The following is a 50,644-nucleotide window of genomic DNA, read 5'->3' on the forward strand; positions in this document are numbered from 1 at the left end:
AATCTCGAGGTTGCGCGCGAGAAAGTCTCCGAGCGGGCGCTTGAGCGTGCCCGTGAGGCTGCGCGCCTACGTCGACGGGGCGAAGTTGCCTCGGCGATCGCGAGAGCCCTGGAATGCGATGTGAGGACGGTACGGCGCTACTTCCGACGGGCCGCAGAGTGGGCCCAGGCACTCCTGCGTGAGCGCTCCCTCCAGGGGGGTGACACCGCCCAAGCAACAGGTAGTCATAGGACTCCCCCGAGCCTCCAGTTCACTACCGCTTGGAACCTCTCCCCCGGCGTATCCGTCGCCCCACTCGGTCCCGACTGGGTGCTCCCTAAATCTAGACCGCAAGGACGACTGGCATGAACCCCTCGCCCTATGCCCCGTTCCTCCTTCACCGGCCTCAACGTACCGTCCGGCGCTGGCTCCTCCCCCTTCTTGCCGGCGTGGGGGACTTCTTCTCGGCATCCTCGTGATGGTCCCGGCCGCGGTTGGTAACTCTGAGCCCACCGAACCGCTCGATGCAGTGAAGATCTGCGGTCTTGAGAATCGCCAGTCGGCCAACCTCGGCGCCGGCAACTCGAGTCGGGATCTGTTCCTCTCCTGGGACACCCCCGACTCGGTGAAGTACTACGAAAACCGTGGCCACGAGCTGTCCGACATCGACCAGGCCGATGCGACCTGTGTGCTCGAAAAGATTGGAGCCACGGCGCAAGATCTGACCGCCCTGAGCCAGGCTGGTGAGCAGCCCACGGTGATCATCAACGGCCGACAGGTCCTCCGGACCGACAGCGATCTCGGGGTCATGGTCCGAATCAAGCTGGCCGTGTAGACAGAAACCAGAAAACCCCTTACCAGGAACACGCATTCTGGCAAGGGGTCTTCTGGTTTCTGGGAAACAGCTAACTGGTTTCTGGTGGGAACTTGACGTCGATCGCCTGGCTGACCAGGTCGGAGAGCGTCACCTTGACCCCGGCCTTGCGCAGCCTCCGCTTCTCCTGCCGGAGTCGCTCGTGCTGCTCTACAGGCAGGATGTAAGTGACCTTCTCCGTCTCGACGCCATCGTCGATGGGGCGATATGCCTGCTCCATGTCGGCCTCGGCGGTGACACCGTGTGACTTCATGCGATCAAGCTTGCTGGGGCGGTTTAGATTCGGGCTCATCGCTTCATCTCCATCAGGTCGAGCATTTCGGTGGTGATGCTGCTGAATCCGCCGATCTTCTTGGGGTTGGTGCCCGGCAGGTCGCGGTACGATTCCAGCTCCTTCACCGTCGTGTCGAACACCGCGACCTCAGCCCCCTCGAGTGCTTCGACCAGATCCCGATATTTCCGGGTGCGCGTGTTCACCCGAGACGGCAAAACGATGGCGGGCACGTTGCCCATGCTGGCCAGAGTGCTCCACATGCGATCGACGTCCAGCCAGCTCGAACCGGTGGGGATGATGACCATGTCTGACCGCCGGACGGCCGGCGTCTGAATCCCAGCCTCACCCGGGGGCGTGTCGATGATAAGGACCTCCGCCTCGGGCTTGCGGGACTTGAGCGTGGCGATGTTGGCCGGCGTGACCTTGAACGGCAACGGGTCTCCCTCCTCCGAAGCCATTTCCGCCCAGGTTGTTGCGGACGCCTGCGGGTCTGCGTCCCAGACCTCCACGACGTAGCCCCGTCGCGAGAGCGATGTGGCGATGAGCATCGAGGCGGTGGTCTTGCCGACCCCGCCCTTCGAGGATAGAAGCGTTACTGTGAGAGCCATGAGGCCAGCTTACCAGAAACCATATTACATTTTCTAGAAACCAGAAACCAGAAAACATAAAATGTTTTCCAGGATACAGAAAAAGCCCCCTCCCCGCCGGACATCACGTCCAGTAGGGAGGGGGCTTGTCGTTAGGCCGTGTGGCGGCCATCGTAGGGGGCGGCCACGGTCAGGTTCTCCAGCTCGTCGGAGCCGACGGGCTCATCGGTCAGCGGGGCGTCGGGCACGGTGGCTCCGGTCTCGGCGACCTCGGGCTCACGGTTGTCGGCCTCGTAGTCCGACTCGATCATCGGCAGGTCCTCGTCGACCTGAGTGACCGGGGGAGTGGGCTTGCCGTTGAGCACGTTCGCGGCCGCAGTGAAGCCCAGGGCGGTACCGACGTAGGCGTAGGCGTTCAGGGCCGCGTCCACCCACTCGGGGCCGGCGCCGCCGTAGATGACCTGGATGGTACCGAGCACGGCGCCGATGACGGCGAAGGCTGCGTAGACGGGCTTGCGGTACTGGTCGGGGATGATCTCGTTGAGAAGGTTCAAGGGGTCTCCTTAGTTGAAGTCGTAGTTGCGCTTGGCGTCGGCTTCCCACTCAGTACGCCGAGCCTGGCCGTCCTCGGCCTTCTTGTAGCTCAGGAGCTTGCGCATCTTCCCGCCGAGGCGGCCGTCGGAGATGACGCCGGGGGTGCCGATCCGCAGCATGTTGAACAGGTAGCGGACCATCTTCTTGGTGTTCCAGGTGTTCCGGTTGATGTCCTTGAGCAGGTGGATCACGCCGCGCTCGAGGGTGCCCGGCTTGCCGCTGTAGGAGAAGCGGTCGAAGATGCCGCCGCGGACGATGCCGAGGGTGCGCTCCATCCGGTCCATCTGGGCCTTGAGCTGGTCGTATTCGTGGGACATGAGTTCAAGCTCCTTCTGCCCGGCCACGACGGCGGGCTTGTATGCGCGCATGAAGGCGAGGGTGTCGACGCGCCCGTAGTAGCCGCCTTCACCGGGGTAGGTGTTGTTCCAGTTGGTCGGAACGGGGATGACCTCCCCGCAGAGGTGGGGACCAGCCAAGCTGAACCTGACGATGCTCTGGCCGCTGCTGAGTAGATCGTCGATGATCAGGCGGGTAGATGAATAGGAAGGTTTAGTCGCCGATGACCGGGAGAATCTCGGTGTCGGCGATTTCTCCGCCAGATTGAAGGGCTCGTAGGACCCGGCATGGATCTCCAGATTCTTTGCGTCCGCTTTGTTGAGAGGGGGGGGGCAAGTCGTTTCGGGCATTGTGCTCCCACAAATCGATGCAGGGATCGTTCAGTAGTGCCCACTCGGTGAGAGGGGTGATCGCCAGTGTGTGGTTGTGCACGCTGAGAGCATCTAGCGGTGCATCGGCCTGGCGGGGGAGCGGTCCATCCCATCCACACGACGCCGCAGCCGACCTTGCGGCTCACGGTCTTGATCCGCCTGGCCAGCCCCTCGGCGACCGGTTTGTTGCTCAAGATGTCCAGGGCGGGTTGCTCGCCGGCGCGGTGGAAGCCGGTCAGCATCATTCCGAACCGGGCGCCGGCCGTGAAATCCACACTGTCTAACAGCTGCCCCGGTGCGTATGTGGGCGCGATAGGGTCCGCGGCGAGCTGGTGAGCTGTGCCCGTGATGCGTGGGTAGAAGTCGTGGCCGTCTGTGTAGTGACTGGTGCCTGCGAAGGAAAAACGACTTGCGCCATCTTGCCGTGACGTTCAAGTCGCGCCGCGGTGCGCTGGGTGTAGGTGTTCAGCGCCTGGTGCAGGTCGGCGGTGGTCGTGATCGGGCGGAGAATGAGCGGGGGACGATGACCTGGTCCCAGAATTTCCGTTCTGGAAGGATTAGATCGGACTGTTGAACACCGTCGGCCCGGAACTAGGTAGCCAGTACGGCCATAATGCCCAACAGAACGGCACTGCAGATCTAGATCTTCCGGGGGAGTGGCTGACGAAACCGGCCACACGGCCCCAGAGTCGATAATCCGAGGCGGTATCCGCGCCGGTGAACTGAGGTCGGAAAGGCCAGAATGCGCCCCGGCCGCAGAGGTAGAGCAACGCGTGCACGAAGCTTAGCGCTGCCGACATCAAACACATGATCCCGGTGCCGGCGACAGGTCCCAAGGCTGCGTTGGTCTTCAATTCCGAGACCAGCAGACACAGCAGACTCGCGATCACCGTTCCCCCGGAGGCAGCGACCGGTTCGGGGGTTCCCTCCAAAGCGACTCGGGTCGCTGGCAACCGATCCTGATGAGTTCTCAATGCCTCGCGGTATCAGGCGACGTCGAGCAACGAGTAGTCCGTGGCGGCGCCGATGACCAGGATGAACAAAATGCCCTGGGTCTGGCCGTTGATCGTAAGGACACCGGCGTTGGCAAGATTCCAGATCACCAGGATAGAAGCCGAGAGCGCGGCCAAAGAGGTCAGAAGGACCAGGATCGGGAGGATCGGGGACCGGTAGACCACCAGCAAGATAACGAATAAAAAAGCCAAGGCCAGCACCAGCGGTAGCCATCAATGCGAGATAACGCTTCAGAGAGGTCGATGCTGAAGCCGACGGGCCCGGTGACGTAGGCCTGAAGGTGGGCCGTCCTCCAAATCAGCACGGATGGTATCGACAGCTTCGCTCGTCTCAACATCGGGGGAGATCGGGGCCACCAGTTGGATGACCTGACCATCTTCGGAAGGAATAGGCGGAGAGGCCTGGTTTCCTACCAAGCCCTGATCAACCAAACGCTATCCCGCTGTTGAGGCAAACTCCTGATCGCTGGCTTCGAGGCTGTCTTCTCGTTCGAAGACCAAGATAGCGGGAACGGCGTCAGAATCGGAGAAAGCGGAGGCTGCTTCAGCGACCTGTGTGGATTCCGCAGATTCGGGAAGCCTGTCGGTGGCCGACTCTGAGGAGACCTCAAAAATCTTGCCCAAATAATGCCCTCCGATACCGGTGGCGTCGAACCACACCAGAATCAGTAGGGCGGGAAGCAAGATTTTTAGTCATAATGAGTGGCTATGATTGTTTCGACCTTGAGGTGAAGGTGGATTAGTCGGGTCGATATTGCTGAGATAATCAATTTTTGTGGTTATGGAGATGCTAAAGTCAACGAGGGGGGTGGTGGCTAAAGGTCGCTGATGGTGAAGCTAGTGGGATACTTCGGACTGACCGTTTTCCGAGAGGAATATTTTTATAATTTGTGTCAGTCAGTACTTTGAAAGAATCCAGGGGTGGATCACATGATGGTCGTGCGACAGCTTCCGAAGCTGCTAAAAGTATTGCTGGTGCTGGAGCCAGGTGATCGGTAATATCTAAGATATGACTCTACTGACCCAGGCGTACATCCATCGGATGGTGCCGTTGACTCGGACGCTAGGAATCGCCTTCCCGCTAATCGCTGACGATCGTGTGCATGCAAAACTGGATTCGAGACGAGATCTCCGCACTGCTGGAGGTAGCCTCCACAACGGTGCTGTCATGGCACTGGCCGATGCAGCGGCCCAGGCGATGGCTACCGTGGTGAGAGAAGACGGTTCGATTCCGGTGACGACCGAAGTGACCGCCAGGTTCTTCCGGCCTCTCTTTGGGGTGGCGAAAGCAGTGGCGCGCCCCTTGCACTTTGACGGTAGCTGCGTCACTGTTGATGTGGAAATTCGAGACTTAGAGTTGCATCTGTGTGCCCGTATAACCCAAACCGTAACTCGCCGTTACGTTCCGGTTCTATGATCATGCTCTGAAAAATCCTGGAAGACGCAAAACTGTGGCTGCGTCGTGTGTGTCAAAAAGTCGGCCCAAATTTTATTAACGCTAGATTCGTTTGATGTAGAATTTTATGTGCCTATGTCTAATTTAACGACACTGTTACACATGTGATTGTCAAGGTCGATGGTGAAGTTCCCGATTGATGGCTGAAAGCCCCACTTCAAGGGCGTTTAGTTCGGTCAAAGAGAGTCGGGAAAGAATTTCTTCGCCCAATTCGGGTCGGGCTGCTAGTAGCTTGCCAACTACATCCCGCCCCAGGTTCGTAAGGCAAATCTGGCGGACTCGGTGATCTTTCTCCGATTCGACTTTTCTAATCAGATCCCTGTTTTCTAATTTGTCCACGATTCGTGAAATGGTGGCCGGGCTGACGCTAAACGCGCGGGCTAGGTCACTGGAGCTCATGGTCTCGACCGTTGCCAGGGTCGTCAGCACCTGCAGCTGCTTGATGGTGAGGTTTGTTTCCAGTAGCGGCCCGATGATCAGAGGGACTGATCGCACCGAAATAGCGATCGTCAAAGCCTCGATCCGGCCTCGGGCTTGCTGCATCATCTCGGTATCCATCAGTCCATCATAGGATTCCCAGGCTTCTCCCACGCCCAACTGCTTAGCCTGATGCTAACCTTTGGGGACGATCACGCCATCCGGGCCCGTCTCCGATGGCCCGACCCCCGACCATCTCGAAGCCCGCAAGTGGCCCCCGCTTGTTGGTTCCCTTTCGAGCAGAAAGGCTCTCGTGACACGATCAGCACCCACTACCATCAACCTCGAAGCGCTGCGTGCGAAGTATGCCGCTGAACGAGACCGGCGGATCCGTCCTGACGGCGTGAACCAGTACCGTCCCGCCTCGGGCGAATTCGGGTACTACGCCAAGGATCCCTATACGCCTTGGATCGATCGGGACCCAGTGAACTCCGCCGTTGAGGTGCTTGTAATTGGGGCCGGCTTCGGCGGTCTGCTGACCTCGGCCTTCCTGCGCGACCGGGGGATCGAATCGGTTCGGTTGATGGATGAGGCCGGGGACGTGGGTGGTACCTGGTATTGGAATCGGTACCCGGGAATCCACTGCGATATCGAGTCCTACGTCTACATGCCGCTACTGGAAGAGACCGGATATATTCCCAAGTGGCGCTACGCCCCCGGCGAAGAGATCCGAGAACATGCCGTGCGCATCGCCACCCAGTATGACCTCTACCGCGACGCATTGTTTCAGACCCGCGCGACCGCGTTGCACTGGAACGAAGAACAGAGGCAGTGGATGGTGGAGACGGATCGCGGCGACCGGTTCTCCGCCCGATACGTTGTCGTCTCTTCGGGGACCTTGACCCAGCCGAAACTGCCCGGGATTCCCGGAATTGAGAGTTTTCAAGGGCACACCTTCCACACCAGTCGTTGGGACTATGGCTATACCGGTGGATCTCCCGAGGGGGGTATGTACGGTTTGCGAGACAAACGGGTTGCCGTACTTGGAACCGGTGCAACGGGTCTTCAGGTGGTCCCACACCTCGCCGAGGATGCCCATCAGCTACTGGTCTTCCAGCGCACACCCTCAACCGTTGATATCAGGGATAACCACCCCACCGATCCGCACTGGGCAGCTAACCTTGGGCCGGGGTGGCAACAAGAGCGGATGGAAAACTTCTTGAATGTTTTGGCCGGGGAACCGGTGGATCGGTCCTTGGTCGAAGACGGATGGACCGCAACGCCGCATCTACAGCGCATGATCTTGACTGGCGCGGTTGATGAATCCCTCTCAGCATCCGAACGAGATCATCGTGATGAGTTCGAAGACGCGGAGACCATGGAACGGATCCGCTCACGGGTGGAAGAGATCGTTGATGATCCCCACACCGCCCAGATCCTCAAACCGTGGTACCGCTATATGTGCAAGCGACCCGGATTCAGTGATACTTACCTGCAGTCATTTAACCGCAGTAACGTAGAACTCGTCGACGCCGCCGATAACGGTGGCATCACACAGGTGACCGACACATCGATCGTGGTGGGGGAGCGAGAGTACCCTGTTGACTGCATTGTTTTTGCAACCGGGTTTGACGTCGGGGTCTCCGGGGTCGTCTCGGGAAGTCTTCCGGTCCATGGTCGGGGTGGGAGACAGTTGCTCGAGACATGGGGCCGTGGGCCTCGTACCCTGCATGGGTTCTACACCCATGGGTTTCCTAACCTCTTCCATCTAGGGGGGATGCAAAACGCCAACTCGGTGAACTTTGTGCATATTCTCCAAGAGCAGGCTCATCACGTCGCAGAGGTGATCTCACGAGCCGACTGTGAAGGCGCCCGATGGGTCGAACCCACGGTTGAAGACCAAGAAGCCTGGTATCAAACCGTTCAGGCCACTGCACGCGATACCTCGACTTTCCAGGCCGAATGCACCCCGGGGTACTACAACGGGGAAGGAACGCGCTCGATTACCGGCATGACGTTCTCGCCAGGACCGGTAGTCTTTCACCGACTGCTACGGCATTGGCGCCAACACAACATAAACGACGTCCTGGTCTGCAGCGATCGTGATGAAAAGCGTCGCCTCACCACCACGCAGGTGTAGACATGAAACGAAACCTAATGGCATTGGGTCTGGCCTCGACAAGCATCTTGCTGGCCTCATGCGCAAGCTCAGGACCATCCGGCGCCCCTACCGATGCTGCCGATGGTAACCAACAAGCCAATGAGGTAATGCAGGTTACGCGACCCCATGAGCTCACCGGGGGAACTCTGCTGGAAGGGCCCACTTTCGGTCCCGACGGTCGGCTCTACCTTGTCGATGTTATGGCACCAGCCGGTGAACCCAAGGTCATGGCCGTGGACCTCGAATCAACTGAATCGGAAACCGTCTTCACCGACGATCGAGGAGCCTACACCTCCGCACAATTCAGCCCCCGGGATGGTCGGATCTACCTTACCGACATCGCCAGTGGATCGATCATCAGTATCACCGAACAGGGGCAGGACCCTCAGGTACTTTTTGCCGGGGAGGTCGAAGGAGACACGATGCGTCCCGATGATATCGCCTTTGATCCCGACGGTCATCTTTATGTATCCGATACCACCGGAATGGATGGTCCAGGCTGGCAAAGCCTCGGACGAGTGGTGCGTATTTCCTCCGGCGGTGAGGCGTCAATCCTGGCTGAAAACCTCCCGTCTCCCAACGGGATCACCTTCGACGAAACCGATGAAGGTCTTTACATCAGCCAGTACAACGCCAATCGGATCGATTACCTCGGGCTGGACGAGAACCGGAGTCGAGCCGTCTCGGCCTACCCTGCCATAAACCTCAATGCTGGTAAGACACGAGTGGATTCCACCGCTGTTGATGCTCAGGGGAACATCTATCAGGCCTTCCACGGCAAACCCGAGATCGAGGTGTACAGCTCCACGGGGACACACCTGAGTACCATCTCGATCCCCCCTGAAGATCAAGGTCGGGAATCGGCGACCAACGTGGCTATCAAACCTGGAAGTACGGAGGGGTTCATCACTATCAGCGGTCCCGATGGAGGCTGGGTCTATGCCTTCGAGGCTCTAGCTGAGGGAATTCGCCAGTCCAATGGAGGGTAGAGACTCTCCCGGATTCAGACCCTGCACCCCGATGAAAGGAAAAATCATGAGCAGACTTACTGCCCACTCCACGATTCAACAGTGGATCGACAGCCCCATTGGGGGTCCACTAATCGATGAGTTGCTTACTCGCTCGGGTGTCTCAGCTGAGTCGCTGAGCGCAGTGGCTCAGTTACCTCTGCAACAGCTAGTGCCTCTGAGCCAGGGCAAGCTCCCGCAGTCAGTGGTCGATCACCTTGTGAGTCAAGTGCACGAATCCGCCGAGGATGATGTGGAAGAATCCAGCGGCTGGCAGGAGCAGATCACCCGCGGCCGTTTTGCCGGCCAGACCGTGGTCGTCACTGGCGCAGCATCGGGTATTGGACAGGCCACGGCCTCCCGGGTGGCCCGTGAAGGTGGGCGCGTCATCGCGGCGGATATCTCTGCCCAACGTCTCAACGAACTTGCCATGGAGCTAGCCGGACTCGATCTTGTGACAGTCGAGGCTGATATCACCCGTCAGGAATCGGTGGATGCGATCGTATCCAGCGCGGACGGTCGAATCGATGCTCTAGCTAACGTGGCAGGGATCAACGATGACTTCTCTCCGCTGCACGAGACCAGCGATGCGATGTGGGAGAAGGTGATGGCAATCAACCTGACGGGGATATTCAAGCTCACACGGGCGGTCATTCCGCTTATGCTCAGCGCGGGCAGAGGTTCTGTCGTCAATGTTGCCAGTGAAGCTTCGTTGCGAGGCAACGCCTCAGGAAGCTCATACACCGCTTCCAAACACGGTGTCGTGGGTCTGACCAAGTCGGCGGCGTTCATGTACGGGCCTCAGGGAATCCGAGTCAACGCAGTTGCACCCGGTGGGGTCGCTACCGGAATCCCCTTCCCAGCGAACATCTCGGCCACCGGCTCAGCGCGACTGAAACCGTATCAGGCCCAGATCCCTACTCTGGCTACGGCCCAGCAGCTCGCGTCTTCGATCACCTTCCTCCTCTCCCATGAGGGAGTGAACCTCAACGGAGTTATTCTGCCCTCCGATGGTGGCTGGTCCATTCAGTAGACGACTGAATTAGGGTGATGCATAAATCCACCGCAGGATCACCCGAAGTACCAGTAGGGCCCCGGTCCACGACCGGGGCCCTATCTCTATCTAAGTAGCAGCGTGATCATCTAAGGTCGTTTGATTGAACCGGGTGAAGCTCCGGTACGAAGCTGCTGTCTGAGCCTCCGAGATCCTCTCCTGCTGTTTTAGGCATGGACGCTTTCTCGCGTCGGTAGAGTGTTCTGAACGGAGCTTTCGAGGGCTCGCCCCTCAACATCGACATCAGGCAGAATCCGATCCAACCAACGAGGTAACCACCAAGCGGAGTGTCCCAATAGTGTCAGTAGTGCGGGGGTCAACACCAGGCGCACAATGAAGGCATCGGCTGCCACTCCCACCAGTAGGCCCAGTGCGATGGACGCACCGATCGCGAAAGAGCTAGAGGCGAAGCCGGCGAAGACCACGACCATGATGCTGGCAGCAGCTACCAGCACTGGGCCGGACCGGGCGAAACCTTCACGAACGGCATCCCGCGGGGACAAGCCCCGGTGATACATTTCCTGGATCCGGGAAACCAGGAAGACCTGGTAATCCATGGCCAGCCCAAAGAGCACGCCCACCAGAATCAGAGGCAGCAGCGACATCATCGGATCGCCCTGGGGCGCTGCGATGATCGGATCGAACCATCCCCATTGGAAGACCGCGACACTTGCACCGAAGGATGCACCTACCGAGAGTAGATACCCGACTGTGGCGATCAGCGGTACCAACAAGGAACGGAACAAGACGATCAGCAACATCATGGACAGCACAACGATCACACACACGTAGGTGATCAGCGCTGACATCAGTTGCTCGTCCTGATCGATACCGATCGCCGTCTCCCCGGTGACCTCCAAGTGCACCCCTGAAACCGCGTCAGCCTCATCGCGCAGCATATGGACTAGGTCCTTGGTGCGCTCATCAATGGGGCCCCCCTCGGGGGTGACGATGATTCGAGCATAATCACCGGTGTCGTTGACCTGCGCCGGGGTAACCGAACGAACGCCTGGGTACTCGGTGAGGCCCTGTTCGACTTCAGCGACATGATCGGTAACCTCGGAACCCTCGACGAGAACCATCAGGGGGCTCTGGGTCCCACCAAATTCATCGACGATGAGGTTGTAGGCGCTGCGCTCGGTGCCCTGAGGATCAGCTCCTCCAGGGATGCTGAAGGCGGTTTTCATGCTGAGCATCGGCAGAGCTACAACGACTAGGGTAAGCACTCCGGCAAGTAACGAAAAAACGGGTCGTTTGACGACGAAATCACCCCACTTAAACATCACTCCGTGCTTGGTTGACCCGGCAACGGCGGTGGAATCATCCCCTCGAAGATAGGCGGCTCTTTGTGCCCGTGTCAGGATGCGCAGCCCAAGAATTCTCATGACCGCCGGAAGCATCGTCAAGGCTAGCAGCACGGCCGTCAATACCGCGAAGGCCGCCCCGAGGCCCATTTGAGTGACGTAGTCGATGTCAGCCACCATCAAAGCGCACAGCGCGACGATGACCGTCATCCCCGCAAAGACTACCGCGGTGCCCGCGGTGCCGACGGCTTGGCCAATAGCCTCCGAGACCGTCTTGCCCGCACGTAGTTCTGTCTTGTACCGAGACAGGATGAACAGGCTGTAATCGATGCCAACTGCCAGGCCGAGCATCGCGGCCAAGATCAAGGCATTGTCATCCATGGGGGCATACGTCCCATAAGCCAGGATACCTACAACGCCGATCCCGACTCCCACGACTGCAATCAGCAAGTTCGCACCCGCTGCCAGTAGGGAACCGAAAGTCAGAGCCAGGACGATGAAGGCGGCCACGACGCCGATTGCCTCACCAACCCCTGCCGGCGGGGCGCTTAGCGCGACCAGATTATTCCCGAGCTCTGCTCCAAGATCCGCCGGAGCGGAGGCCTGAAAATTCTGGGCTGCCTTCTGAAACGATTCGGCGTCATCGGGACTTACGTTCCCGTAGTCCAAGGTGGCTACGGCCAGTTCTTGATCCTCAGACACATACGGGCGCGTGGGGTCGAAGGGGTCGCTGACCGATTGAACGCCGGGCAACTGGGCCGCCTCATCCAAAACCTGCTGGATCCGAGGGGCAAGATCGGCGTCAGTGACCGGAGAGCCGTCTGGGTGAAAGACCAGTTGCAGCGTCTCACCAGATTGATCGGTGCTGGGGAACTCGGCATTCATTCGTTCCAGCGCCGCAGAAGCCGCGGTGTCAGGAAGAGCAGTCTCCTCGGCATCGGGCTGATCGTTCATGCCCCCGAGAACTAAGACAGCGGTGAGGAGGGCGAAGATCAACGCCCAAGAACTGAGCACGACCCATCGAAAGCGTGCGCTGAGTTGACCTAGCGCGGAAAGGAACTTGGACATAGATATCTCTCAAAGATGGTGGGTTAAGGACTACCCCATCCTGCGCGTGGCTTGGCCTCGACACATCGTCTCAATGAACAATCCTAACTACTGCAACTGCAGTAACATCCGCGTCTACTGGTCATAGGGCCAGGTTCTATGGTGTCAAACCGGCCCGGTAGGCAAAGGCGATAAGTTGCGCACGGTCATGAGCACCTACTTTTGTCATGGCCCGGTTCAGGTGTGTCTTAACCGTGAAAGGAGATAAATGGAGCTCGATCGCGATTTGGTCATTGCGGTCCCCACGGGCCGCTGAAAGAACTATTTGTCTTTCGCGGGCCGTGAGGCCGGTGAAAAGTCGATGCAAATCGGTATCAATTCGTGGGGGTGGAGTCTCTGCGGCATGAGCAATTAGGGTTGAGGCTGCATTGGCTGAAAGCGCCCCACCACCGTCAACCACCTCGCGAATCCCACGAACGAGCTCGACCGGGCCTAGACCTTTATTGAGGAAACCAACGGCTCCGGCACGTAAGGCAGCAAAAACGTTCTGGTCATCATCAAAGGTCGTTAGCATGATGATGTAAGGAGTCTCCGTCGAGGTATGAGATTCACGGATCCTCTGTGTCGCTTCAACGCCATCGATTCCTGGCATTCGAATGTCCATGAGAATCACATCGGGGTGGTATTCAAGACTCTTCTTGACGGCTTCTATTCCGTCGCTTGCGGTGTCTAGAATATCGAGATCATCGGATGCTTCCAAGACGGCTTTCAAGCCAATTCGAATCATTTCCTGATCATCGGCAATGAGTATTCTAATCATGAACTTTCCGTCTCGCGGTAGGGGATCCTTGCGTAAAGTCGAAACACGTTCCCGGAATCATCGACCGTCATGGTTCCATCGACGGAATCCACTCGCTCCGCCATTCCTGCGAGGCCGAATCCAGAACCCTCGCTAATCGAGTTTTTCTGGGTTGGATTAGTAATGCTCAAGTTTGCGTAGAAAGAGTCGAAGTGAAGTTTTACTTCAGCAGTTCCGGTCCCGTATCTTTGAGCATTTGTTAGAGCTTCCTGGACAATGCGATATATAGTTGTTTCTATTCCGGGGCTAGCTGATGGTGGGTTTTGATCGAGTTTCGACACAACATCCAGTCCAATGGCACGATAGGTGCTTAGAAGTTCCCCGAGCTGGTCAAGCGTTGGGGTGGGAGAGAGGCGACCGGAGGGGTCTGTGTCAGTTCTTAAAACGGTGAGAATGCGTTGACTCTCCTGAAGGATTCCTTGGACCGCATGACGAGCAGCGTGAAGAGCGGCAAGACTCTTGGCAGATTCATTGGGCAAAGACACCTCAGCGATACTGATTTGCATATTGACCAGGGTAACTTGATGACCTACGACATCATGTAAATCACGTGCGATGCGTAACCGTTCCTCAGTGGTGCGTCTTTTTTGCTCCATCAGTTTCACTTGAGCGCGCTCTTCGGCTCGTTCCGCTAAGGAGCGAAGGTAATTTTGATGTTCACGAATAGCGCTACCCGCTGCTGAGGTGCCGAAGGCGACGCCCATGGCGGTGAATGCAGATTCGTTAATAAATGCCCCGTCGTTGGCCAACACCTCTCCGGCATAGACGCAAATAGCGGCAGCGGGAGCCAGGAAGCGTGCTCGAGTTCCACGGAGAGTCAGGATGAACACGCTCATGGCGACCATTGTCCATCCGACAACGTGAAGAACATCCAACAGGCCGATCAAGAGGGAGGAGAGCAGTACTACAGGTATACCTAGTGTCGGCTTGATCTTGGAGAGGTAGAGTCCCGAACCAATCAGCACGGTAGGAACAAGGCCCAGCCATCCCAGACCCCTGAGCGCGTCCAGACCCACTCCTATCGCACCTGCCGCAACAATGACGAAGGTGATGACCGAGGTCAGTAGGGAAGCGCTGGCCCGTAACGAAGCGATAGCTGGTTCAACTCCTCGAGGTGGCATGTTTATAAGTGTGCCGCATAAATTCATCGGCAATTCTACGTCACGAACGGGTTCTTGCGTCCGGTGAACTCAAGACCGTGCAGCGGTCGACGTACCCTCAGCGCCCGGGGTTGGATCCAAGCTGTCACCGAAGTCGATTCGGCCACCACATCACCATCTACTTCGATCAGTTGCGGTGTGGCGCAGCGCATCTGGAGGCGTCGCCCCCGGAACCGGAGCAAAGCCGCATGATCGGAAGCCCCGAAGAGCAGGTTCCATGCAGCGCTGATCCACTGCCCGATGGATCGCGGCCGAAGTACCACCCCTTCGAAGCATCCGTCCGTGGGATCGGCTCCGGGCAGTAGGCTCACGCCGAGCATTAAATCACCAAAGTTGCCGATGATAAATCCATGTGTAGGCTCATTTACGATTTTTGATCCATCGCTGGTGATTTGTGTTGCTTGTAGCGGTTTCGAAAATGCTTTGATTCCTGAAAGAATGTATGCGAAAGGACCCAACAATTTTTTACTTCGGCTCCTTGCGCCCCTCATTGTCATGGCGTCGAAACCTGCCCCGCCCATCACGGTGAAGGCGAACCTTGCAACTTTTTTGGTATCGTCTGGGGCAGGTATTTCCAACCATCCTAGATCAATCCTTCGATCCGCACCAGAGCAGGCGATCTTAATTGCTTCACTGACCTCTTGCAAAGGCACACCAAGGTTTCGAGCTAGAAGGTTTCCGGTACCCAGAGGCAAAATTCCTAGCGGGCGGTCGGTGCCGGCTAGCTCTTGCGCGACTTCACGTACTGTGCCGTCACCGCCGGCAACCATGATCATTTTAGCGTTGGTAGAAAGGGCGGAACGCGCTTGTTCCTTGCCGTGGGAATCACCGGTGGTGGGTAGCCACATGGGGGTATCCCAGCCTTGTTTGGCAAAAGCTCGAAACACGTCGCGGCGAAATCTTTCAGCTCGTCGGGGGTCGAGGAATTTGCTGCTATTGATGATGACAGCTGCCTGAGGTCGAGTCTTGGTGGATTTGCTTTCGGCAGAAGAGGGATGCGTGATCGTCATCTATCGATTGTTTCTGATTAAGTAGGAACAGACATCAACCTCTGAGACGATCCTTGCTACTGCATCTGCAGTATGTGACGGTAGAGGGGTGGCCGAATGTGCTGGATTCACGAGCGGACGCGCTTACAATAATATGCACACGAAATCACTCAGGCCTATCCAATGTCTACCGGTGCCCGATGCTTGCCGATGCCATCAATTGATCGATGCTTTGAAGATTAGATTGCTACCTGATGTCTGGAATGCTATTCGCGCATGAGGCCGAATTTTCCCCACCCATACTCTGAAGCCCGGATCGATTGCTGCGACCGCTGTGGATCGATTCCCACAAGGTCCACCACGATGGCCTGAGCCACCGAGATAGAGCCGACCATGGAAGGAAAGAAACCCGCGCTTTCCGATGGTATAGACAAAAAGATGCTGGCTAATCCTTGAATGTCGGAACTTGCGGAATCCGTCATGAGCACAGACGGAACACCCTTTTCATGTGCTATCTCCAGGGTGGTATGGGTGGAACTGTAAAGGCGCCAGCTATTGATGGCTATCACCAAATCATTCTCGGAAAGTTTCGGTATGAAATTAGCCATCTGCGCCTGGTCCGTTAATAATGACACGTCGTACCCGGCGATTGAACAGTTGTGCGAAAGTGCAATTCCAACGGAAGCGTAACTTCCTTGCGCTACCACCGCCGTGCGGTTTGATCGGGCGATCATTTCGGCAATCCGTGAGATGTTCTCGGTTGTCTTGGGGTTGTCAATCCAGGACAGCGTGGCTCGGTCTTGAGTAAGAGATGACTGAGGGCTGGTTTCTTGCAGCTCGTGTTCTGCGGCCACCTCGGAGGCGCTGAGGCTGGCCAGGTACTTGGCGCGAAATTCCTGTTGCAGATCGGCCCACCCGCTATATCCCAACGACTGTGCTGCCCGGGTAACGGTTCCGATGTTGACCCCGCTGAGCTGGGCTACTTCGCGGGAGCTGGAGAAGGCGGTGACCCGCGGATGGGCGCGAACAGCCCCAAGGACAAGTCGGCCCTTTTGAGTCAAGCCGGGGTCCGTTGCCAACGCGTCGACCCACGTCCGGAAGGGGTGGGGGAGGGCTGCCTCGCGACTGGAGATGGCTTCCCCCTTGCGTTCGAAATCGATGTCAACAAGCCCACCCTAACCCATTGCAACAGTGCTTGCGTCGCGAGTACAGTTGCAACGCATCGACTGTATGAGACCTGAACCACACACAGGAGTTGCCATGTCGCTACTAGCTAGACTCGACCGACTGCCCATGAGTAGGCCGCACTACCTCCTGCTCATCATCGGAGGCCTGGGATACACCTTTGATGGCATGGATAACGCCCTGGTAGCCTTCCTGCTACCGAGCATGGCCACAGAATGGGGTCTTGGAAACGGTCCGCTGGGGCTACTGGCTTCAGCCACCCCCGTTGGTTACCTCATCGGAGCCCTAATGGCTGGCTGGCTCGGTGATCGGTTCGGGCGCAAACCGATCATGATGTGGGCACTGGCTATCTATACGGTCTTCACGCTGATCGCGGCCATCGCGCCCACCTTCGAGATCTTCGCCATCGCGCGAATCATCGCAGGTTTCGGTATCGGCGCTGAGAGCGTCATCATCGCCCCCTACCTTTCGGAGTTTGTACCGCCGGCTAGACGGGGATGGTTCGTCGCCTGCCTGGCCGGTTTCTTCTCCTTCGGCTACGTCCTAGCGGCCCTGATCGGGCGTTACATCGTGCCCATGGGTGATCAGGGATGGCGCTGGGCCCAAGTCATCACCGCCGCACCGATCATCTTGCTGCTGTGGTGGAGGCGCTCACTACAAGAATCCCCGCGGTACCTCCTCGTTAAAGGACTGCGAGATCAGGCAGAACGTGTCGTCAAGGGGTTCGAAGACAAAGTCGTTGAAGCCACCGGAAAGAATCTCACCGTCCCTACCCCCAGCGGGCAGGACGACGTCCAGGTCAATAAGAATAATTTCCTACAAGCAATGAGATATTTGTGGAGTCGGAAAATTCGTCGACGAACTATCGTGATATGGACCATCTGGTTCGTCAATGTATTCTCGTTCTATGGTTTTTTCACCTGGATCCCAACTCTCCTGGTTCAACGCGGGATCGACATTACGCAGAGCTTCAACTTCTCGATCATCATCTACGCTGCCCAAATACCAGGATACTTCTCCGCCGCATGGCTGTGTGAGAAGATCGAGCGCAAGTACACCATTGCCATCTACCTCGTCGGAGGGGCAATCAGCGCCTACTGGTTAAGTCAAAGCAGCGAGCCGGGCATGATCCTAGCCAGTGGGGCGGTACTATCCTTCTTCCTCAACGGGTCGGTCGCCGGAACCTATGCCTACACGCCGGAGCTTTTCCCCACCTGGGTGCGCGCTTCTGCCACTGGTGCAGCTAGCGCCTTCGGTAGAGTCGGGAGTATCTCCGCGCCCATCATCATCGGATTCGCCTCTACAACCTGGGGCTTCGGCGGTGTATTCGGACTGACCTGCGCAGTGCTCATTACGGGGGTCGTAATCGTAGTGATCTTCGGTCTCACCACATCGGGCCACTCGCTCGAAGAAATAAATGAAGCCGAGGTGGAATAAAAATGACCCGGAAAGTATTTCAGGATCTCACGAATAAGATGAAGGGAAAAGCAGATATCGATCTGGTTACGATACTGGCACGGACTCCGCGTGCCGATCAAACCTATAGAATATACAGCAGTAACGATTCGATGAGTCCCGAAGGGGAATATAAGTCGGAAAGCGTTTCTGATCTATGGAGAGAATCGCTGCTCGACCGCTCCGAATCACTCCTCCTCGTTGACTTTAGTGATATGCGGAGCCACCTCGGCGACGCCGATCAGCTGATCCACCTCGGAATCGGATCAGTGCTCAATGTTCCGGTCATGGAAGCATCCCGTACTCTCGCGGTGATCAACATTCTGGGTCCTGCAGGTGCTCTGAACCTCGAGAATCACCTAGAGATTATTGACATTATTGTGAATTGTAATGACCGTTTGGTGAAATCAATTAAGGAGAGTGTCCCTGGTGAATGAAGTGAGCATTTTATATAATGCGGAGATTCTTGACATTTCCTCCGGAGTATACGCGGAGGGCGATCTCCGGATCGATGATGGTGTTATCACCGAGATCGGAAAGAATCTGCCGCGACCAGCTAGGGCCTCGGTCATCGATGCTCGGGGCCGTTACCTCATACCCGGACTCATCGATTGTCACGTGCACCTCAACGCCGAGTCGGCGGACTTGGGCTCAAACGCTCGGACATCTCCGACCCTACAGGCAGCCCACGCCTCGCAAGCGATGAGCTCAATGTTGTCTCGGGGATTCACCACCGTACGTGATGTGGGTGGGGCGGATTACGGATTGGCCGAAGCTCAGCGACGCGGCCTCTTCGTCGGCCCCCGCGTCAAATTCGGGGGCCCAGCACTGAGCCAGACCGGTGGGCACGGTGACTTCCGGGGGCCTGGGGATGATGCTGAACCGATATGCCGCCACGGTATCGGCAGGGTGGTTGATGGCGTCGATGGAGTCCGGGCCGCCGTTCGAGACGAGGTGCGCAAGGGCGCAGACCACATCAAGATCATGGCATCCGGCGGGGCGGCATCACCGACCGATCGCGTTGATTCCACTCAGTTCTCAGAGGAAGAAATCCGTGCCGCGGTGGAAGAAGCTACGGCGGCGAATCGCTACGTCACTGCACATGCCTACACAGCCCGAGCCGTCAACCGCTGCCTGAATTATGGGGTACGCGGCATCGAGCACGGGAATTTCATCGACGAAGAGTCCATTCGTCTTTTTAATTCAACTGAAGCATTCCTGGTTCCCACCTTGGTAACGTATTGGGCCCTACAGCGCGAAGGGAGAGAGAATGGCCAGTCAACTGAAAGCGCCCGAAAGGTCGACGTGATCCTGGAAGCCGGATTGGGTGCCCTGGAGCGTGCAACCATGGGGGGCGTAAACATCGTTTACGGAAGCGACCTGCTGGGACGCATGCAGCGCCATCAGAACAAAGAATTTGAGATCCGCGCCGAGGTCCAGTCGCCCTTAGAAATTCTCACCTCAGCGACCTCGACCGCGGCCCGACTAATCGAGGAAGAGGAAAGAGTAGGAAGGTTGGAAGTCGGCATGGTCGCTGATTTAATCATGCTCGACGAGGATCCCCTGGAAAAAATTTCGGTCCTGGCTAACCCCCATGATCACATCAACCTGGTGATGCAGGCAGGAACTGTAGTCAAAAACTAGGCCGTTATTAACTACTAGGTAGTCTGAAAAATTAATGAGGGGCGCCGTTCTGTGGCGCCCCTCATCTTTATCATCATCACTAAGGAATCTTCAAAATTAGGATTCCGATTGACACTACCAACGCGTATCGCTTATGCATCGTTGATGCGGCCCGTGTAAAAAGTATTCTGACCCCTCTGAGTCTTCAGGTATTGGTGGTTGCTGACGATCATGATCTGTGGTGCGGTTATCAGGTCAATCGAGGGATTCGGGTCGTGGCTGTTCTTTAGAACCTGGAGTCACCGGCGCCTAGAAATCATTAAACGTTTGGGCGTTTCAATGAATCGCTCATCTCAGGCTACACCTAATGTCATACGTTTCCGTTGAGACTTCTGCTATCCCTGAACTGTTTATCGATCGTGTGAAGAGTGCCTTGCTTGAAAATCGACTATGGTTTGGATCGTCGAATCGCGAAAATCAACTAGTCTTTCGAGAGTGTCTTGCCGCACACAACGCAGAAGTTGCTGATCGCACGAAAAATCAGCGATCTGGTAAGGGTATGGTCGGCGATGATCTCTTTCTGGGTTCTTGGGCCTTGATGTTCAGGCGCAAGTGAGGCGAGGCGGTGGTACGGGTGGGGGTCCCCCCGTACCACCGCTTTTACTGGCGCCAAGAATCACCTACTTGGTCAGGTGTGCTTCGGCTTCTCGCAGCTCTGCCTCGGATTCCACGACATCACGGATCTCCGCTGTCGATATGCCGCTCCGTGAGGCCCAGATGAAGCTGAGGATGCCTCCGAGGATGACGATCGCGGCGGTCCACCCGTCGTTAAGCAGCTTTTCCTTCCCGTTGGTCGTATCGGTTAGGTAGGCGGCAATCAGAGTCAGGATGAGCGACGCGGGGAGCCAGGCGGCGGCTGCGATCTGACGCCGCCCGTCCTTGTTGCTGGCGATATGCAGGACAGTCCAGGTAACGGCCACCACGACAGTGAACAAGATGATGTAAGTCCAGTCCTGCAGGCCGCCGGGACGCTTTGTGGTGCCGGCGGTCAAGACCCACCCGCTAGCGGATGCCAGGGCAATCCATGCAACCAGAGATGCCGTGCCGATGACCCCACCAATTGTCTTGGTGAACCATCCCATGCGTGGTCCAAGATAGAACGCGGCGATCGGCAGTCCGAAGAAGAAGATCGTCAAGAGGTTGACCAGAGTCCACCAACCGGCGTAGTAGACTACCAGCATCGATGCAACGTGGGCAGCGGCGCAAAACAGCCAGGCGGCTGGCAGGCGGATGGGGCGGGTAATTTCTGGTGCGGTGCGGCGCAGAACCATCAAGATTGGCCCGCCCATGAGGTAGCTGATAACCAGTGCGGTCGAGACTAGGCCTACCATCTGATACCAGCTGGGGGCGGGAAAGAGGAAGAACATGCTCACCACGGTGCACATCACCAACGAGAACCAGGGAACGCCGTACTTGTTCAAGCGCTGAAAAATCCTAGGCAGCGCTCCATTGACCGAGTTGGCGTAGGTGGTGCGTCCGGCGATTCCCATGAAGGTCAAACCGGTAACCGCAGGAGCCGCAGCGGCATCGATCAGCAAGATGACGCCAAACCATGCGAAGCCAGCGACAGCCAGTGCGTTGACCAGAGGAGATGCCGCCCATGCTCCAGCATTGAGTCCTTCCCAATTGCCGGGGGCAACGCCCATATCGCCCCAATCGATGACTCCGAGGAAACCGATCTGCAGGGCCAGGTAGATTACCAAGGGAATGATCAGACCACCGATGACGATGGCGATGGGCAGGTGCTTGCGTGGGTTGACGGATTCACCTCCGAAGTCCGCGATGACTCGAATGGCGTTGAAGGCGAAGATCACTCCACCGGTGGTCATGGCGTGGAAGATCGAGGAAGCACCCATGGGTGCGAACCCCCCGTACTGGGTGAAGTTCTCTGAGTTGAAGGAGAAGAACAGCAGTACCGCGACCACGATCGGGATTAGGATCTTCCAGAGTGAGACCCAGGCGCTGGTCTTGGCCAAGATCTTCACCCCATAGATGTTCAGCATGAAGAACACCACGATCAGTGCCGCAGCTGCCAGGATGCCGTTGGGCCACGTCAGCATCGTTACGCCCTCCACGGAGTGTAGCAACCCCAGTTTGGGGAATTGGCCACCTACATAGGTTAGGGCCGCCAAGGCCTCGATGGGAGGGAGGGTAATACAGGCGATCATGTAGCCCCACCCGTTCATCCATCCCAGGAGTGAGCCATGGGTGAACTGAGGTCCGCGGACGCTGATGCCCGTCCTTGGCAGCGCTGTAGATGTCTCAAGCCACGGGGCAGCCATGACGGTGAACAGTACGCCGCCGATGACCCAAGTCAGGATCGCTGCGGGGCCGGCAAGTCCTGCCGTGGCTAAGGGGGCCAGCAGCCATGAGGCCCCGATTTGAACGGTTACGGCGATGGCAATGAGCTGCCATAGGCCGATCTTGCGTTGCATGTGTCCGTCGGATTGCTCGAACTTGCCCAGGGCAATCGACTTGGTTTCCGGATGGATGGTCATGGTGTTCCTCGATTCGGATCGGGTGGCCGTAGCCAGCCTCAGCCCCCAGGTGTGAGTACGATCACCCGGCACTACACTGTTATATGTGCAATTGCACCTGTGGTCAAGGGCTCATGTGACATGGCGCTGGTGCACTAGTATGAAGATGATCTATTCCAGTGATGTTTCACGTATAAGTCGAGGCGGTGTCAAGGCGGCATGGACCTACAGCCGATCCGAAAGCCCCAGAACATCAGGGGTCGAGTCACCCGAGCCCTGCGGGCGGCCATCATCTCTGGCGAAATGACTCCGGGAGTCGTCTACTCCGCCCCATCCCTTGCGCAGCGTCTTGAGGTGTCGGCGACACCGGTCAGGGAAGCCATGCTGGACCTCTCTAAGGAGGGGTTGGTGGAGATGGTCCGCAACAAAGGATTCCGGGTCACGGAAGTCAACGAGCAGTATCTCGATGAGATCACCCAGCTGCGTCTGCTGATCGAACCTCCCGTTGTAAGGGACGGTGTCGACTCAATTCCGAATGAGGACTTCCCGATACTGCGCCAAGCGGCGCAAGAGATCGTGGATCAGGCCACTGCTCATGACCTCGTCGAGTACACCGAAGCCGATAAGCGCTTCCACCTGCTGCTGCTGGGGTATGCCGGAAATCGACGCATCCTCAAGCTGGTGGAGGAGCTGCGAGACCAGGCAAGATTGGTGGGATTGTCCGCATTGGCTGACAGGGGAGAGCTGGCAGAATCTGCCAGGGAGCATCTAGCCATCGTCGATGCCGCAGAGAACCGTGACGCGGTGTTGGTGCATCAACTCATGATCGGTCATATTGAGCAGACCCGCAGCGTATGGGCCGGTCGCCCCCCCGTCTACAGCGCCCACGGCTAGGCTTCTTCTGGGCGTCACGGGGATACTCCTTGTGCCGGTGCAATTGCACATGTTATAAATAGCGTGGAAGTGTGACAGCGCACACTCGCAAGCACGAAGGAGAGCCAAACATGATCGATCAGAACAAGCCGTGGCGTGGAGTTCACGTCGCGACCGCCCTTCCCTTCAATGAGGATCTCTCCGTAGACTTCGACGGCTACGCCGAACACGTGAAGTGGCTGGCGGAGAACGGGATCACCGGCGTGGCCCCGAATGGTTCGCTCGGGGAATACCAGACCCTCAGCGACGAGGAGCGGGCCCGAGTGGTCACCACCGCTGTGGAAGCCGCACCGGAAGGATTCGGCGTGATGGCAGGCGCTGGCTCCTATGGTGCTCACCAGGCTCGGCACTGGGTCGAGCAGGCGGCCGAGGCTGGCGCCCAGTCCATTTTGCTGCTGCCCCCGAACATCTACCGAGCTGATCGCACCGCGATTGTCGAACACTATCGTGAGGCAGCCAAGGGCGGGCTGCCGCTGGTGGCCTACAACAACCCCTTCGACACCAAAGTCGATCTGACCACCGAGATCGTCAAGGAACTCTTCGACGAGGGGCTGATCGTTGCCGTCAAGGAGTTCACCGGTGATGTCCGTCGTGCCTACGAGCTTCATGAGGCCGCGCCGGAGCTGGACATCCTCGCCGGCACAGACGATGTCGTACTTGAGTTGGGCATCGCAGGAGCCGTGGGTTGGGTAGCCGGATACCCCAACGCCCTGCCCCAAGCCAGCATGGATCTCTACAACCTGGCCACCTCCGGGGACCCGACCAAGTGGGCTGAGGCGCTGCCGAAGTACAAGGATCTTCACTCCCTGCTGCGCTGGGACTCAAAGACCGAGTTCGTCCAGGCCATCAAGCTGTCTATGGACATCGCCGGGCGTAAGGGCGGGATCTGCCGTGCCCCGCGCAATCCTCTCCCCCCGGAGATCGCAGCCCAGATCACTGCCGACACCGAGAAGGTGCTGGCCAAGGGTTACAAGTAGGCAGTATTGCTGCAAGGGAGGGGCCCTGGCGGCCCCTCCCTTGCATATTCCTCAGCCTTCAGGAGTACCTAGATGACAACAATGCAGTACCTCGATGCGACTCGTATGCGACAGCTCATCGGCATTCGAGGCGGCGTCGATGCCCTACACCGTGCTCTCAACGATGATGCCGTGAACCCTGAGAACGACGGGCCGCGACTCTTCGAGCAAGCCCCGGAGGGCGAATTCCTTCTGATGCCCTCAATGGCAACAGATTTCTGCGGTGTTAAAACCCTGACACTGGCTCCTGACAATCCTGCGCGGGGAAAGCCCCGTGTGCAAGGAGTGTATACCTTATTTCGCAACGAGGACTTGGCGCCGGTGATGATGATGGACGCCACCGAACTGACCTTGGTTCGCACTCCGGCCACCACCATGCTGGCCGCGAAGCACCTAATCCGCGCAAAAAATATGACCGGTAAGATCCGGACCGCTGTCATCTTTGGCACCGGCCCCCAATCTGAGAAGCACGCGCGGGGCATCGCGGAACTGATCCGGCCGGAGAAGATCGTCATCGTGGGCCGGAGGGATGACGCCGCCGAGCAAATCGTGCGACACCTCAGATCTGAAGGTATTGCTGTCCAGCAGGGAACCTCTTTAGCCGTTGCAGAGGCGGATTTGGTCGTCACGGTGACCGCCAGTAAAGAGTCGATCGTTGATGACCAACTGGTCCGTGACGACGCGATCGTCTTATCCGTGGGAACGCATGGCCTGGAAGCTCGGGAAGTCCCACCGGCATTGGCGCGACGTGCCGATGTGGTCGTGGAAGGCCGTACATCGGCTATGCGTGAAGGGGGCAACATCATCCCCGCCAGAAGTGTTCAAGAATGGCAAGAAATGGACTTGCCGAACATTCAAGATCTCGCCAAAGGCCACTTTGCCCTGACTGCTGGCCGGCCAGTACTGTTCTCCGGCGTCGGCATGGCCTGGGAAGACCTCGTCATCGCCTCCGAGATATATCACCGCCACCAGTCCGAAGAATCCGAGTAGCTGCCACTAAGGAGTCACCATGAGCAATCAGAACACCTTCAGCACCGATGTCGACACGATTGTTGGGAAGGCCGATGCCGCGTACCGCGCCTGGTCACGCGCTTCTCGCAACGAGCGCGCGTCGGTGCTTCGAAACGTAGCCGATGCCCTGGACAGTCAGAAGGAGGCCTTGATCGCTACTGCGCAGGCCGAGACTAACCTGGCCGCGGCTCGACTGAGCGGTGAATTCTTCCGCACGACCTTCCAGCTACGGGTTTTCGCCGATGTCATCGAGGAAGGTTCATTCTTGGACGCGCGGATCGATCACCAGGACCCCGACTGGCCCATGGGCGCTCGTCCTGATCTGCGACGGACTAACCAGGGGGTCGGTCCCGTCATCGTCTACGCGGCGAGCAACTTCCCCTTCGCTTTCAGTGTGGCTGGCGGTGACACCGCCTCCGCACTTGCTGCCGGCGCCAGCGTCATCCTCAAGGCCCATGCCGGACACCCCGAACTCTCTCGGCAGACAGCAGCAGTGATTGTTCAGGCGCTGGCCGAGGCCGGGGCGCCGGAGGGCTTGTTCACCCTGATCGAAGGACGTGAGGAGGGTCTTCAGGTACTCCGCGACCCCCGAATCAAGGCAGGGTCCTTCACCGGATCAATCCCCGGGGGCAGGGCGCTGTTCGACGTTGCTAACAGCCGCGACGAGCCGATTCCCTTCTTCGGCGAACTGGGCAGCATCAATCCCTCGTTCGTCACCCAGGCGGCGTCCGGCATTCGTGCGGTAGAAATCGCTGACGGATTCCGCGCGTCCTTCACCGGTAGCTCCGGTCAGATCTGCACCAAGCCAGGGGTGCTGCTTGTGCCGAGAGACTCGCAGATCATCGAAGAGCTACGGGAATCGGACTTCACCGATGGACAGCAAATGCTCAACGACCGGATTCATTCCGGCTACACCGAGGTGCTCAACGAGTTGAGCACTCACCCCGCGGTGACTGTTCTGGCCCAGGGCTCCGACCCGCTGGGCAACGCGCCGTCTCCCACCCTGCTGATGACTAGTCTTGACAGCCTTATCGAGTCCCGTGACGAGCTGTTCAAGGAATGTTTCGGACCCACCGCTCTGATCGGGGCCTACAGCAATGAACACGAGCTGGTTCGCTTCGCTGAAGCCATCGATGGGCAGCTGACTGCAACGGTTCTGGGTGAGGAGCAGGACTCCATCGTGCCAGAACTGGTTGATGCCCTCCGGGAAAAGGCTGGCCGCATTCTGTGGAACCAGTGGCCGACCGGGGTCAGCGTCACCGATGCACAGCAGCATGGTGGTCCGTACCCGGCGACGACGGCTCCCTCAACTACGTCTGTAGGAACCGCGGCAATCTACCGCTTCCAGCGACCGGTGGCCTTCCAGGGCTTTCCGCAGGGGTTGCTCCCCGATGAGTTGGTGGACACCCCGCACCAGGATCTGACTCGCCGGGTCAACGGCAAGCTGGCCTAGCTGCTGAGAAAGACGAGGCTCACATCGTGAAAACGCAACGTATCATCCATGCCGTGGACTCCCACACCGAAGGGATGCCAACTCGAGTCGTCACCGGCGGCATCGGTGAAGTGCCTGGAAAGACGATGGCAGACAAGCGCCAGTACTTCATCGAGCATCTGGACCATCTGCGCCAGCTTCTCATGAATGAGCCTCGCGGCCACTCCTCGATGAGCGGGACCATCCTTCAGCCGGCAACCCGACCGGATGCCGACTATGGGGTCCTGTTCATCGAGGTCTCCGGGCTTCTGCCCATGTGCGGTCACGGTACTATCGGCACCGCGACGGTACTGGTTGAAACCGGCATGGTAGAAGTTCAAGAACCCACTACCACTATCGCCTTGGACACCCCCGCTGGATTGGTCAAAGCCGAGGTGCAGGTCAAAGATGGTCACGCGGAGAGCGTGACCATCAAGAACGTCCCTTCCTTCGCCTATGCCTTGGATCAGACACTTACGGTCGAAGGGTTCGGTGAAGTGACCTACGATGTGGCCTTTGGGGGGAACTTCTATGCCATCGTCGACCTCGCCGCCCTGGGCGTCCCCTTCGACCGGGCCTATAAAGATGACCTTATTCGAGCCGGTCTGGCAGTGATGGAAGCCATTAACGCCTACCGTCGACCGGTCCACCCAGAAAACAACAACATCTCGGGATGCCACCACGTCTACCTCAAAGCACCGGGATCCACTGCAGAACATTCCCGCCACGCCATGGCTATCTACCCCGGATGGTTCGATCGATCCCCCTGCGGCACCGGTACCAGCGCACGCATGGCCCAGTTGTACGCACGCAACGAACTGGACCTTCATACACCGTTTCTCAATGAATCGATCATCGGATCACAGTTCACCGGCCGACTGATCGAGACCGCCACCGTCGGTGATTTCCAGGCCGTGATTCCCACCATCACCGGTCGAGCCTGGGTAACGGGCACCGCCCAGTACATGCTGGATCCCACCGATCCCTTCCCCACGGGATTCCAGCTATGACGCACACAACCGACATCATTGTCATCGGGGCAGGCGCCGTCGGGGCCGCATGCGCCTACTTCGCTGCCCATGCGGGGTATTCGGTGCGCGTGCTTGACCGTTCAGGAATCGCCGCAGGCACCACCAGCGCCTGCGAGGGCAACTTGCTGGTCTCCGACAAAGAAGCCGGGCATGAACTAGATCTTTCTCTCTATTCCCAGAAGATCTGGCGCGAGGATCTCGAAGAATTCGGGTCTCTCTGGGAATTTGAGTCCAAGGGTGGGCTAGTCGTCGCGCGCACCGATAATGGATTCGACTCACTGAGAGCTCTGAGCAAACGCCAACGGCAAGCAGGCATCGAAGTGGAAATCATCGATGCACCGTCTTTGAAGGAATACGAACCAAACCTCACCGATGATCTCACCGGCGGCGCATTCTATCCTCAGGACGCACAAGTGCAGCCGATGCTGATGACAGCCCAGCTACTCAAGCTAGCCCGTTCTGCAGGACAAGCGACTGTCTCGACTCACACGACGGTCACCGGACTGGTGCGTGACCACCAGCGGGTTACCGGCGTAAAGACAGACCAGGGTACCTTCTACGCTGACGCGATCATCAACGCCGCGGGAACATGGGCAGGCACCATCGCTGATATGGCACGAGTGTCAGTGCCTGTTCTGCCCCGACGAGGCTATGTGCTAGTCACCGAACCTTTGCCGCCTACCATCTTCCACAAGGTGTACGCCGGGGAGTACGTAGCTGCCACGCTGAGCTCAGACGGGGGACTGCAGACTTCGCCGGTCATCGAAGGCACCGCCAGCGGTACGGTACTCATCGGCTCATCACGCGAACGTGTAGGTTTCGATGCCACCACCTCATTGCCGGTTCTGCGCCAAATGGCACAAGAAGCCGCAGCGCTGTTTCCGCCGCTACGCCAGGTCAAGATCATGCGAAGCTACCTCGGGTTCCGTCCCTATTGTCCCGACCACCTCCCCGTGATCGGGCACGATTCCAGGGCCCCGGGACTGTGGCACGCTAGCGGTCACGAGGGTGCTGGCATCGGACTGGCAGTGGGAACTGCGAAACTGCTGATCCAATCCCTGCGCGGTGTAACAACGGATCTGGACCTCGCTCCTTTTGCTCCAGAGCGCTTTAGAGAAGGTGCTTATGTCTCACACTAACGACCCAGCAGTCCAGCGCATCGAATTTGATGGGACGGTCATCTACGCCAAACCTGGGCAGTCCGTGGCTGCGGCACTGATGGATGCCGGAATCAGATCATGGCGTAGCACCCGCGTCAATGACAAGCCTCGGGGCCTATTCTGTGGCATCGGCATCTGCTATGACTGTTTGCTGACCATTAATGGTCAACCCAACCAGCGGGCCTGTTTGGCGCCGGCAGATGAAGGAACAATCTGCGAAACCAACTGGACAGAGAAGGAGCCCGGTGATGCATGAGGTCCTCGATGTTGCCGTAATCGGAGCAGGGCCCGCTGGATTGAGTGCAGCCGTACATGCCGGAGAGCAGGGGCTGCGCGTGGCATTGATCGACGCTGGCATCCAGCCCGGTGGCCAGTACTGGCGCCACCCCGATGAAAACCACCCAGTAGATGATGAAGCTCATGGCCACCATCACTGGAAGACGTTTACCGACCTCAGGGCCCGGCTGAAAAAGCTACGCTTATCAGGTTCCATCGCATACAGCTCACACAGCCAGGTCTGGTTCATCGAACGCCCCGCTGCAGACCAACAACCATGGACGTTGCGGATCAACGCAGTCACCGACGGGCGAGACAACACTGACTCTTCACGAGTGGTACGTGCTCAGCGAGTCATCTTGTGCCCGGGTGGTTACGATCGGCAGTTGCCTATCCCCGGGTGGGATCTGCCAGGAACAATGGCTGCCGGTGGAGTACAGGCCTTATTGAAAGGTCATCGTAGCCTGGCTGGACGGAAAGCACTGGTTGCAGGGACCGGTCCATTTCTGCTGCCAGTCGCTGTGGGACTTGCTGATGCCGGCGCGGAAGTCATCAGCATCTGCGAAGCCGGAGACCTGAGCGGCTGGTTGAAGAACACCACGCGTGCAGCGCAGATGCCATCAAAGGCTATCGAGGGTGCCCAGTACGCAGCAGCTCTTCTCAAGCACCACATCGCCTACAAGCCCAAAACGGTCGTATCACGCATCAATGGAGACACCGAAGTATCCTCGGCAACCGTTTCGAAAGTCGATGCTCAGGGCCGTCTCATCGTTGGATCCGAACGTACGGTCGAGGTGGACCTGGTAGCCCTGGGATGGGGCTTCACTCCTTCCATGGAGCTGGTCATTGCAGTCGGTGCCCAGACCCGCCAAGACGTCGATGAATCTCTAGTGGCAGTTGTCGACGAGTTGCAGCACAGCTCGGTCGAGAACATCTACATCGCAGGCGAAGCTACAGGAGTCGGGGGGGCAGCCATGGCTATCGCTGAAGGTGAATTAGCTGCCTACAGCGTCCTCATCGATATGAATCGCCGACCAGCGCATTCTCGTATCCGATCCCTGCAGGGCATCGTCCGTCGATCAAGGGCCTTTGCTCAAGCGATGCATCAAGCGCACCCAGTCCCCAAACACTGGACCGAATGGCTTACGGACGATGCGATTATCTGCCGCTGCGAAGAGGTCACCTACGGCAAGGTGTGCCAAAGTCGTGACGATCTAGGGGCCCAGGATGCACGATCCGTCAAGCTGCTGGCAAGGCCCGGTATGGGCTGGTGCCAGGGCCGAGTCTGCGGATTCGCGACGGCGAAGATCGCCGCAGAGATTGAGGGCCGTAAGATGCGACCTGAAGATCTGGTGTCAACGCATAAAAGATCCCTGACTTCACCGGTGACGTTAGAGGACCTGGGCACTCCGGACAACTAGGCAAAGATTCAAGAATATCCGCTCCGCAGATTATCTGCGGAGCGGATATTTTCCGTGCTTGTTTCTAGCCACGTGTCTCTCGGTTGGACGAGACCCGCTGGTTGATGGCCCCCGTTTTACTCGGATTAAGCCAGAAATCAGCGTTCTTGATACCGGCAATGGCGGGATCGAAGACGGGGTTCACTCCGGCTTTGCGCTGCCGTTCGTAGTCCTTCAAGGTCTTGAGTCCGAGGCACCCGCCAGTACGCCTTATCTCCCGCAAGATATGCGGGAGATAGGGCAAGAATTAGTGGGTTGATCAACTCCGACGCTTCGTACCGCGCTGTGATCCGGTGTTCGTACCGCGCACGAACACCGCCAGCACCACCGCGGCCAGCGACAAGCCCGCCCCGACGGTGAATGCGGTGTGCACGCCAGCGCTGGTGGCCGCCGTTGCATCGGTGACGCCCTGCCCCGCTGCGGCAGCGGCGCCGATGGCCATTAGGGTGACGAACAGGGCCGTACCGGCAGCACCGGCGACCTGTTGAAGCGTGGACATGATCGCGGATCCGTGCGAGTACAACTGCGCTGGCAGCGACCCGAGTGCTGAGGTCAACAGGGGCGTGAACATAAACGCCAGGCCGAGGTTGAGCACCAAGTGCATGCCGATGACCACCGGTACGGTGGATCCTGCATCCAAGGTGGTCATCCACCACAGTGCGCCACTGGTGAGCACGGCCGCAGGAAGTACCAGGGGGCGCGGGCCGAAGCGGTCGAACAACGCACCGACCACCGGTGCTGTGACACCCATGAGCACTCCACCGGGAAGCAGGGTCAGCCCCGTGGCCAGGGTATCCAGGCCCAGAACTTGCTGCAGATACAGCGGCAACAGGATCAGGGTGCCCAGCAGCACCGCGAAGACCACGATCACCAGTGCCACGGCAACGCAGAACGCCCGTGAGCGGAAAACCCCAAGATCCAGCAGCACCCGATTGGTGGACTTGAGCTTCAGTTGCCTGTTGGCGAAGAGAATCAACGAGAGTACACCGATGACCAGGGGGATCCACGCCGGAACCGGTGCGTGGCCTTCAGTTGATTCACCGATCGAGGCAAGCCCGAAGACCAGGCCCCCGAAACCAAGTGCCGAGAGCAGCACCGAGGCAATGTCTAGATGACTGCGGTGGGTCTCGGTGAGGTTCTTGACCAGTATCGCGCCCAGGACGAGGGAGAGCACTGCGATGGGCAGCACGAAGATGAACAGCCATCGCCATTCGAAGCTCGAGAGGATCAGTCCCGATGCGGTGGGTCCTACTGCGGGGGCCACGGCGATGACGATGGAGATGATGCCCATGAAGCGTCCGCGGCGGTGTGCCGGTATGACCGAGAGCACGGTCGTGAACAGCAGGGGCATCATGATGGCCGTGCCCGAGGCCTGCACGATGCGCCCGATCAGCAGTACCTCGAATCCCGGTGCGATAGCTGCCAGGAGGGTGCCGGCGGTGAACAGGCCCATCGCGGTGAAGAACAGGGTGCGCAGCGGGAAGCGCTGGATCAAGAACCCGGTCGTGGGGATGACCACTGCCATCGTCAGGAGGAAGCCGGTGGTCAACCACTGGGCGGTGGAAAGCGTGATGTTTAAGTCGGTGGTCAGCTGGGGAATGGCCACACCCATGATCGTTTCGTTGAGGATTACGACGAAGGCGCTGGCCACCAGAAGGGCAAGCACCGGGCCGGGGCGGGGTGGGGGAGTGGCGGTGACCTGCTGGGTAGGTGCCGTGTCTGTAGGGCTGGCCATCTGTTCCTCTTCAAGGGCTGGTGAGACATTGCTGAGCCTGACCTGCGGAACCGAACCCGCCCCCTCGGGGAGGTATTGGGCGGGACCGCACCGGTATATGGCTGATGATGCCAATCTGGCAGTTACTGCCAGATTGGCATCTGTCACTGTAGCATGTCGGTATGAGCAGGGCAGAAGGATCAGGCATCGACTTGCGGCAACGACGACGCTCACAGACCCGCGCCGAGATCGTCGATGCGGCATTGAAGCTCTTCGAGGACCGTGGAGTAGGCGGGACCACGGTCGAGGACATCGCGGCCGGGGCAGGGGTCTCACCGCGTACGTTCTACCGCCTGTGCGGATCCAAGGAACAGGCGGTACTCGATGATGACGAGATCGCTGCCGCCTTGGGCCAACTAGTCGAGACGATCGACGGGTCGATGGCACTTCGGCCCCAACTCGTGGCCTTTTGGCGGGCGCGAATGGCGGATCTAGAAGCCGATGCAGAGGGGCATCATCGTTACTTGAGGGTCCGGCGACTCATCTCCCAGGAGCCAGCACTCCTGGCTGCGGCATTGCGTCAGGAACACGATCGCGATGAAGCGTTCGTCACCGCTTTGGTGCGAGCCACCGGTTACGAGAAACTGCAGGTACGGGCCCTGGTCGAATGGCTCTCGGTGCTCATCCGTCTTGCCGTCGAGGAGTGGCTATGCGTGACGGGTGCAGGCCGGCAGGAGGATTTGCAGCAGGTCTACGACCGAGCCTTGAGTGCCTTGGAAGGGTCCTTCAGGATTTAGGGCCGCCCCCGCGGCGATCCAGCAGTAGGACCTTGGGTTAGAGAATCTGTGTGGACCGCTATCCGACCCCGGCGCGGAATGATTGCCGCATGGATAAAATCATGTGCGCTATAAGTTCAATTTTTGGCAGGAATATTGTATATATTTATTAATTTTCAAGAATGAATCGGGTCCGTCAAGTAATGACGGACCCGACTCATTTTGCTCGACGACTATTCTTGATCTCATCCTTGACGATTTATATCCATATAGATTTTTCTAGAGTAGAGCACCTCGCCAAGGTCAGAAAGTTCCGAAAGTGAGAGTGATCGGCTTTAGAAGTTGGGGTAATAGTCAGGACGTGAAGCTGTGGTCCTAATATCAGGAAGCTCCATGTTCTTCTTGTCCTCATCATCATCGACCCAACAGTCGGCGATCTGATCGGTCGTCGCGAACCACACCCCGTCGTGTGCGACCATGTGCTCGATGAGTCGCTCGTACCAGAGCATGTGGTGCGGCTGCCCGACGACCTGGGGGTGCACACAGGAGATGAAGGCGGCGTTCTCGACGCGCTGATACCCGTAGTCGAAAATATCCCGCCATCGCTCATAGATCGTGTTGCTGTCTTGCTGCCCGGTCGAAGATCCGGTGATGCAGGCCAGCGGCGGGAAATCATCGAGGTACCAGCTCACCGGGAGCTCGATGACATGGCTTGCCTTTCCAGCCTGGTTGCCGTGCTCCCAATCGATGGCCCAGCGACGTGGCCTGTATGCCTCGAGGTCACGACCCATAAGAGAGGAGTCGTACTTGAACCCGGATTTCTCCACGATGTCCAGGGTGCTATCCGAATAATCCCAGTAAGGAGAGCGGTACCCGGTGGGCCGAATGCCCAAACGCTTCCGGAAGGTCTCGAATGCCCGCTCGACGAGTTCTTCCTCGGTCCCGGCATCGATGAGCGTGGGGGGTTCTCGTGGAAGTAACCGTGGTGCCCGAACTCATGTCCTTTCGCCGCGATCTGCTCGCACACCTGCGGGAACGTGTCGATCGTATGGCCCGGGGTGAACCATGTGGTGGTGATGTCGTAGCGCCCATAGAGTTCCAGCAGCCGCGGCACTCCGACCATCGCGCCGAACTCGCCGCGGGACATAAACGATGGGCTTGGCTTGTTGAATCCACCCAGCCAAAGCGATTGGGCGTCGAAATCCGTACCGAGGTTGACGGCGATCTTCTTTCCTTCGGGCAATTGCAGGTGGCCCATGTGGATCATCTCCTTCTAGTGATGCGTTGATGTACAGGGATGTGACTTGCAAATATTTTCTGGACGTTCCCGTCAATCTGACCGGATCGCGGGTGGGCATGGATGGGCATATTCGGGTCGGAGGACTATTCGAGCTCGTACGCGTTCCTCGATGGATGTTCGGCTGTAGAGCAGGGGGAAGGAGTCACCTTGGGCCCATAGATCGAATAGATCGGTGTAGTGATCCGAACGGGGATCACCGGATTGTCCGGGAGAGTTGAGAACTCGGCTGGAGTCCCATTCGCCGATGTCCAGGGCCATGCGGAAGCTGCTGCCCATGACGGCGTTGAATTCCGCGTCGTATCCGGTCAGTCCAACGGTGTCTCCGCTGCCAGGTCTCGGTACCCCAGGCACTTCCGCCCACTCAGGGGGCATTTGATCGGAGCCGGGAAGGTCTTGCCTGGAAAACACCGAGTGACGCAGGGTCGTCTGGTGCAGGTTTCCCCACTGCCACGTGGTCCGATCGGGGCCAAGCAGTTTCTCGATCTCCGTCAGAGCCGAGCTCAGGGTCGTTTCAACACCCAGGGTCAACCTCTCGCGATCTCCGGGGTCTGCGGTATCGAATACTTCGATCATGCGCATGTCGGGTCGGATATCTGAGAACAGGGTGTCGGCCCGTAGCAGACGATGTCGTGCCCTGGTGATCGCCTCATCGTCGAGGCCCAGCCGAGTTAGAGCATGGTCCACGAGCCAAGGCCGCAGATGCCGCCGCTGCCAGACTTGGTAGACCAGCGCCTCAAAGGAGTCAGCCGACTCCATGCCATCCCAGGCCTGCAGCTTCGCCCAATCCCAGACGTGCTGATGAGGCTTGACCCAGGACAACTGGTCTAACAGGAGCCTGCCGTGGACGTTCATGGCATCGGACTGCATTGCGATGCTGGTTTCGATGTCAACGGACGCGTCCTCAGTAAGCCAGTGCGTGAGCCGTTCGTGCCGGCCACTGGTGTACCAGTCGGTCGTTGTGGTCAGGGCGTCGTTGTCATAGTCAGGCGGTAGATTGCATTCGTTGGAGGTGGTCACCCACCCGGAATCCGGGTTGGTTGCCGAGGGCAGTTCTTCCAGCTCTGCGAACCCGTCCCACTCGTACCGGCCATCGCCGGGAACGGGGTGGGAGCCATCCCAGTTGGGTCTTCTGGGTACCAGCGCGCTGGCCTGCCAGCCGATGTCCCCGTCGACCGAGGCGAAGACCATGTTTACTCCCGGGGCGCCCCATCTGCGCAGCGCCTTGCGGAAGCTCTTGGCATCTTCTGCATTCTGATATTCCAGACTTCCCAGATAAGGGGCCATCCCCGGTTCAAGCCAGACCGCCCGGACTGCGACCGCGCGGCGGTGCTCGGCGTCGATCGCCACGACCGGTCCATGGCGGGTAAACGAAAGAGTGTGGACCGCTTCGCCGCCATCGGCGACCTGTACGCGTTCCTCGATGACCCGCATGGATTCCCAGGCACCGTGGTAGAGGTAGCGTGAATCGTCGTCTGGGTAAAGTTCGTAGACGTAGAGGTCTTCATGGTCGACCGGCCAGATCGTCAGCCCGAAACCGAGGCGTTTGTTGTGGCCGATCGAAATGCCGGGGAGGTTGGGTTCCCCGGCGCCGATAACACTAAGCCCCGGTGCCTCGAGGTGGCTAAGGTAGCGCAGCGATGGCAAAGTCACCGCCCGGTGTGGGTCATTGGCCAGGATCGGTCTGCCCGTGGCGGTCCGCGTCGGTGAGATCACCCAGTTGTTGCTTCCGGAAGGGGTACTTGTTTCGGAAGAGGTTTTCGCCCCGAAATCCACCGGAGCGAAGGCCAACCGATAGACATCGAGCACGGTATCGGCGAGATAATCCCGCACCTCCGCCTCGGCTGCTGCCGATGTGGAAGCAGGCTCTCGTACAGCGCGCAATTTCTCTGCCGAGGATCCGAGATCGCGGAGCGTGAGGGCTCGTGCGAGTTCCTGCTCGGCATTGTATAGCAGGCCGTGGGTCCGGATTCTCACCACGTCTTCGGGCTGCCAGCGATCCGGGCGATAGCCCAAGCTCGCGAATTCCGGCGGCAGGCGCCCGGGATCCTCTAGTGCCCAATCGATGTAGGCGTTGACACCGTTCACGAACGCCGTGACCACATCGCGGGCCTGGGTGCCGTACGAGAGCCACTCGGTGCGCATGTCACCGCGGTAGAGAAACAGACGAGTCGCTCGATCCTGGTCGAGATGGGCCGCGCCGAAGACTTCTGAAAGCTTTCCCAGTCCGCGACGACGCCACAGATCGATCTGGAAGAGCCGGTCCCTGGCGGCCTGGAAGCCCTGAGCCGTGTAGGCATCGAGTGCCGAGGCTGCGTAGATGTGAGGGACCCCCCAGTCGTCTATGAGGATCTCCACTTCCTCGCGCAACCCGGAAGCAGTGAACGTGTCCTCGCCGGCCGGTTGGGGAGGTGTTAGGTCATCGTGTGTAGATGCCACAGACCGAGTCCTTTCAAGTGGTGTGAATCACGTCTAGTGTCACGATCTCATCACGAAGTCATTCCGACAATTGATTTATTCGACTGCGATCCATTACTTTTAGGCATATGGATCGGAGAAGCCTCGAATATTTCCGTGCGGTTGCCCAATTTGGCTCGGTGAGCGCAGGCGCGCTGGCGATGTCGGTCACTCAGCCAGCTGTGTCGAAGCAGCTTGCTCAGCTTGAGGCGGGGCTTGCCGTCAAGCTTTTCCACCGCACGCCCACGGGCATGGCGATGACTGCCGCCGGAGAGGAGCTCTATGGCCTCAGCGGCGATGTCCTTACTCGATTCGCTAGGATCGAAGGAACCATCAGGGCACGGTTTGCGGGGTACCCGGAGATCCGAATCGCCAGTCCACACACCACCGCGACGGTGCTCATTACCCCCTTTATGGTCGACACGGACCCGCCCATCGCCGATCTGCTGATCGTTAACGCGCCCGAAGTCGATGCGCTCTTGGAACGCGATGCAGATATGGCCGTAAGCACGATGAGACCACCTGCGCACCGGGAGCAGATGGTCGTGGCTGATCTCATCATCCGTGTCCAGGGCGCCCCGGATGCAATGCGCGCGCGGTTCAGCGACCGCACGGCAGCTGACCTCGAGTTACTTCACGATGCATCGGTGATCGTTCCCCGCACAGGGGTCCATGCCGTCGTCGATACCGTCGTCGCCGCATTCGCAGAACCCCTGTCAATCCGCACGTCCTCCACGGGCCGGATCGCACAGGGGCTGGCCGCAAATGATCACGGATTCGCCCTTGTCACCGAGGTCGCCGACTTCGGACTCGCGGGGCTGCCGGCCTATGCCGATGGCCGGCTCGTCGTCAGCCCCCTATATGCCTCGTGGGACGCTCAGCACTACGCCCGTGACCAGTTGCGATCCCTTGCAGTCGACTTCAGCTACTGGATGTCGGTGACACCGCCATGGGATGAACCAAACCGGATCGGGTACAGGAAGGAGGGTGGGTCGAATTTGTGAATGGCTAAATAGGTTCAGAGGATCATGACTGCAGTCAGCACGGGCGTGACCTGATGCTGGCCAGTGGCGAAAGCAGCCCACCAAGAGCTGAACGATTGCGTCAGGCGGAAGGCAGTAAATCCATCCTGCGCGTCCCAACCGCCCTACCATTAGAACTTCTCCGAATCCCTGAGGGAATCCAGATTAAAGCAACATGCAGGACGCAGTAGACGCCGCCACGGGAGGGGTCGAGCAATCTGTTCATTGACTGGTTGCAGCCAAGTATGGAGCGATCGATTCATCGTGAGGCAGGAATGGCAAATCACCCAGCGGCGGGTGTAGTCTATCTTTTGCAACAAATACTATCGTCTGAAACGTAGGGAGTATTTTCATGGCGCAGAAGGTTAACATCATCCTCACCGATGACTTCGATGGGGGAGAGGCGACCGAGACGGTGCGCTTCGGTCTGGATGGGGGCCAGTTCGAGATCGATCTCTCGGCGGAGAACGCAGAAATCCTGCGGGAGTCGGTGCGTCCGTTCAAAGACAAGGCCCGGAAGATCCCCTCGGGTGCGTCCCGGCGGGGCAGCGGTAACACCTCCGCGCGGGTGAAGAACTCTGATACCCCGAAGATCCGGGAGTGGGCTCAGGCCAACGGGTACAACGTCTCGGCTCGGGGCCGGATCCACCAGGATGTTCAGGACGCGTACTACGCGGCGCAGAAGAACTCCTAACCGCGGAGTATCCGGTTCATCATGAAGGGCCCGCCATATGGCGGGCCCTTCATGATGAATAATCCCGGTATCGTCCGGGTGGTCGGGTGGCTTCCAGGCCTGCACCTACGCCAGCGTTTCGGCTCAGAAATTCATGGAATCAGTTATCTTGCCGCAAGCCCCATCCCGAGCGTCAGCTCCGGGCCGTAGCAGGTGTCTTTGAGCGGTCGTTGCTGCTGCGGTGGATCCCGGTGAGGTGAACGCAGAAGCCGATACACGGTCCAAGGTACAACGAGATCAACACTCGGGCCTCGAGACTGAGAGGCAGGAAGAGCAAAGCAGCTGAACTGATCGCTGCTACCACCCACCCGGTGGTGTACAGACGGTGCTTTCCCAGGGCGAGGGTTGCCGTGCCGGTGAGCACCAGGATCGCCATGAATACCGAGGCGAAGGTCAGTGCCGCCAGGATCGTCCCGGCTGCCAGACCGGCGTAGTCGCGGTAGAATAGATCAAAAAGCCATGGCCCGATCACGTAGGCCAGCATCGCTCCGATCGCCCCGATTCCCGTCAGCACCAGGACCGGTTTGGCCAGGGCCGCGAGGGGGCGGTGACGCTGGTGCAAGAACGCCGAGATGGCGACACCTTAGAAGGCTTGTAAGGGCAGCATGATCGGGGATCGGGTGATCCCGATCGCCGCGACCAAGGCATTAAGGATGGGTCTTTTGCCCCGTAGGCGATGAGCAGGATCATCGGGAACCCGGTCATCAGTACCGCGGAACCGGTGGAGGATCCCATGTCGTAGCCGATGTTGCGGATCAGGGAGGAGGCGTTGACATCCGCGCGGGATGCCCACGCCACCCGCCCGCTGGGGGTCAGTACGGCGAGAGGATCCAGACCAGTACCGCCGAGACGGTGGCGGCCTCCAGTCCGATCACGGAACTGGTGAGTAATCCGATGGTCAGGATGGCCAATACCCGCCAGAGGGCCTCGCCGCCGCCGAGGGCGGCGAAGGTGTACCAGTGCTTCGATCCGGCTGTAGCCCCACGCATCGCGGCATGCAGGGCGTAAAGACTGACTCCTATACAAAGCAGCGCGACGCTGATGCCGGTGCCATGGGTCAGGAAGCTGCTAGCCCACCAGGGTGAGGAGGCTGCGACCAGTAAGGCGATGAGAGCGCCGAAGCCTGCTGCCACCGGCATGATGCGCACCCCGGTGTCCGGTCGAGGTTGAGCGGATTTTGGTGGATGAGGCGTGAGCCGACGGATCGGGTGGCTTCCTGTTGGATGCCGGCGACGATGCTGAAGACGCCGAACAGTATGGGCCAGAACACGGTCTGGAACTGGGTGAACTCCTCTTGGGTCAGTACCCGGGCGGCGATGACCGAAGCCCCCAGGGTGGAGACGGCGGTGATAGCCGAGGCCACGGCGATCCCGGTGGAATTCTTCGCACGCAAACTACTATGACTCCTCCGGGGATCGAATGGCACCGGACCAGCACCAGTACGTGCAAATCAATCTCACTTTCCACGACGCTCACACAGCGCGTCAGCTACCGTATACCGGTACGACAGATGCCGCAAAGTTAACAGTAAATCTTGGAAATACTTGTTGGGCTCGCGAATTAAATACCCCAAGCTGTGAGTCTGACGTGTCGATGACACGGAGGTGCCGCCGCAGACCTTAGGCGGATGACCTCGATACAACGGATGTGATTCGGTGGGATAAACATCAAAAATTGATCGCCCCGCATGCTGCGGGGCACCTGGCCGGGAAGGAGACGCACCTATGACTGCTGACCCAGTCAAACCAGACCTCGAGGCCGCCGGAACGGGTGAGCCGTATCGGGCGAAGAAGCTCTTTTGGTGGGAGGGAGCCATCAAGACCCTGGTCCTTATGGGCGCGATCTTCTGGTGTATCACCATGGTCGAACCCGGACAGTCCTTGGCGACCGCCGCCGGGTGGGTCATGGTCGCTTCCTTTTTGATCCCGTTCGCGATCGTCATGGGTATCTGGCGGTTTATGGAGATCCTCTCCCGACGGATCCAGGATCTGCCGACCCGTCAGGAGATGATCCTGCGATCCCACTGGCAGCGGATGCGGGTTTCGGCGATCCTGCTAGGTGGCGTGAGCATTATGATCGGCTGGGTCTTCGTCTATAGCCAACAGATCCCGCAGCTTCTGGCCGCCCTGATCGCTGCCGTCGCCGCGGTGGCAACGGTCATGGATCTACGCAGGCTTCAAGACCACCAAGTCCCCGATGAAGAAGCCTCTTGGGAGGAGCCGGTATGAGCGTCACTGACCAGCATCAGCCAACCAGCCAGACCACAGTGCGGTACTCCGGTGTCAGGATCCAGTTGTTACTGTTCGGTCTCTACCTCGTCTTAGCGGGTATCTGGCTTGGGTTGGGGTTGTTGCATCCTTCCTGGTGGCCTCTAGCGCTGGGTCTGGCCTGGGTGGTCATTGCCGCGATCCAAGCGGGGTCTTTGATCATGGTGTGGCGGCGGCACCGATTGCATCAGCGTCATGACTCGAGTTCTACCGCCGCGTGTTCCACGGATGCGGGGTATGGTTGGTCGCCGAGCAAACGTGGGTTCGTCATCGGAGCGGTGAGCATGTTTCTCTCAACGATTCTGCCGCTGACGATCGCTACGGCCGGGTCGGTGTTCTTCCCACCCGGTATCCAGGCGGAGCGGAACCCGTTGATGGGATCTTGGGTCTCGGTGGGTCTTGCACTCTTTGCGGTACTGGTCTTTGTGGGGGCGCTTTGCTGGGTGATTTCCGCCGGGTTCTACCTCGCCGGCAAGACCAGCCGAAGCAAGGCTCCGTGAGCGATTAGCGTCCCACAACGCCTATGAAAGCCGACGAGATCCAACTAAGGCGATAGTGTTCGTATTGTGTGGTCGCAGCTGGAATATCGGAAAATGTCATTACTGGGCGATTGAAAGACCGTCTATTCGCCGAAATAACAAAAGTAAGGGATCATGGGTCGTAGCGAAAGATTGGTCTTCTATATCGGTGGAGCGATTGCTTTCGTAGTCGCACTGGGGCTAGTTGCCTTTGCTGTCCTAAGCTCGCTCTATATGGATGTTTTCGACCCCGGGGGAGGGGCCAATATCGGCGGTGGCATCGCGATCATCGCCGCCATCCCCATCGCGTTCTTGGGGTGCGTCAGCATTATCGTGGGGGCAGTGCAGGCTGTGGTGGAAAGGATTCGTTCGAATGGAACGCCGTAAGAAACAGGGTGTCTTTAGGTTATACCATTTGAGCGGATCTAATCCAATTTTATTTCTAAAGAATAAGCCTCATTTCCTCTTGGAGAGGATGGGGCAATCCATAGGTCGGTGGACTCCAAGATCTGCAAGATTATCAGCGGGCGCAAGGTCAGGCGAAGAGTTCCCCGCCCTTATGTATACTGGAGTTTGCCAGCCGCCCTCGGGAGTGATCGTACCTACGGGCGGTCCATGGGTCCGCGTGCCGCCGGGAGTCGTGCACATCGGGAGAAAAAATCACACTATGGATTTGATACACGATTATATTTCCGGACCTATTGCCGGTGAGCATATAGACGCCCCGGTCATGATCGGTATGGGTGTGGTCATGCTGATGGCGTGGCCCCTGATCCATCAATCGACCGGGGGCATTGACAAGCGGATCGTGTTCATCGATCTGCTGGTGACCGCCATCGTGGTCTTGCTCGCGGTATTCGTTCCGTACGGCATCTTATTCGCCCTGATGACATCGATGGTCACCGCGTACACCAAACACCGCATCAAACAGCAGATCAAAAACCACGCTGAAGTTCCTCGTGAGCCGGGGTTGGGGCATTGAAATGGATCGGCTGGTCTGCGCCTGATCCAACTACCACGGCCGAAAATGGGGCCGGATGATAACGTGGGCGACCGTCACGACGCCGCCAGGGTAGTGCCTTTCGGGGTGTGGTGGTGATGGGGTGGAACCAACCCAGTCGGGCGCATACCCCCTATAGCCCTAGGACCCGGCGTCGACGGAGGCGCATCCATGGCCGAGGAATCACATCCCGAAGACAAAAGATCCAGTGAACCGTACCGAGCGAAGAGGCTTTTCTGGTGGGAAGGGGCGATCAAGGCTCTCACCTTCGTGGGCGCGTTCTTCTGGTGCATCAACTCAGTCGACACCGACCAATCGTTAGCTACCATCGCGGGATGGAACATGGTCGCGACCTTGCTGATCGTGCTCACCATCGCACTCATGATCTACCAGGCGGTGGAGGTTCTCTCCCGCGGCCTCCAGGGACTTCCCATCCGCCAGGAAGCGATCCTACGCTCCGATTGGCGGCGCAAGCTCACCGGGATATTCATACTGGGCGGGGTGAGCATCATATGGACCTGGTTCTTCATCGTGGACATTCAGGCTGCCCTGCTGGGCTGGACTCGCCGGAGCATCGTGGAACGCCTACGCCGCCACCAGGCGGTAAGGGTGCAACGCGATCTTGGGTTATGCGTCGATAGTGAGCACGATCTTGCCGTGCGTGTCACCGCTGTGAAGACGCGCTGTCGCGGCAACGTGCTCGTCCCAGCCCATGGTTCGGTCGATGACAGGCCGGATGCGTCCCTCGACCACGGCAGGAACGATCTCAGGCTCGAGCCCGGCCAGGTTGTTTCCGAGCTCGATCGGGCGGCAGGCGCCGAAGGAGACGCCGTAGACGGTGAGGTTGCGATAGGACAGGGCGTCGATGTCGATCGTCGCTGCTGCTCCGTCGAGGCGGCCGATGTTCACGACCCGACCATCACGACGGGTCAGTGGCAGGCAGTCGGCGAACATCTGGCCGGCGACGTGGTCGAGCACCAGCTCGACCCCCTCACCACCGGTAGCTGCGAAGACCGCATCGGCGAGGTCGTCTTCACCGGTAACGATGACGGTGTCGATCCCGGCGTCGGCAAGGAGGTTCCGTTTGTGCGGGGAGCGGGTGGTGCCCAGCACCGTGGATGCTCCCAGCGCCTTGACCAGTTGTGCACCCAGCAGGCCGATGCCGGTCGAGGCGCCGGTGATGAGCACGGTGTCGCCCGCGGTGAAGCCGGCCTTGCGCAGGGCGCCGTACTCGGTGGAGAGGCCGACCGGCAGGGCGCAGGCGACCGCTGGGGCCAGCCCGCGCGGTGTGGCGATGATGTGGCGGGCATCGACGACGACGTACTGGCGAAGGATTCCGGTGCGGTGCCCATCACCGCGTCCCCGACCTCCCAGGCGGAGACGTCGTCGCCGAGGGCAGCGACGTGTCCGGCGAACTCGTAGCCCGCGACCTGTCCGGCCACGCCCGTATCGGCGAGCTGGAGGCGATCGACCTCGTTGGTCGCCACGGCCTGAACCTGGACGAGGACCTCACCCGGTCCCGGCGTCGGTCGGGGAACCTCTGCCCGTTCCCACTGCGGACCGGCAGTGCCGATCAGTGCGGCCATCGTTTGTGTCATCGTGTTCTCCGTTTCGTCGGGGGAAGGTAGGTGGGTGTGGCGGTGGCGACGGCGGGCACGATGTCGCGGGTCAAGACCTGCAAGACCCCGAATTCGAGCTGCGGGATCGCGTGGCCGTCGTTGAGAGCGATGTAGGGAATGCTCACGATGGGGGGGGGTCTGATACCGCGCGGAGCCCCGGGGAACCATCGATCCCGGGGAACCCGCGAATCTGTTAGGTCTCGTTTGTTCAGGTGGTTACTTGCCGCTGAAGACAGGGAAGGCGGCGTGCTCGCCGTAGTCTCGCGCCTTCAGGTCGCGCAGTACTGTCATATCCGCCTCGGTGATCTCGAAGTCGACCTCGGCGTTGGTCCGCATGTGGTCCGGGTTGCCGGTCTTCGGCAGCGACACGGTGCCGAGCTGGAGCGTGTAGCGGATGCACAGCTGCGGCACCGTCACCCCGTACTTCTCGGCCATCGCCTGGATCTCGGGGTGGTCCAGGATCGCGCCGTGCCCGATCGGCGAGTACGCCTCCACGAGGATGTTCTTGGACTTGCAGTAGGCCAGCAGCTCGGACGGGGTGTTGCCGGCGTGCACGAGCAGCTGGTTCACGTGCGGGATGATCTCCGCCGTCTCCAGCAGGCTGTCGAGATCGGCCTGGAGGAAGTTGGAGACCCCGATGGCGTGGATCTTGCCCGCCCGGTACGCCTCTTCCAGTGCCCGCCAGGCTTCGCGGTTGCCGTCGGCGTAGTCACCGCCGCGGAAGTCCTCCCACGGCTGCGGCGCATGGATGAGCATCAGATCGAGGTAGTCCAGACCTATCAGCTGCAACGACTGGTCAATAGAGGCGACCGCACCCGCGTAGTCCTTGACCTCCGCGGCCAGCTTGGTGGCGACAAACAGCTGCTCTCGCGGCACGGAGGCGGTGCGCACGCCCTCGCCGACGCCGCGCTCGTTGCCGTAGGCCTGGGCGGTATCGATGTTGCGGTACCCGATCTCGACAGCGGCGCGGACGGCATCGACGACCTGGTCGTCGTTGATGAACCAGGTGCCCAACCCCAGCTTGGGAATCTCGACACTGTCCGACAGGACGTAGGTTTCATTCAGAATCTTCATCGTTCTCCTCATTCCTCTTCGGGATGCTGCGGGGCATCCCGCGGCGCCAGACCGTTTAAGCTGGTGCCGGTGTGATGGTCAGTGCCTGCGCTCAGGGCTGCCCGTCGGCTCGTGCTGGTCGTGCGGCGTGGCCGCCCAGCTGGCCAGCAGCCGCATCCTCTCCGCGGTGGGCGAGTTCGGCTCGACCGTGAAGACGAGCATCACCAGCCCCGGGTCGGCCGAGAGCTCGAAGGACTCATACCCGAACTCTAGGTCTCCGACATCGGGGTGGGTCAGCAGCTTCGCACCCGAACGATGCCGCAGCACGTCATGGGAGGCCCACAGGGCGCTGAACTCCTCGCTCTGCGTGGTCAGGGTGCCCACGATCTCGATGAGCTCACGGTCATACGGGTCTTGTGCCGAGGCGGCCCGCAGCATGGCGACGACATCGTGCTTGGCGATATCGGCGTCCCGGTGGAACCGCATCGCCGCGGGGTCGAGGAACAGCCATTTCGCGTAGTTGTACTGGTCCCTGGAGCCATCGGCCGGCAGTGAGTGCAACGCGCGGGCGATCGGGTTGAACGCGAGCCGGTCCAGACGGGCGTTCTGCACCAGCGCGGGAGCCTCGATCGAATCCAGGACCTGCTGGATGCCCGGCCGCACCGTCGTCCGCGTCGACTTCTTCTTCCGCGGTGGCCGCCGCTGGGTGACCTCGACGAGGTCGAACAGGTGCCTGCGCTCGTCCTCGTCCAGTTGCAGGGCGCGGGCGATCGCTTCGAGGACCTCGCGTGAGGCCCCGGAAATCTTGCCCCGCTCCAGGCGGGCATAGTAGTCGGAGCTGACCCCGGCGAGATGGGCGACCTCTTCCCGGCGCAGGCCCGGCACTCGGCGTGCCCCGCTGTAGAGGGGCACACCGGCGTCCTCCGGGGAGAGCCGTGCCCTCCGGGAGGCGAGGAAACTGCTGATCTCCGACCGAGAATCCATACTCACCAGAATATTTCCGTCAGCTCAGTGGGTGGTGTAGCCGCCGTCGACCGGCAACACCGCGCCGAGGACGAAGCTCGCGGCCGGGCTGCACAGCCACACGGCCGCCGCGGCGACCTCCTCTGCCTGCCCGAGACGGCCGATGGGCTGATCCTGGATGATGCCGGCCATGGCCTCGGCCTGCCCCTCAAGCATGTCGGCGACCATCGGGGTCTCCACCACCCCGGGGCAGACGACGTTGATGCGGATACCCTTCGACGCGTACTCGACTGCCGCGCTCTTGCTCAAACCGACCACGCCGTGCTTAGAGGCATGGTAGGCCGCCCGCTCAGGCAGGCCCACCAGACCGCCGAGGGAGGAGCAATTCACGATCGCACCAGAGCCCTGCTTGCGCATGTGTCCCAGCTCGTGCTTCTGCGCCGCCCATACCCCGCGCAGATTCACCGCGTTGACCTGATCGAAGTCCTCAGCGGTTTCGTCCGCGGCATCGGCGGGTGGGGCCTGCACTCCGGCAGCGTTGAAGGCCATGTCGAGGCGCCCAAACGTGTCCACGGCCTGGTCCACGGCCTTGGCGACCTGTGCCTCATCGGTGACGTCGCAGGTGATGCCGATCGCCTGATAACCGGCGTCGATGAGCGTCTGCGCGGCCTGCTCGACGGCGTCCGCGCTGCGATCCAGCAGCGCGACAGCAGCCCCGTTCTCGGCGAAGCTGCGGGCGGCGGCCAGCCCCATACCGGAAGCCGCTCCGGTCACGAGAGCGACCTGGCCGGTGAAGTCGTATGCGGGGTTGTTGTTCGTCATCAGTGGATATCCCATCGTCGGCTCGTTCTGTGCATCGTGCGACGCCAACCACCGAAGGGCTGACACCACGTCTACGACGCTATGCCGTGCACCGGGAGCGAACCAGGACCTCTCAGACCACGTCTCCAGCTGCCCCCTCTGGCGTCCGGTGCAGCGACGGGCACGAGCTCAGTCGCGGGGATGCGTCGACACAGAGCCGAGGAGAAGGTGGGTCTGCGCTGTGGTCAGCGGCGGCACGGGCAGGGCCGTGGCCTTGTCTCGGTAGGGCCGCAGTCCGTCGAGCAGCATCCAGAGATACCGGCGGTAGAGCTGTCCGATGTCATCTCGCTCGTCGGGGGGCGGGCCATCCTGGGCGGTGGATGCGATCGCGGTGAGGGCGACCTGGAGCAGGATGAGATCGGTGCCGGTCACGTCCTCGCGAAGCAGGCCCGCTTCGCGGGCGCGATCTGCGACTTGGTTGACCAGGGGTGCGAGCCGGTCGCGACCCCAGTCATACTTCTGCGGCTGCGCGAACTGGCCGGAGAGCACCTGTGCCATGCCACGGTCCTTCGCCTGGATCGCTAACGAGCGTTCCAGGTAGAGCACGAGCCCCTCCCAAGGGTCCGGGTGAGCCAGCGCCTCGGCGAGGATGGCCTCCAGCTCCTCGACCTGCTGGGCGAGGATCGCGTCGATGAGTTCTTCTTTGTTCGCGAACCGGCGGTAGGCGGTGCCAACTCCGACGCCAGCGTGGTGGGCAACGTCGTTAAGCGTGGCATCCAGGCCACGCTGAGCGAAGACCTCCCGCCCGGCGGTCAGCAGTCGCTCCCGATTGAGTGCGGCGTCCTTGCGCAGTTTTGGTTCGGCCATGCCCCCACTCTAGCAAGCGGATGCATCACATCCACTTCTCTGTTAAGCTGATCTATGTGGATGCGACACATCCGCTTCGCATGTGAGTGCGACACCCTCACTGCCCGGATGCGATCGCATCGCCTGTCGTACTTGTCCTCGCGTGATCGAAAGGCTTCCGTGACCTCAACAATGACCCGAACCGGCACCGAGCGTTTCCCATGGCTGGCGATCCTCGTGCTCGCCTCTGCCGGGTTCCTCGCCCTCGCGGTCGAACTCAGCCCGGCCGGGCTGCTGAACCAGATGGCTCCCGGCCTGAACATGAACATTGCCGCAGCCGGCTCGCTGACGGCCCTCTACTCGCTGGGCAATGCGATCCTCGCCCTCCCTTTGACCTCGCTGGCCCTGCGGTTCTCCCGCCGGTTCAGCCTTACTGCGACGCTGCTGGTGTTCGTGATCGGCAACATCCTCGTCGTAGTCGCCTCCGACCTGATGCCGGCCCTAGTGGGACGGTTCATCTCCGGCGGCGCGCATGGCCTGTTGATGTCGCTGGCACCGGCCGTCGCGGTCGGCATGGCTGGGCTCACGCACGAGCGCCGTGCGCTGAGTATCGTGATCGGCGCGAACACCGTCGGCATCGCGCTCGGCGCGCCCCTGGCCTCGTTCGTCGGTACGACCCTAGGCTGGCAGGCCACCTTCATCGGGGCTGCCGCCGTCGCCCTGGTCTGCGCGGTCCTGCTCGCCGCGAAGATCCCGCCGATGCGGGCCGAGTCCACCCAGCAGATGCCGCTGATCCAGGCGCTGCGCCAGCCCGGCGTGCTGCGCATGGGCGGCGGATGGGGGCTGCTGATGCTCGCTTACATGAGCGTCATCACTTTCATCGACCCCTATCTCGCCGCCCTCGGCGCACCACCGCTCTTGACGAGCCTGTCGCTGCTGTTCTTCGGTGGCGCAGGGCTGGTCGGGATCTGGCTCGGCGGGCAGATCGCCACCCGATCCCGCCTGGCGGCACTCATCACGATGCCGGTGTTCATGGCGGTCGCGCTGTTGGGCCTGTCGTTCGGGATCACGAGCATCCCCGTCGTGCTCATCCTGCTGCTGGTGTGGGGTGTCGGGTTCTCCGGCCTGGTCATGGTCTGGCAGCAGACCCTGCTCCTGGTCGGGCACCGCTCCCCGGAGAAGTCGATGAGCATCGGCGTCGTCCTCACCCAGCTCGGCATGGCCGCAGGCGCCGCGCTCGGCGGGGTCATACTCGATTCCTTCGGGGTGCTGGCCACCCCGCTGGTCGGCGCGATCGTCACCGCCGCGACCCTGCTCCTGCTCATCGGCATCAAGCCGATCCTCACCACCGCCGAGACCGAACGCGCTCACGCGCAGTCCGCCCCCGAGACCACGAACGTCTGAACCACGAGAAGGAGAACCCACATGACCACTGTTCCCACCACCACACTGAACAACGGGGTGCAGATGCCGCAGCTGGGCCTGGGCGTCTTCCAGATGGACGATGCCCAGGTCCGAGAGACCATCCCGATGGCTCTGGACGCGGGCTACCGGCTCGTCGACACGGCCTCGCGCTACTACAACGAGCAGGCCGTCGGCCAGGCCCTCGCCGAATCGGACGTTCCGCGTGAGGAGCTGTTCGTCACGACGAAGCTGTGGTTCAAGGACCACGGCTATCAGCAGACCAAGGACGCCCTCGACGTCTCGCTCGACAACCTCGGCCTGGATTACCTCGATCTGTGGCTGATTCATCAGCCTTTCGGCGACACCTACGCCGCGTGGCGGGCGATGGAAGACCTGCTGGACGAGGGCCGGGTGCGAGCGATCGGGGTGTCGAACTTCTTCGACGACCGCTACGCCGACCTCGTCACCCACAACAGGGTCACCCCGGCGGTGAACCAGCGCGAGACCCACCCGTTCAACCAGCAGATCGACACCCAGAAGCTTCTCGCCGACCACGGCACCGCCCTCCAGGCATGGGGGCCGCTCGGGCAGGGCGACCCCGACATCCTGGACCATCCTGTGCTCACCGAGATCGCCGCCGCGCACGGGGTGAGCGTGGCGCAGGTGATCCTGCGTTGGCACATCCAGCGCGACATCGCCCTGGTCGTGAAGTCCACCCACGAGGAGCGACTGACGGAGAACATCGCCGTCTTCGACTTCCAGCTCACCGAAGAGGAGATGGGCCGGATCGCAGCGCTCGACCGGGCACAGGCCGCAGGCGACTTCGATCACCGCGATCCGCGGATGCTCGAACTGCTGCTGACCCTCGACTGAACAACCCCACCTACACGACACAGTTACGGAGAGAACCGCTATGACCACCACTGTTCCCACGATCACGCTCACCGGCGGTGTGGAGATGCCCGCCCTCGGATTCGGCGTCTTCCAGTCGCCCCCGGAGGAGACGACCGCCGCAGTCCATGCGGCGCTCGATACCGGGTACCGGCACATTGACACCGCCGCCTCCTACGGCAACGAACGTGAGGTCGGCGAGGGCATCCGCGCCTCGGGCATCGACCGCGACGAGGTGTTCATCGAGACCAAGGTCTGGATCAACGACTACGGCACCGAAGCGACCCGGCACGCCTTCGAGAAGGCCGCCGGCAAGCTCGGCGTCGAGACGATCGAGCTGCTGATCCTGCACCAGCCGCTGACCAGCCGCTTCGACCTGACCATCGACGCCTACCGGGCGTTGGAGGCCCTACTGGCCGAGGGCAAAGTCCGTGCGATCGGAGTCAGTAACTTCATGCCCGAGGACCTCGACCGGCTGATCGAGGCCACCAGCGTGATCCCGGCGGTCAACCAGGTCGAACTGCACCCCTACTTCCAGCAGCCCGACGTACAGGAGGCCAATGCCCGGCACGGCGTGCTCACTCAGGCGTGGTCGCCGATCGGCGGGATCACGTTCTACCCCGGCTTCGGCGAGGGCCGCGTC

The 50,644-nt window shown here is 59.8% G+C and carries 54 protein-coding genes and 2 pseudogenes (1 of these 56 running past the window's edge); 30 read left to right on the forward strand and 26 right to left on the reverse strand.

Annotation, left to right across the window (positions count from 1 at the left end; genetic code table 11):
* Positions 1–348: the 3' portion of a replication initiation protein gene (locus tag NBM05_RS03880; protein ID WP_254165255.1), read on the forward strand. 897 nt of this gene lie to the left of the window's left edge; 348 of the gene's 1,245 nt are visible here — the last part of the coding sequence; its start codon lies off the left edge, out of view; the stop codon is at positions 346–348.
* Positions 349–454: 106 nt separating this feature from the next.
* On the forward strand, positions 455–814 hold the full coding sequence (locus NBM05_RS03885) for a hypothetical protein (protein WP_254165257.1): 360 nt from the start codon (positions 455–457) through the stop codon (positions 812–814).
* Between the two features lie 70 nt (positions 815–884).
* Here the strand turns inward: NBM05_RS03885 and NBM05_RS03890 are convergent, their stop codons facing one another.
* The 6 genes and pseudogenes from NBM05_RS03890 to NBM05_RS03915 form a co-directional block, all read right to left on the reverse strand.
* Positions 885–1,106 carry a hypothetical protein gene (locus tag NBM05_RS03890; RefSeq protein WP_254165259.1) on the reverse strand — a complete coding sequence of 74 codons (222 nt, stop codon included), beginning with the start codon at positions 1,104–1,106 and terminating at the stop codon, positions 885–887.
* Between the two features lie 35 nt (positions 1,107–1,141).
* The gene (locus tag NBM05_RS03895) at positions 1,142–1,735 is read right to left on the reverse strand and encodes a nucleotide-binding protein (protein WP_254165261.1); all 594 of its coding nucleotides are present in this window, start codon (positions 1,733–1,735) and stop codon (positions 1,142–1,144) included.
* A 131-nt stretch (positions 1,736–1,866) separates the two neighbouring features.
* Positions 1,867–2,268 (reverse strand): hypothetical protein, encoded by a 402-nt coding sequence (locus NBM05_RS03900; protein ID WP_254165263.1) that lies wholly within the window; start codon positions 2,266–2,268, stop codon positions 1,867–1,869.
* Between the two features lie 9 nt (positions 2,269–2,277).
* Complete coding sequence (locus NBM05_RS03905; protein WP_254165265.1) at positions 2,278–2,784, reverse strand: hypothetical protein; 507 nt, start codon at positions 2,782–2,784, stop codon at positions 2,278–2,280.
* A gap of 788 nt (positions 2,785–3,572) precedes the next feature.
* Positions 3,573–4,229 (reverse strand): annotated as a pseudogene (locus tag NBM05_RS03910) (MMPL family transporter).
* Positions 4,230–4,463: 234 nt separating this feature from the next.
* Positions 4,464–4,688 carry a hypothetical protein gene (locus NBM05_RS03915; protein ID WP_254165266.1) on the reverse strand — a complete coding sequence of 75 codons (225 nt, stop codon included), beginning with the start codon at positions 4,686–4,688 and terminating at the stop codon, positions 4,464–4,466.
* Between the two features lie 349 nt (positions 4,689–5,037).
* Here NBM05_RS03915 and NBM05_RS03920 point away from each other — a divergent pair, with 349 nt between their 5' ends.
* The gene (locus NBM05_RS03920; RefSeq protein ID WP_302183673.1) at positions 5,038–5,445 is read left to right on the forward strand and encodes a PaaI family thioesterase; all 408 of its coding nucleotides are present in this window, start codon (positions 5,038–5,040) and stop codon (positions 5,443–5,445) included.
* Positions 5,446–5,595: 150 nt separating this feature from the next.
* On the opposite strand, the gene NBM05_RS03925 is transcribed toward NBM05_RS03920, so the two are convergent.
* Positions 5,596–6,042, reverse strand: a complete 447-nt coding sequence (locus NBM05_RS03925; protein WP_254165267.1) for a MarR family winged helix-turn-helix transcriptional regulator — start codon at positions 6,040–6,042, stop codon at positions 5,596–5,598.
* 172 nt (positions 6,043–6,214) lie between these two features.
* Between NBM05_RS03925 and NBM05_RS03930 the strand changes: the two genes are divergently transcribed.
* From NBM05_RS03930 to NBM05_RS03940, 3 genes are read left to right on the forward strand one after another with little or no spacing between them, the layout of a single operon-like run.
* Positions 6,215–8,041 (forward strand): flavin-containing monooxygenase, encoded by a 1,827-nt coding sequence (locus tag NBM05_RS03930; RefSeq protein WP_254165268.1) that lies wholly within the window; start codon positions 6,215–6,217, stop codon positions 8,039–8,041.
* Between the two features lie 2 nt (positions 8,042–8,043).
* Positions 8,044–9,051: an SMP-30/gluconolactonase/LRE family protein gene (locus tag NBM05_RS03935; protein ID WP_254165269.1), complete on the forward strand. Its 1,008-nt coding sequence runs from the start codon at positions 8,044–8,046 to the stop codon at positions 9,049–9,051.
* Between the two features lie 46 nt (positions 9,052–9,097).
* Positions 9,098–10,102 (forward strand): SDR family NAD(P)-dependent oxidoreductase, encoded by a 1,005-nt coding sequence (locus NBM05_RS03940; RefSeq protein WP_254165270.1) that lies wholly within the window; start codon positions 9,098–9,100, stop codon positions 10,100–10,102.
* Positions 10,103–10,290: 188 nt separating this feature from the next.
* On the opposite strand, the gene NBM05_RS03945 is transcribed toward NBM05_RS03940, so the two are convergent.
* The 5 genes from NBM05_RS03945 to NBM05_RS03965 all read right to left on the reverse strand — a co-directional run bounded on the left by NBM05_RS03945 (position 10,291) and on the right by NBM05_RS03965 (position 16,543).
* Complete coding sequence (locus NBM05_RS03945) at positions 10,291–12,495, reverse strand: MMPL family transporter (protein WP_254165271.1); 2,205 nt, start codon at positions 12,493–12,495, stop codon at positions 10,291–10,293.
* 136 nt (positions 12,496–12,631) lie between these two features.
* The gene (locus tag NBM05_RS03950; RefSeq protein ID WP_254165273.1) at positions 12,632–13,294 is read right to left on the reverse strand and encodes a response regulator transcription factor; all 663 of its coding nucleotides are present in this window, start codon (positions 13,292–13,294) and stop codon (positions 12,632–12,634) included.
* Positions 13,291–14,454 (reverse strand): sensor histidine kinase, encoded by a 1,164-nt coding sequence (locus NBM05_RS03955; RefSeq protein ID WP_254165275.1) that lies wholly within the window; start codon positions 14,452–14,454, stop codon positions 13,291–13,293. Before NBM05_RS03955 ends, NBM05_RS03950 begins: the two co-directional genes overlap by 4 nt.
* Positions 14,455–14,489: 35 nt before the next feature.
* On the reverse strand, positions 14,490–15,503 hold the full coding sequence (locus NBM05_RS03960) for a diacylglycerol/lipid kinase family protein (RefSeq protein ID WP_254165277.1): 1,014 nt from the start codon (positions 15,501–15,503) through the stop codon (positions 14,490–14,492).
* 245 nt (positions 15,504–15,748) lie between these two features.
* Positions 15,749–16,543, reverse strand: coding sequence for a MurR/RpiR family transcriptional regulator (locus NBM05_RS03965; RefSeq protein ID WP_254165279.1), 795 nt, complete (start codon positions 16,541–16,543; stop codon positions 15,749–15,751).
* Positions 16,544–16,835: 292 nt separating this feature from the next.
* Between NBM05_RS03965 and NBM05_RS03970 the strand changes: the two genes are divergently transcribed.
* The 4 genes from NBM05_RS03970 (at position 16,836) to NBM05_RS03985 (ending at position 20,361) form a co-directional block, all read left to right on the forward strand.
* A complete protein-coding gene (locus NBM05_RS03970; RefSeq protein ID WP_254165280.1) occupies positions 16,836–18,104 on the forward strand; it encodes an MFS transporter in 1,269 nt (422 codons plus the stop codon).
* A 2-nt stretch (positions 18,105–18,106) separates the two neighbouring features.
* On the forward strand, positions 18,107–18,559 hold the full coding sequence (locus NBM05_RS03975; protein WP_254165281.1) for a hypothetical protein: 453 nt from the start codon (positions 18,107–18,109) through the stop codon (positions 18,557–18,559).
* A complete protein-coding gene (locus NBM05_RS03980; RefSeq protein WP_309248109.1) occupies positions 18,552–19,766 on the forward strand; it encodes a metal-dependent hydrolase family protein in 1,215 nt (404 codons plus the stop codon). The genes NBM05_RS03975 and NBM05_RS03980 overlap by 8 nt, the downstream gene beginning before the upstream one ends.
* Positions 19,767–20,112: 346 nt before the next feature.
* Positions 20,113–20,361: a hypothetical protein gene (locus NBM05_RS03985; RefSeq protein WP_254165283.1), complete on the forward strand. Its 249-nt coding sequence runs from the start codon at positions 20,113–20,115 to the stop codon at positions 20,359–20,361.
* A gap of 64 nt (positions 20,362–20,425) precedes the next feature.
* Here NBM05_RS03985 and NBM05_RS03990 read toward each other — a convergent pair whose 3' ends face one another.
* On the reverse strand, positions 20,426–22,303 hold the full coding sequence (locus NBM05_RS03990) for an APC family permease (protein ID WP_254165284.1): 1,878 nt from the start codon (positions 22,301–22,303) through the stop codon (positions 20,426–20,428).
* 198 nt (positions 22,304–22,501) lie between these two features.
* On the opposite strand from NBM05_RS03990, the gene NBM05_RS04000 reads away from it, so the two are divergent.
* The 8 genes from NBM05_RS04000 to NBM05_RS04035 all read left to right on the forward strand — a co-directional run bounded on the left by NBM05_RS04000 (position 22,502) and on the right by NBM05_RS04035 (position 30,601).
* Positions 22,502–23,176 carry a GntR family transcriptional regulator gene (locus NBM05_RS04000; protein WP_302183675.1) on the forward strand — a complete coding sequence of 225 codons (675 nt, stop codon included), beginning with the start codon at positions 22,502–22,504 and terminating at the stop codon, positions 23,174–23,176.
* A gap of 110 nt (positions 23,177–23,286) precedes the next feature.
* Entirely contained in the window at positions 23,287–24,192 is a 906-nt protein-coding gene (locus NBM05_RS04005; RefSeq protein ID WP_254165285.1) for a dihydrodipicolinate synthase family protein, read from the forward strand.
* Positions 24,193–24,264: 72 nt separating this feature from the next.
* Positions 24,265–25,221 (forward strand): ornithine cyclodeaminase family protein, encoded by a 957-nt coding sequence (locus NBM05_RS04010; protein ID WP_254165286.1) that lies wholly within the window; start codon positions 24,265–24,267, stop codon positions 25,219–25,221.
* A gap of 19 nt (positions 25,222–25,240) precedes the next feature.
* Entirely contained in the window at positions 25,241–26,695 is a 1,455-nt protein-coding gene (locus NBM05_RS04015; RefSeq protein WP_254165288.1) for an aldehyde dehydrogenase (NADP(+)), read from the forward strand.
* A 74-nt stretch (positions 26,696–26,769) separates the two neighbouring features.
* Positions 26,770–27,723 carry a proline racemase family protein gene (locus tag NBM05_RS04020; protein ID WP_373689281.1) on the forward strand — a complete coding sequence of 318 codons (954 nt, stop codon included), beginning with the start codon at positions 26,770–26,772 and terminating at the stop codon, positions 27,721–27,723.
* Positions 27,720–28,883 carry an NAD(P)/FAD-dependent oxidoreductase gene (locus tag NBM05_RS04025; RefSeq protein WP_254165290.1) on the forward strand — a complete coding sequence of 388 codons (1,164 nt, stop codon included), beginning with the start codon at positions 27,720–27,722 and terminating at the stop codon, positions 28,881–28,883. The genes NBM05_RS04020 and NBM05_RS04025 overlap by 4 nt, the downstream gene beginning before the upstream one ends.
* Positions 28,870–29,160, forward strand: a complete 291-nt coding sequence (locus NBM05_RS04030) for a (2Fe-2S)-binding protein (RefSeq protein ID WP_254165291.1) — start codon at positions 28,870–28,872, stop codon at positions 29,158–29,160. The genes NBM05_RS04025 and NBM05_RS04030 overlap by 14 nt, the downstream gene beginning before the upstream one ends.
* Positions 29,153–30,601, forward strand: a complete 1,449-nt coding sequence (locus tag NBM05_RS04035; protein WP_254165292.1) for an FAD-dependent oxidoreductase — start codon at positions 29,153–29,155, stop codon at positions 30,599–30,601. The genes NBM05_RS04030 and NBM05_RS04035 overlap by 8 nt, the downstream gene beginning before the upstream one ends.
* A gap of 298 nt (positions 30,602–30,899) precedes the next feature.
* On the opposite strand, the gene NBM05_RS04040 is transcribed toward NBM05_RS04035, so the two are convergent.
* Complete coding sequence (locus NBM05_RS04040) at positions 30,900–32,375, reverse strand: MDR family MFS transporter (protein WP_254165293.1); 1,476 nt, start codon at positions 32,373–32,375, stop codon at positions 30,900–30,902.
* Between the two features lie 161 nt (positions 32,376–32,536).
* Here NBM05_RS04040 and NBM05_RS04045 point away from each other — a divergent pair, with 161 nt between their 5' ends.
* Complete coding sequence (locus NBM05_RS04045; protein WP_254165294.1) at positions 32,537–33,151, forward strand: TetR/AcrR family transcriptional regulator; 615 nt, start codon at positions 32,537–32,539, stop codon at positions 33,149–33,151.
* A gap of 314 nt (positions 33,152–33,465) precedes the next feature.
* Here the strand turns inward: NBM05_RS04045 and NBM05_RS04050 are convergent, their stop codons facing one another.
* Positions 33,466–33,822, reverse strand: coding sequence for a polysaccharide deacetylase family protein (locus NBM05_RS04050; protein WP_373689277.1), 357 nt, complete (start codon positions 33,820–33,822; stop codon positions 33,466–33,468).
* Positions 33,819–34,235: a polysaccharide deacetylase family protein gene (locus NBM05_RS15805; protein ID WP_373689282.1), complete on the reverse strand. Its 417-nt coding sequence runs from the start codon at positions 34,233–34,235 to the stop codon at positions 33,819–33,821. The genes NBM05_RS04050 and NBM05_RS15805 overlap by 4 nt, the downstream gene beginning before the upstream one ends.
* Between NBM05_RS15805 and NBM05_RS04055 the strand changes: the two genes are divergently transcribed.
* A complete protein-coding gene (locus NBM05_RS04055; RefSeq protein WP_254165298.1) occupies positions 34,116–34,418 on the forward strand; it encodes a hypothetical protein in 303 nt (100 codons plus the stop codon). The two genes, NBM05_RS15805 and NBM05_RS04055, sit on opposite strands and share 120 nt — an antisense overlap.
* 42 nt (positions 34,419–34,460) lie before the next feature.
* Here NBM05_RS04055 and NBM05_RS04060 read toward each other — a convergent pair whose 3' ends face one another.
* The gene (locus NBM05_RS04060; RefSeq protein WP_254165300.1) at positions 34,461–36,866 is read right to left on the reverse strand and encodes a penicillin acylase family protein; all 2,406 of its coding nucleotides are present in this window, start codon (positions 36,864–36,866) and stop codon (positions 34,461–34,463) included.
* A 107-nt stretch (positions 36,867–36,973) separates the two neighbouring features.
* Here NBM05_RS04060 and NBM05_RS04065 point away from each other — a divergent pair, with 107 nt between their 5' ends.
* Both NBM05_RS04065 and NBM05_RS04070 read left to right on the forward strand, forming a co-directional pair.
* Entirely contained in the window at positions 36,974–37,888 is a 915-nt protein-coding gene (locus tag NBM05_RS04065) for a LysR family transcriptional regulator (protein ID WP_254165302.1), read from the forward strand.
* A 370-nt stretch (positions 37,889–38,258) separates the two neighbouring features.
* Positions 38,259–38,600 (forward strand): histone-like nucleoid-structuring protein Lsr2, encoded by a 342-nt coding sequence (locus tag NBM05_RS04070; protein WP_254165303.1) that lies wholly within the window; start codon positions 38,259–38,261, stop codon positions 38,598–38,600.
* Positions 38,601–38,772: 172 nt separating this feature from the next.
* Here NBM05_RS04070 and NBM05_RS04075 read toward each other — a convergent pair whose 3' ends face one another.
* Complete coding sequence (locus NBM05_RS04075; RefSeq protein ID WP_254165304.1) at positions 38,773–39,153, reverse strand: hypothetical protein; 381 nt, start codon at positions 39,151–39,153, stop codon at positions 38,773–38,775.
* A gap of 298 nt (positions 39,154–39,451) precedes the next feature.
* Entirely contained in the window at positions 39,452–39,778 is a 327-nt protein-coding gene (locus NBM05_RS04080) for a hypothetical protein (RefSeq protein WP_254165305.1), read from the reverse strand.
* Positions 39,779–39,874: 96 nt separating this feature from the next.
* Between NBM05_RS04080 and NBM05_RS04085 the strand changes: the two genes are divergently transcribed.
* The 5 genes from NBM05_RS04085 to NBM05_RS04105 all read left to right on the forward strand — a co-directional run bounded on the left by NBM05_RS04085 (position 39,875) and on the right by NBM05_RS04105 (position 42,406).
* Positions 39,875–40,042 carry a hypothetical protein gene (locus tag NBM05_RS04085; RefSeq protein WP_254165306.1) on the forward strand — a complete coding sequence of 56 codons (168 nt, stop codon included), beginning with the start codon at positions 39,875–39,877 and terminating at the stop codon, positions 40,040–40,042.
* A gap of 321 nt (positions 40,043–40,363) precedes the next feature.
* Complete coding sequence (locus NBM05_RS04090; protein ID WP_254165307.1) at positions 40,364–40,867, forward strand: hypothetical protein; 504 nt, start codon at positions 40,364–40,366, stop codon at positions 40,865–40,867.
* A complete protein-coding gene (locus tag NBM05_RS04095) occupies positions 40,864–41,406 on the forward strand; it encodes a DUF4381 domain-containing protein (protein WP_254165308.1) in 543 nt (180 codons plus the stop codon). The genes NBM05_RS04090 and NBM05_RS04095 overlap by 4 nt, the downstream gene beginning before the upstream one ends.
* 153 nt (positions 41,407–41,559) lie before the next feature.
* Positions 41,560–41,811 carry a hypothetical protein gene (locus NBM05_RS04100; RefSeq protein ID WP_254165309.1) on the forward strand — a complete coding sequence of 84 codons (252 nt, stop codon included), beginning with the start codon at positions 41,560–41,562 and terminating at the stop codon, positions 41,809–41,811.
* Positions 41,812–42,091: 280 nt separating this feature from the next.
* A complete protein-coding gene (locus tag NBM05_RS04105) occupies positions 42,092–42,406 on the forward strand; it encodes a hypothetical protein (RefSeq protein WP_254165311.1) in 315 nt (104 codons plus the stop codon).
* 645 nt (positions 42,407–43,051) lie between these two features.
* Here NBM05_RS04105 and NBM05_RS15810 read toward each other — a convergent pair.
* From NBM05_RS15810 to NBM05_RS04135, 7 genes and pseudogenes are all read right to left on the reverse strand, one after another.
* Positions 43,052–43,612, reverse strand: coding sequence for a quinone oxidoreductase family protein (locus NBM05_RS15810; protein WP_373689280.1), 561 nt, complete (start codon positions 43,610–43,612; stop codon positions 43,052–43,054).
* A 221-nt stretch (positions 43,613–43,833) separates the two neighbouring features.
* A pseudogene (locus NBM05_RS15815) lies at positions 43,834–44,022 on the reverse strand (hypothetical protein); the annotation flags it as partial.
* The gene (locus NBM05_RS04115) at positions 44,019–44,168 is read right to left on the reverse strand and encodes a hypothetical protein (RefSeq protein ID WP_254165315.1); all 150 of its coding nucleotides are present in this window, start codon (positions 44,166–44,168) and stop codon (positions 44,019–44,021) included. The gene NBM05_RS04115 and the pseudogene NBM05_RS15815, both read right to left, overlap by 4 nt.
* Before the next feature lie 91 nt (positions 44,169–44,259).
* Complete coding sequence (locus NBM05_RS04120; RefSeq protein ID WP_254165317.1) at positions 44,260–45,117, reverse strand: aldo/keto reductase; 858 nt, start codon at positions 45,115–45,117, stop codon at positions 44,260–44,262.
* Positions 45,118–45,195: 78 nt separating this feature from the next.
* A complete protein-coding gene (locus NBM05_RS04125) occupies positions 45,196–46,080 on the reverse strand; it encodes a helix-turn-helix transcriptional regulator (RefSeq protein WP_254165319.1) in 885 nt (294 codons plus the stop codon).
* A gap of 24 nt (positions 46,081–46,104) precedes the next feature.
* On the reverse strand, positions 46,105–46,881 hold the full coding sequence (locus tag NBM05_RS04130; RefSeq protein WP_254165321.1) for an SDR family NAD(P)-dependent oxidoreductase: 777 nt from the start codon (positions 46,879–46,881) through the stop codon (positions 46,105–46,107).
* Between the two features lie 168 nt (positions 46,882–47,049).
* On the reverse strand, positions 47,050–47,727 hold the full coding sequence (locus tag NBM05_RS04135; RefSeq protein WP_254165323.1) for a TetR/AcrR family transcriptional regulator: 678 nt from the start codon (positions 47,725–47,727) through the stop codon (positions 47,050–47,052).
* 159 nt (positions 47,728–47,886) lie between these two features.
* Here NBM05_RS04135 and NBM05_RS04140 point away from each other — a divergent pair, with 159 nt between their 5' ends.
* The 3 genes from NBM05_RS04140 to NBM05_RS04150 all read left to right on the forward strand — a co-directional run.
* A complete protein-coding gene (locus NBM05_RS04140) occupies positions 47,887–49,110 on the forward strand; it encodes an MFS transporter (protein ID WP_254165325.1) in 1,224 nt (407 codons plus the stop codon).
* Positions 49,111–49,131: 21 nt separating this feature from the next.
* Positions 49,132–49,983, forward strand: coding sequence for an aldo/keto reductase (locus NBM05_RS04145; RefSeq protein ID WP_254165327.1), 852 nt, complete (start codon positions 49,132–49,134; stop codon positions 49,981–49,983).
* Positions 49,984–50,023: 40 nt separating this feature from the next.
* Positions 50,024–50,644: aldo/keto reductase (locus NBM05_RS04150; protein ID WP_254165329.1), on the forward strand; the 621-nt coding region annotated here is incomplete at its 3' end.

The organism is Rothia santali, assembly GCF_024199905.1.
In the GTDB taxonomy this organism is placed as follows: Bacteria; Actinomycetota; Actinomycetes; order Actinomycetales; family Micrococcaceae; genus Rothia; species Rothia santali.

Coding starts and splice junctions, on each gene's coding strand:
- NBM05_RS03960 (WP_254165277.1), bottom strand. CDS start 15,503: ATGACGATCACGCATCCCTCTTCTGCCGAAAGCAAATCCACCAAGACT.
- NBM05_RS04030 (WP_254165291.1), top strand. CDS start 28,870: ATGTCTCACACTAACGACCCAGCAGTCCAGCGCATCGAATTTGATGGG.
- NBM05_RS04120 (WP_254165317.1), bottom strand. CDS start 45,117: ATGAAGATTCTGAATGAAACCTACGTCCTGTCGGACAGTGTCGAGATT.
- NBM05_RS03890 (WP_254165259.1), bottom strand. CDS start 1,106: ATGAAGTCACACGGTGTCACCGCCGAGGCCGACATGGAGCAGGCATAT.
- NBM05_RS04105 (WP_254165311.1), top strand. CDS start 42,092: ATGGATTTGATACACGATTATATTTCCGGACCTATTGCCGGTGAGCAT.
- NBM05_RS04100 (WP_254165309.1), top strand. CDS start 41,560: ATGGGTCGTAGCGAAAGATTGGTCTTCTATATCGGTGGAGCGATTGCT.
- NBM05_RS04005 (WP_254165285.1), top strand. CDS start 23,287: ATGATCGATCAGAACAAGCCGTGGCGTGGAGTTCACGTCGCGACCGCC.
- NBM05_RS04070 (WP_254165303.1), top strand. CDS start 38,259: ATGGCGCAGAAGGTTAACATCATCCTCACCGATGACTTCGATGGGGGA.
- NBM05_RS03920 (WP_302183673.1), top strand. CDS start 5,038: ATGACTCTACTGACCCAGGCGTACATCCATCGGATGGTGCCGTTGACT.
- NBM05_RS04010 (WP_254165286.1), top strand. CDS start 24,265: ATGACAACAATGCAGTACCTCGATGCGACTCGTATGCGACAGCTCATC.
- NBM05_RS04125 (WP_254165319.1), bottom strand. CDS start 46,080: ATGGATTCTCGGTCGGAGATCAGCAGTTTCCTCGCCTCCCGGAGGGCA.
- NBM05_RS04045 (WP_254165294.1), top strand. CDS start 32,537: ATGAGCAGGGCAGAAGGATCAGGCATCGACTTGCGGCAACGACGACGC.
- NBM05_RS04015 (WP_254165288.1), top strand. CDS start 25,241: ATGAGCAATCAGAACACCTTCAGCACCGATGTCGACACGATTGTTGGG.
- NBM05_RS03935 (WP_254165269.1), top strand. CDS start 8,044: ATGAAACGAAACCTAATGGCATTGGGTCTGGCCTCGACAAGCATCTTG.
- NBM05_RS03970 (WP_254165280.1), top strand. CDS start 16,836: ATGGATAACGCCCTGGTAGCCTTCCTGCTACCGAGCATGGCCACAGAA.
- NBM05_RS04035 (WP_254165292.1), top strand. CDS start 29,153: ATGCATGAGGTCCTCGATGTTGCCGTAATCGGAGCAGGGCCCGCTGGA.
- NBM05_RS03955 (WP_254165275.1), bottom strand. CDS start 14,454: ATGCCACCTCGAGGAGTTGAACCAGCTATCGCTTCGTTACGGGCCAGC.
- NBM05_RS03925 (WP_254165267.1), bottom strand. CDS start 6,042: ATGGATACCGAGATGATGCAGCAAGCCCGAGGCCGGATCGAGGCTTTG.
- NBM05_RS04135 (WP_254165323.1), bottom strand. CDS start 47,727: ATGGCCGAACCAAAACTGCGCAAGGACGCCGCACTCAATCGGGAGCGA.
- NBM05_RS04085 (WP_254165306.1), top strand. CDS start 39,875: ATGCTGAAGACGCCGAACAGTATGGGCCAGAACACGGTCTGGAACTGG.
- NBM05_RS04065 (WP_254165302.1), top strand. CDS start 36,974: ATGGATCGGAGAAGCCTCGAATATTTCCGTGCGGTTGCCCAATTTGGC.
- NBM05_RS03985 (WP_254165283.1), top strand. CDS start 20,113: ATGTCATACGTTTCCGTTGAGACTTCTGCTATCCCTGAACTGTTTATC.
- NBM05_RS03975 (WP_254165281.1), top strand. CDS start 18,107: ATGACCCGGAAAGTATTTCAGGATCTCACGAATAAGATGAAGGGAAAA.
- NBM05_RS03940 (WP_254165270.1), top strand. CDS start 9,098: ATGAGCAGACTTACTGCCCACTCCACGATTCAACAGTGGATCGACAGC.
- NBM05_RS04080 (WP_254165305.1), bottom strand. CDS start 39,778: ATGCCGGTGGCAGCAGGCTTCGGCGCTCTCATCGCCTTACTGGTCGCA.
- NBM05_RS03990 (WP_254165284.1), bottom strand. CDS start 22,303: ATGACCATCCATCCGGAAACCAAGTCGATTGCCCTGGGCAAGTTCGAG.
- NBM05_RS03950 (WP_254165273.1), bottom strand. CDS start 13,294: ATGATTAGAATACTCATTGCCGATGATCAGGAAATGATTCGAATTGGC.
- NBM05_RS04040 (WP_254165293.1), bottom strand. CDS start 32,375: ATGGCCAGCCCTACAGACACGGCACCTACCCAGCAGGTCACCGCCACT.
- NBM05_RS04000 (WP_302183675.1), top strand. CDS start 22,502: ATGGACCTACAGCCGATCCGAAAGCCCCAGAACATCAGGGGTCGAGTC.
- NBM05_RS03895 (WP_254165261.1), bottom strand. CDS start 1,735: ATGGCTCTCACAGTAACGCTTCTATCCTCGAAGGGCGGGGTCGGCAAG.
- NBM05_RS04020 (WP_373689281.1), top strand. CDS start 26,770: ATGCCAACTCGAGTCGTCACCGGCGGCATCGGTGAAGTGCCTGGAAAG.
- NBM05_RS04090 (WP_254165307.1), top strand. CDS start 40,364: ATGACTGCTGACCCAGTCAAACCAGACCTCGAGGCCGCCGGAACGGGT.
- NBM05_RS04145 (WP_254165327.1), top strand. CDS start 49,132: ATGACCACTGTTCCCACCACCACACTGAACAACGGGGTGCAGATGCCG.
- NBM05_RS03945 (WP_254165271.1), bottom strand. CDS start 12,495: ATGTCCAAGTTCCTTTCCGCGCTAGGTCAACTCAGCGCACGCTTTCGA.
- NBM05_RS04130 (WP_254165321.1), bottom strand. CDS start 46,881: ATGACGAACAACAACCCCGCATACGACTTCACCGGCCAGGTCGCTCTC.
- NBM05_RS04095 (WP_254165308.1), top strand. CDS start 40,864: ATGAGCGTCACTGACCAGCATCAGCCAACCAGCCAGACCACAGTGCGG.
- NBM05_RS04025 (WP_254165290.1), top strand. CDS start 27,720: ATGACGCACACAACCGACATCATTGTCATCGGGGCAGGCGCCGTCGGG.